We start from the raw sequence: 57,671 nt of genomic DNA, 5'->3' as shown, positions 1-57,671 counted from the left end.
GCTGGTCGTCATGGGTGGTGATGAATTCGACGGCGCCGCCGAAGCCGATTTCATAGGCGCTTTCGCGGCGTTCGAATTCCCAAGGATTGCCGTGGGCGAGCCAGTTTTCCGGCAGTTCCACCTGCCAGCCGTCGGCCAACTGCTGGCGGAAGAGGCCGTGGACATAGCGGATGCCGTAGCCGTAGGCCGGGACGTCGACCGTTGCCATGCTCTCCATGAAACAGGCAGCCAGACGGCCGAGGCCGCCGTTGCCGAGTGCGGCGTCCGGCTCCAGGCCGGCGATGACGTTGACGTCGACGCCGAGCGAGGCGAGTGCATCGCGCACCTCCTCCATCAGGCCGAGGTTCGAAACGGCGTCGCGCATCAGCCGGCCGATCAGGAATTCGAGAGAAAGATAATAGACGCGCTTAGCGCCGGTCGCATAAACCTCGCGGGTGGAAGCCATCCACCTGTCGATGATGCGGTCGCGCACCACCAGGATCGTCGCGGTCAGCCAGTCATGCGGCTTTGCCACCTTGGCATCCTTGCCGATGCGGTAGGTCAGACGTTCGATAATTTCTTCAGCGAGAATTTCCGGCCTTGAACTGCGAGGGGCGGGGGAGGGGATGATCGGCTTGGAAACAGTGTTCATCGTCAGGTCTCGCCAATTTTAATTTTGTTTCAGGATGTTATGCCTGATTCAATCAATTTGTCGCTTGCGCAGCCGACAGTTTATGCATCGTTACTAAGCACTTGCAACAAAGGATTTGGACAAACGAAAAATTTGCGAAACCTTCATATTCACGCGGGTCGAGGGGCTTGATTTCAATCGCTTTTCCCGATCTGATGCGCCGAACGAGCACAACGAAAAGCCGCACCGGTTTGTTCCGGCGCGGCTTTTCGTTTCCCATTTCTCTGGGCGTTGTATCAGTTCGTCAGACGCGTGACCTGATTGGATGCTTTCATGCCGATTTCCTTGAATGCCTTCAGGAGCGCCGTCATGTCGCCAGCGGGAAAATAGTTGCCCGGCGCTGTCGCGCAATAGCTCAGCAGAGCCTGGCCACGCGCCGGCGCCATAAAGGCAATCGTATAGACCTGCATCTTGGCGTCGCGCGCCTTGTCGCACCACGTCTTCGTTTCGGTGTCGGCGGAGGTATAGTTGTTGTCTCCGTCCGTCATGAAGACGATGTATTTTGTCGGAACCTGTCCCGTCTTGTCCACGTGCGCCTTGTCTTCGGCCGCGTCGGCAAGCTTATTATAGGCCGTCTTGAATGCCTCGCCAGAGTCCGTACCGTCGGTCGCCGTCAGCTTGTTGACATATTTGGTGACGTGGGCCGTTCCCCAATCCAGCGCTTTCGCTTTCTGCATCTCGATATTGTAGGAAACGGCACCCGTGCGGACATATTCCTTTTCGGGATCGACTGCGTCGAGTTCGCCCGTCAGCGTGCCGACGGCAAGCTTCAGGGCTTCGATTTTGGTGTAGTAGTGAGGACGCGTATCGGTGCAGGTCTTCTTCTTGGTTACGTTGCCGTATCTGTCTTTTTCGCTGCAGTCGTAATTGTATTCTTCCGTAGGATCTGACGCGTTGACCGTCGCGGTATCCTCGCCCATTGAGCCGGATCTGTCGAGGACGAGGAACATCGAGACGGAGCCTTGGGTTTGCGAATTGCCGCTGGTCGTCGTGCTCGACGTTGAAATGTTCTGCGTCGTGAACCCGATCGTCTGCATCAGCGGATTGACCGCGATGTTGTAGTCGGGCGAAACCGTCACTTGATAGGATGTCGACTTGCCCGATGTCGTTGTCCGGACATCGACGCCCGTCGTGCTCTTGATATCGATGCCGCTCTGCAGGTAATTCGCCATTTGTCCGGCGACGAAATCCCGCGCGAAGGCCTCGGCCTGCGAGGTTTGGATCGTGCCGTTTGCCAGGGCGGTCGCGGTTGCCAGCGCGGCAGAATCGGCGGCTTCCTGCAATTGCTGTTTCGAGAGCAATAGGTCGCCCACCTGGATCGCCATGCCGGCAGCACCAAAGAGGACGGGCAATACGATCGCCGTCATTATACCGAAATTACCGCCACGGTCGCCAAGCATGCGACGCAGGCAGGGATGCAAAAAGGAGGTGCTCATCATGTTCACCCGTGTAGGAGGCCCTGTGCGGTGATATTAGGCACGCTCCTCCTTTCCGCTGTCCTTACGGCGTCAATACAATTTTAACGAATCGTCGGATTTTTCCAGTTTTGGGATTATTTCAGTGGGATCACGTCGACCGCCTGGACGGCGCGTTGGCCGCCATAACTTTTCAATACGCCGATGACGGGAACGACGTCGGAATAGTCCCGGCCATAGGCGACCACGATGTGGTCTGTGCCGGCGGGGATGTCGTTGGTCGGGTCGAGCTCGATCCAGCCGTTCGTCTCGCCGCACCAGATCCTGACCCAGGCATGCATGGCGTCCGCCCCTTCCAGCCGTTCCTTGCCGGGCGGCGGGATGGTGCGCAGGAAGCCGGAGACGTAGCCGGCCGGAATGCCGAGGCTTCTAAGCGCCAGGATCATGATGTGGGTGAAATCCTGGCAGACGCCGCGCTTCAATCTGAACGCCTCGAGCGGCGTCGTGTCCACCGTTGTCGCGTCAGGATCGTAGGTGAAATCCTTGTTGATCCGGCTACAGAGCGCATGGGCGATCTGCATCGCCGTCAGATCAGGCACGGCCCAGCTTTGCGCATAGTCGGCGATCTCGCGGGCTTGGGTCAGGCGCGGGCTGTCGCCAAGGAAATGGTGCGGCGAATCCGGCGCCAGCGACCAGATTCCGGCGACCTCCTCCGGCAGGTCGGCAAGCAGCGGCGAGAAATCGGCGGCGATCGGCTGGCTTTCCACCTGCACGCGGGCCTGCATGCGAATGTCGAGCGTCTCGTGCGGCGCGCGCAGCATGAAGGAGGTGGTGGGATGATGGAAGAAATCGACGAAATGCGACTGCTCGTCCGGCGTCGGCGAGATGGTGATCGAGCCGGCGACCAGGCGCTGTCGATTGGTCAGCGACAGCGGCATCAGGCGCATGACGTGGCGAGCGCCGGAGGCCGGCACGTCGTAGATGTAACCCATGCGGAGGGAGAGATCGTAGAGCATCGCCGTCACCCGAGATAGGTTTGGGCGAGCAGATCGGAAAGCTGCTCCAATTCGCGTTCTAGCCGTTGATAGACCTCGGCCCCCATGCCCTCCGGCGTCATCACCGCCAGGCCGGAATGGAGCCGCATCGCTTCGCGGTAGAAGGGCGACATCTGGCCGTTGATCAGGGCATTCGGCAACTGCTCGACTTCATGGTGGATCTCGTTCACCTGGAAAAGGACCGAGCGGGGATTGAGAGGGTCGAGCGCCAGCAGGTCGGTGACGGTCAGCCGCGCCGTGTTGACGTTGTAGCGGCGGCGATGGGTCATGACGCTGTCGCCGATTTCGAGCAGCATGTCGAGCGCGCCGTCGGGCGCTTCCGGGCCGGACATGTGGCCGAGCAGGCGCGTCATGTGCAGGCCGCGCTCGATATAGCGGCCGAGCGAGAGGAAGCGCCAGCCGGTGAAGCGGTACATGTTCTCGTGCACGAGACCGGCGAAGCCCGCGAGCTTGCGCAGAAGGATCGTCATCGCATGGCTGGCGTCGTCGCCGGCAGCGACGGTGACGTGAAAGCGGCGGGCGGTTTTGGCGAGATCGTTGAGTGCCAGCCAGCCGTCCGGGGAGAAACGGTCGCGGATGTTGCTCGCCGAATAAACGGCGCTGTCGATGTTGCGCAAGAGCGTTTCCGGCACGGGTTCGGCGGTATCGATATCGACGGCCGTGAGATACTCGGAGACATCGGCGAGCAGCGGCTGGCTCGGATCGGCAGCTTCGGCGTAACGCGCATGCCAGGCGCGCAGGATGCGCAGCGCCCCTTCGGCACGTTCGATGTAACGGCCGAGCCAGAACAAATTGTCGGCTGCCCGGCTTGGCAGGCTGCCCGGCATGTTGCGGGTAAAGCTGCCCTCGGCCGGCAGCAGCGTGTGGCGCTCGACCGGCTTGTCGCTGACGATCCAGACGTCGGCGGCCGCTCCGCCCGACTGCATGGCGATCGCCGCGACATCGGCGCCGGAGCCGATACGGGCAAAGCCGCCGGGCATGATCTGCCAGCCGTTTGCCGTGCGGGCGGCAAAGACGCGCAGCGACATCGGCCGCGGCACGAGCTTGCCGTCCACCCAGGCGGGCGTCGTCGACAGCGTGACGACCTCCTGGCCGACCAGTTTCGGGCCGTCCGAACTCAGCCAGTCGGTGATGGAATCCTTGGCGGTCGCACGCAGCGACGAGCCGAGCACGGACTCGCCGTTGTCGTCGAAGAAGGGTGCTCGGGAATAGGCCGGGCCGATCACCATCTTCTCGATGTTCTTTGCGACGTGCTCGCGCTCTTCCTTCTGGCCACACCACCAGGTAGCGATCGAGGGCAATTGCAGATCTTCCCCCAGCAGACGGTGGCAGATGGTCGGCATGAAGGCCAGAAGCGCCCGGGTTTCGAGAACGCCGGTGCCGAGCGCATTGACGATGGTGAGGCTTTCGGCGCGCAGCGCTTCCACCAGGCCGGGCGTGCCGATATGCGAATTCTGGTTCAGCTCCAGCGGGTCGGCAAAGGCCGAATCGAGACGGCGCCAGAGCACCCCGATCGGCTTCAGGCCGGCAACGGTGCGCACCATGACGCGGCCCTTCACGACAGTGAGGTCCTCGCCTTCGAGCAGCATGAGACCGAGATAGCGGGCGATGTAGGCGTGCTCGTAATAGGTCTCGTTGGCCGGGCCGGGCGTCAGCACGGCGATGCGGTCGTCGCCCGAATGTTTCATACCCTGTAGTGCGTCGCGGAAGGCGCCGAAGAAGGAGGCGAGGCGGTGGACCGGGGTTTCGGCGTAGATATCCGAGAAGGCCCGGGTCGTCGCGACGCGGCTTTCCAGCGCGAAACCGGCGCCAGACGGTGCCTGCGTCCTGTCGGCCAGCACCCACCAGTTGCCGTCAGGTCCGCGGCCGATCTCGAAGGCGCAGAAATGCAGATAATGGCCGGAGCCCGGCCGGATACCGGCGAGCGGGCGCTGGAATTCGGGATTGGCGGCCATCAGCGCCGGCGGCAGGACCCCTTCCTCCACCAGCCGGTTGTCGCCGTAAATATCGGCAACGATCGCCTCCAGCAGGTCGGCGCGCTGGACGAGCCCCGCCGACAGCGTCTTCCATTCGCGCTCGTCGATCAGCACCGGGATATGCGAAATCGGCCAGGCGCGTTCGCCGGTGCCCTTGCTGCCATAGGCGCGGTAGAAGACGCCGGCATCGCGCAGGTAGCGGTCGGCGCGGGCAAAACGCTCGGCGAGATCCTTTTCCGGCATTGCGCTCAGATGCGAGAGGAAATTCTGCCAGACGGGGCGGACTGCGCCTTTGTTGTCGACCATCTCGTCAGCGGTGCCAGGAAGCGGCGCATAGCCGAAGGCCGCACCCTTGGCGATGCGGACCTCTGCCTCTCCCCTGCGCTCCGCTGCCGGCCTCTTACCCATCAAAACTGAACCCCAACCCCCGGCCCTAACCCTCGGCCTTAAATTCCGGCGGGCCGCCTCAGATCCAGCGTCAGCGGGAATTCAAGCGAACCCGTCTCGGCGTGCGGGATATAACCGCCCGCCGTATGTCCCCACGGCTCGAAGCGGGCGAGCCGCCTTGCTTCCGCTTCGTTGCCGTTGACCGGGAAGGTGTCATAGGTCCGGCCGCCCGGATGGGCAACATGATAGATGCAGCCGCCGATCGAACGCTTCGACCATGTATCATAAATGTCAAACGTCAAAGGCGTGTTGATCGGCAGGACAGGATGCAGACCGGAGGATGGCTGCCACGCCTTGTAACGGACGCCGGCGACCGACACGCCAGCGGTGCCGGTCGGCGTCAGCGGCAGGGTGCGGCCATTGCAGGTGACGGTATAACGCGCGGTATTGCTGGTTTCGAGCCGCACCTGAAGGCGTTCGACGGAGCTGTCGACGTATCGGACGGTGCCGCCCGGCGCGCCTTCCTCGCCCATGACATGCCAAGGCTCCAGCGCCTGGCGCAGTTCGAGCTTCGAGCCCTCGTATTCGACTTCGCCGCAGAAGGGGAAGCGGAATTCGAGCTGGGCCTTGAACCATTCCGGGCTGACGTCGAAGCCGTTTTGGCGAAGGTCGGCGAGCACGTCGAGGAAATCGGTCCAGACGAAATGCGGCAGCATGAAACGGTCGTGCAGGGTCGTGCCCCAGCGGACGAAGTTGCCGTCGACCGGGCTGACCCAAAAACGAGCGATCAGCGCGCGCACCAGCAATTGCTGGGCAAGCGACATGCGCGCATTCGGCGGCATCTCGAAGCCGCGGAACTCGATGAGGCCGAGCCGTCCGGTCGGGCCGTCGGGCGAGAACAGCTTATCGATGCAGATCTCGGCACGGTGGGTATTGCCGGTGACGTCGGTCAAAAGGTTACGGAACAGGCGGTCAACGAGCCAGGGCAGCGGTTGCTGGCCGCTGCCGGGGGCAGCGATCTGCGCCATGGCGATCTCCAGCTCATAGAGGCTGTCGTGACGAGCCTCGTCGATGCGCGGCGCCTGGCTGGTCGGGCCGATGAACATGCCGGAGAAGAGGTAGGAGAGAGAGGGATGACGCTGCCAGTGGAGGACGACGCTCTTCAACAGATCGGGACGGCGCAGGAAGGGGCTGTTGTTCGGATTGGCCGCGCCTACGACGACATGGTTGCCGCCGCCGGTGCCGGTGTGGCGACCGTCGATCATGAACTTGTCGGCGCCGAGCCGGGTGGCGCGCGCTTCCTCGTAGATCGCGGTCGTAATGTCGACGCAGTCCTTCCAGTTCGAGGCCGGATGAATGTTGACCTCAATGACGCCGGGATCCGGGGCGACGCGGATGACGTTGATGCGCTCGTCCTGCGGCGGCGGATAACCTTCGATATGGACGGGAAGCTTGAGTTCGGCTGCGGCGTTTTCGGCTGCGGCGATCAGCTCGAGATAATCCTCGATGCGCTCGACCGGCGGCATGAAGATGCAGAGCCTGCCGTCGCGCGGCTCGACCGACATGGCGGTGCGCACGGCACCGCGGAGTTCGCCGAGCGTCTGTTCGACACGGCCGCGATTGCTCTCATCGGCATGGAAAGAGGCTTCCGGCATGGCGCGGCCGGCCGGTACAAAGACATCAGGCAGCGGTTCGCGCGGGATCGTCGGATCGGCGGGGTGGATATAGGGGTAACGCGCCGGGGCAACATAGGGCAACGTGCCGAGCGGCAGGCGGTAACCGATCGGACTGTCGCCCGGGACGAGGAAGATCTTGCCGCGGCGGGTGCGCCATTTCTCGCTGACCCAGACTCGGCTTTCCGCTGCCTTGGCGTTCCATGCCTGGACCGGAAGAATGTAGCCGGTCGCGACGGTCAGGCCGCGGGCGAAGACGCGGGCGATGCGGTTGCGTTCCTCAGGATCCTTCAGCTTCGAATTCGCCGGATCGACATTTTCGGGAAGGTTGCCTTCCTTGATGATCCAGTCGGCCGGATCTTCATAAGCCGGCTGCACCATGTCAGGCTTGATCGCCAGCTCCTTGGCGATCGCCGTCAGGAGCTTTTCGGCATCCTCGGCGGTAACGCCGGTATCCTTGCCTTCGGCGGCGACCAGATCGAGGTTCTGCCAGACCGGCTTGCCGTCGCGGCGCCAGTAGAGCGAGAAGGTCCAGCGCGGCAGGCTTTCGCCCGGATACCATTTGCCCTGGCCGTAATGCAGGAAACCACCGGGGGCGAAGCGTTCTTGCAGCTTGCGGATCAGGACGTCGGCCTTTTCGCGCTTGGTCGGGCCGACGGCGGCGGTGTTCCACTCCTCGGACTGGAAATCGTCGATCGAAACGAAGGTCGGTTCGCCGCCCATCGTCAGATGCACGTCCTCGGCTTCGAGGACACGATCGACCTTCTCGCCGAGTTCGTTGAGTTCGTCCCAGCTCTCATCGGAGAAGGGCTTGGTGATGCGCGGGTGCTCGGCGACGCGCGATACCTTCATGTCGAAGGCGAATTCGGTTTCGGCCTCGCCGAAATAACCGCCGGAAATCGGAGCGGCATTTCGGAAATGCGGTGTGGCGGCAAGCGGGATGTGGCTTTCCCCGGTCAGCAGGCCGGAGGTCGGATCGAGACCGACCCAGCCGGCACCAGGCAGATAGACCTCAGCCCAGGCATGCAGGTCGGTGAAATCGACTTCGGTGCCGGAGGGGCCGTCAAGCGCCTTCAGGTCCGGCGTCAGCTGGATGAGGTAGCCGGAGACGAAGCGGGCGGCGAGGCCGAGATGGCGAAGGATCTGGACGAGCAGCCAGCTGGTGTCGCGGCAGGAACCCTTGGCGCTTTCCAGCGTCTCCTCCGGCGTCTGCACGCCGGTTTCCATGCGGATGACATAGCCGATCTGCCGCTGCAGGCGGGCATTCAGGCCGACGACCATGTCCACCGTCGGCTGGTCGGGCGACCAGTCGAGCGTCGGCAGCAGCGCCTTGAGGCGCGGACCGGCCGGCTCCGGCGTCATGTAGATCGACAGATCCTCCTGGATCGTTTCGGGGTATCCGAACGGCCACTTGGTTGCCTCTTCCTCGACGAAGAAGTCGAACGGATTGTAGACCGTCATGTCGGCGACGAGATCGACCTCGATCTTGAACTCGGTCACCGGATCCGGAAAGACGTAGCGGGCAAGGTAGTTGCCGTAGGGGTCCTGCTGCAGATTGACGAAATGGTTGGAAGGCGTGACCTTCAGCGAGTGGCTGAGCACCCGTGTCTTCGAATGCGAGGCAGGTTTCAGTCTGATGATCTGTGGGCCGAGGCGAACCGGCTTGTCATAGATGTAATGCGTCAGATGATAGATGCTGGCTTTGATCGACATATTTCTCTTTTTATCCGGCTCGCATCGTCGTGCGGCTTGCTGTTCCCGAGATCAGTGTGTGCAATGCAGCGAAAGAAAGCAAGGCGGAAAGGTCTACAGCGCCGCGCGTCGTTTTAGACGCGCAAAGGACGCAGTCGCATTTTGAATTGCCAAAGGCTTTTACGCTGCCTTGGCAAAGGTAACCGCCGCCTTCAGGCCCTTACCGCCTGTGCCCGGCTCCAGCGTCAGCGCGGCATTGAAAAGATTGGCGATTTCTTCGACGATCGGCAGGCCGAGGCCAGCACCGGGCGCACCGGACTCATTGCCGCGCGAAAAACGCCGGCGCACTGCTTCCAGCTTCTCGCGCGGAATACCGGGGCCATTGTCCTCGACTTCGAGGCGGACCGTCTCTGACGCGGCGATGATGCGGACGGTGACCTCAGCTCCCTTACCGGCATAGGCGATGGCATTGCCGGCAAGATTGCGCAGCATTTCGCCGATCAGCAGCGGCTCGGCGCGGACCATCGCCGGGCTCTCGCCCTCGAAGCCGAGATCGATGCCGGCAACAGCGGCCGTCGGGATCTGTTCGCCGGTGATCTCCTGGGCAATGGCGGCGAGATCGATGGCGGAGGCGGTGAGCGCCTCCTTGGCGGTGGCGGCGTCAATCTTGGCCATCAGGAGAAGCTGGGCGATGATGCGTTCGGCATGTGCCACCGCCTGGTCGCCCTTCAGTGCCGCCGCTTGGGCCTCGTCGAGCGAGCCGGCACGGGCGGAAAGGGCGAGCTGAGTGCGGATGATCGCCAGCGGGGTGCGCAGCTGATGGCTGGCATTGCCGGTGAAATGGCGGAGCGCATCGAGCGCCGATTGCAGGCGGACCATGAAGGAGTTCACCGTATCGACGAGCGGTTCGACCTCGCTCGGCACGGTCTGCTCAATCGGATGCAGGTCATCGGGGCTGCGTTCGCCGATGGCGTCGCCGAGCTTGTAGAGCGGGCGCAGAGCCACCGTGACCGAGATCCAGACGATGACGGCAGCGCCCGCGATCATGAAGGCGAGACGGAGTGCGGAGCGGACGAGGATCGCCTGCGCCAGCTGCCGGCGAGCGATGGTGGTTTCGGCGACCGTCACCACGAAGGGCACAGAGCGGATGCCTGTCGAGGCGGAGCGTTCGAGTGTGGCGATGCGGATCGGCTCGCCGCGGAAGCTATCGTCGGCGAAGGCGGCGGCATCGCCCGGCGTCTTCTTGAGGACCGGCAGGGACTGGTAGCCGGTGATGAATTGGCCCGGCGGGCCGTCGACGCGGTAGAAGACGCGATCCTGCGCGGCCGAGGTCAGCATCTCCAGTGCGACATAGGGGATATCGACCTGCAGCGTGCCGTCCTCGGCGACGACGACGCGCTCGGCGATCGCCAGCGCGGAACCGGCGAGCACGCGGTCGGAGACGATATTGGAGGTCTGGACCGCCTCGCGATAGGTATCGGCGAGGGCCAGCGTACCGATGACGGCGGTGGAGACGAGCAGCCAGAAGAGCAGCCGGCGCCGGAGGGAATAGGCGGCTTTCATGAGGCCTCGGGCAGCTTGTCGAGATAATAGCCGATGCCGCGCGCGGTCTTGACGGTCAGGCCGTGCGGCGACAGGCGCTTACGCAGGCGGCTGACATATTGCTCGATGGCGTTTGCGGAAATGTCGTCGTCGAAGGCGGTCAGCGATTGAATGATCGCTTCCTTGGCGACGACCTTGCCGGCCCGCATGAAGAGGATTTCGAGCAGACCGAGCTCGCGAGCAGGAATATCGAGCGGAGTGGCGCCTGCTGAAAAGGTGCGGGAATTGAGATCGAAGGAGATGCCGCCGAAGCTGACCGTCGCCGAGCGCAGCCCGGCCTGGCGGCGCAGCAGCACGCGCACGCGCGCCTCGAATTCGGCAATGTCGAAGGGCTTGATCAGATAATCGTCGGCGCCGAGATCGAGCCCCTTCACCCGCTCTTCCGGCGTGCCGCGCGCGGTCAGGATGAGGACGGCCGCCTGATTCTGCCGGGCGCGCATGGCGCGCAGCACGTCGAGACCGTCCATCTCTGGCAGGTTGAGGTCGAGGATCACCAGATCGAAATTTTCCGCTGCGATGACCGCATTGGCAGACGCCCCGTCATGGACGACATCGACGGCATGGCCCGTGCCGCGCAAGATCGCCGACAGGCCGTCTGCCAGCGCGATATTGTCTTCGGTGAGCAGGATGCGCACGGATGTTTCCCCTGTTTTTCAAGGGAGATTACAGAGATGAAGCAGGGATGTCACAGCGATTTTCAAGCTTACAGCGCCGCGCGTCCTTCAGACGCGCAAAGGACGCTGTAATACTTTGAATCTACGCATCGTGCTTTCCGAAAATCGATTCCGATTTTCGGGCCGATGCGCCAGTGAACGGCCGGGAAAAGCTCGACCTCAGCTCCCGGTCCTTTCGACCCGCTCGCGCTGCATCATTGCGGCGGTGAGCAGCTTCCGGAAGCGGAGATCGTCGCGGATGTTGTCGAGGTCGGAATCATTGTCGAACCATTTGATATGGTAGACGGAACTGTTCGGCAGCAGCTTCTCCAGCAGATCGATCGCCTGGTCGACGTCGCCGAGGACGGAGTAGACGCAGGCGAGATTATACTGCGCGACGATGTCGTCGGGATCGATGGCGATCGCGCGGGCGGCCCAGTCGCGTGCCCTTGCAGCGTCGCCGAGATGGGCAAGCGCCAGCGCGCCGCGATGGGCGGGGCCTGAATTTTCCGGGTTGACGTTCAAGGCCCGTTCGGCGCGCAGCAGGCCGAGGCGCGCCCAGTTTTCCGTATCCAGCACCCGGCCGAGCGAGCGGTAGGCCGACATCAGATGGATCGGCGAGACGTAGTCATCAGGGCGGATTGCGGCGGCGCGGGTGAAATATTGCACGGATTCGGCGAAGTTGCCGTGCATGAAGAAGAACCGGGCATAGTGGAAATTCGCCTCGAAGAGGTTCGGGTCGAGCGCCAGGGCACGTTCGAAGGCTGCCGCCGCCCTGTCGTCATAGCCGCTCTGATGCAATGCGAGACCATGGGAGGCGTGGGCTTCGGGAAGGTCAGGATCAAGCGCCAGGGCGCGGGCGCTCATCTCGAGGATGCGTCTCAGCGGCACGTCATCAGGCGCCCAGTCACGGATCGCCGCGTCGCAATCGGCGATGCCGGCATAGGCGCGGGCATAATCCGGATCGAGCTCCACCGCCTTGCAGAACATGCGCCTTGCGAGCTGTAGATAGGATTTGGTCCAGGTGTGGGAGAGCTGGCGGCCCCTGAGATAATAGGTATAGGCCTCGACATTGGCGGTCGGCTCAGTCGCGATCGCCTTCTTCTCTTCCGGCAGCAGGCGCACCTTCAACTGGCCGACGATCGCATGGGTGATCTCGTCCTGGATGGCGAAGATGTCGGTCATGTCGCGGTCGTAACGCTCGGCCCAGAGATGGTCGCCATTGGCAGTGTCGATCAGTTGGCCGGAAATGCGCACGCGATTGCCGACGATGCGCACACTTCCCTCGAGCACGTAGCGTACGCCAAGCTCCTGGGCGAGCCGCTTCACCTTTACCGATATGCCCTTGTAGGTGAAGATCGTATTGCGCGGCACGACGTGCAGGCTGGAGATCTTGGAGAGATCGGTGATGATGTCTTCGGTGATGCCGTCAGAGAAGTAATCCTGGTCGGCATCGCCGCTCATATTGGTAAAGGGCAGCACCGCGATGAAGCAGGTGTTGCGGTTCTGCGCCACCAATCTGGCGGAGGAAGGCGGCGCCAAGCTGACGGTATAGACCTGAACGGGCTGTCTGATGTTCTTCAGCATATGTTCGCCGATGAATTCGAAGCCAAGATTGAGGCGCGAGCCGACTTGGTCACGCACCGAGGCCGACACGGCGATGCCGCCCGGCGCTGCGATACGCTCAAGCCTGGCGGCGAGATTGACCCCATCTCCGAATATGTCGCCGTTCTCGACCACGACGTCGCCGAGATTGATGCCGATACGGAATTCGACGCGCTCGTCCTTGGGCACCTTCTCGTTACGGGCGGCCATGCTGCGCTGGATCTCGGCGGCACAGGCCACCGCATTCACCACGCTCTGGAATTCGGCAAGGATGCCATCGCCGGTGAGTTTAACGATCCGGCCCTTGTAGTCTGAAATACGAATGTCGACCAGCTCGCAGCGATGGCGGTTCAGCGCCTGCAACGTGCCGGATTCATCGATGCCCATCAGTCGGCTGTAGCCGACGACGTCTGCAGCGAGAATAGCGCTCAGTCGTCGTTCCATGACCCCTCCCATGGATCTTCCCAGTTTAGTCTAGCTTTTTATAGAGTTTTTGTCGCATAGAGTCGTCCCCCGAAATAAGAAATTCGGGCGGTCTCGACGTTTTAACGCGGCAGCGCGACCATATAACGTCGTCGATCTTCATCAATACTCTAAATGGGTGAAGGATGGAGCCAGTTACTAATCCTTTGTGATGAAAAAGCAATTTGCTTCGGAGAAAAACCCAGTGTTCTGCCTTGGCCGATACTTCCCGTGTCGGCATCATAAAACCGATCGCCGAACGATTTAAGGCTTGAGCCGGACCCAGGGGCATGGCTTGGAAGACGAATCGCCAGGATATCCAACGCGGTATGCAATGTGATTCGCGGTTGCTTCGGCGATTGTCGTGAGGCCAGCGAAAGGTATTGTGGTGACGTGTCATGGCTGACGGAGATTTTGGATGACGGATTTGGCCCGGAATTTTCTGGAGTTTCACGACATTCCGGAGGCCGGGGCTGCGGTCGATCATCGGTCGCGCCGGTGAGCTTGCCAAAGCCTGGGATGAGCGCACGATGCCGCAGAGCCTTGCGGGCAAACGCGTCGCGCTGATTGTCGATGACGGCGGCTGGCGCAATACCACCGCCTTCGATCTCGGCATCCAGGCGATGGGCGGTATTTGCGTGCATGTGCCGATCGGCTTCAATGCCAGGGAGGAAACCGGCGATCTCTCGGGTTATCTCGGCAACTGGTTCGACATGCTGGTGATCCGCACGAAGGAGTTTGCGACATTGAAGGCGGTGGCGGCAGCCTCGCCGGTCCCTGTCATCAACGCGCGCACAGGCTCCAACCATCCCTGCGAGACGCTCGGCGACCTTGCCTATATCAACAGCCGGCGCGGCTCGATCGATGGGTTGAAGGTCGTTGGCGTGGCGGCGGACGCAAATATCCTCCGCTCCTGGGCCGAAGCGTCGATCGCATTGCCGATCGAGGTGGTGCAGGTCTATCCCGAACGCTGGCACATTCGTGACGCCGCGCTGCTCAACGGGCGCTTCCGTGTGAGCAACGATATGGGCGAACTATCGGATGCCGACGTCGTCATCACCGATTCATGGCCGGGAGATGCAGCCTCGGACGCGCTCGCCAGCTACCGGATCGGGGCCGATGTGCTCGATCGTTTGCGGGAGGATGCGATCTTTCTGCCGTGCCCGCCGGTTCGGCGCGGCCAGGAGGTGACGGCGGAGGCGATGGCGCATCCGCTCTGCCAAAGCCGCGTCGCCAAGGCCTTTCTGTTGCATGCGCAAAATGCGCTGATGGAGTGGGTCGCGACCTAGAGCGATTCAGCTTTTAACGGAAGCGCAGAACCGCTCTATCCTTTTGTCTTTACGCAATTCCCGGCAAAAGTGCTTCGCGCTTTGCCTGGGAAAACCGCTACACACTTTTCCTGCCTCGTTGAGCGATGGCGTTGGATATGATTTTGCCATCTTGGCTCTTGCGTGCTGTGTTGAGAACATCCATCGGATGCGATGGCCCTTTCGGTGCGGCGTCGCAGCCAGGTCCGGACCTCGGTTTCAAGGCTGTCGCGACTGGCGATGCGGCGGTCAAGACATTGGCGGCACAGGACGCCGATCTCGATCTCGACCATATTGAGCCAATTGGCGTGCTTGGGCGTGTAGTGGAACTCCAGACGTCGCAAAATCCGGCGCTCCTCGGCGGCTGGGAAGGTCTGATAGACGGCGGAGGTCGTGTGGGTTGATAGGTTATCCATCATGACACGAACCTTGTCGGCGCCGGGATAGTCGACGTCGACAAGGCGCGCATGCAGATGGCCAAGTCCTCATTGGCGCGGCGGCACCGCCGTCTTCTGGAGCCCATCGGCAACATTCCACCAGCCGAAGCTGAAGAACGATACTACGTCATGCTGGACGCGCCAGCCATGGCCGCATAACTTAAACCAAACGGTCTCCGGCAAACCCGGGCGGTTCCCCTTGAACGAGAGAACACACAATGCTTGGTTTCCTACGACGCAAAGCAGAGCCGGACCCATCACCCAAAATTCTGCGGGTTCCGTCGAAAAAGTTCAACGCCGCTGTGGGTGCTGCTATGGCGGCCATTCATGAGTTAGAGGAGATCACGACACGCGCAAAGTCTCGGATGAGCGATCAAAAGAGACCAATCGGGCAAGGAGACCTTGAGGAAGTCCTACGAATGCTGTCCGATGCAAAGCGGCGAATTGATAGTGAAATGGAAGATGAAATAGCAAAATCTGACGATCAAGGTGACACTGAATGGAACAAGGACGGATATGATCTACTTGTGGCTCCAACTTTTCGAATGGCCAACTCACCCCAGGAAATAATTGATCTTACGTTGAGAGCTTCAGACGGTGGCGCTAAGAGTGCCCGATTGGTGTATCAACTGGTAATTGCAGAGATGGATGTTGCTGTTGCGCGTTATTATGTGACGCTAAACACAGGCATCAAAACTGAATAGGAGCAAACCAGCTCAAATGTGGTTTGGATGCATAGGGGACACCTAGGTCGCGAAGTTGGGTCGCCTAGTAGTAAAGTGCTCCCCGACCCCAAATGCCACTCAGCCCGCCCGCGTTCGCCCAGAGAATGGCTTCCTCCGTCGGCCCAATCCCGCTCCTTGAGCTCCCGGATGGCGATGGACGCCTTGTCGGCCAATGCAGTGAGTTTGTCGATCAGGGTATCTGCTCGATCGTTTGTCGGAGGGTGCGATCTCCCTGCCGTGCCCGCCGGTTCGGCGCGGCGAGGAGGTAACGGCGGGGGCGATGGAACATCCGCTCTGCCGAAGCCGTATCGCCAAGGCTTTTCTGCTGCATGCGCAGAATGCGCTGATGGAGTGGGTCGCTGCCTAGTCCGGCGCCCTTGCTCCTCTGGACGCGCTCAGGCATTGTTGCGGCATGAGGAGAGTTTTCATCTTGCTGCTGGCGTTCTGGCCGGGCTTCGCGGTCGCCGATCAGGCCTTCTATCCGGCGAAGTCGGGCAATGCCGATGCGCCGGTGCTGACGGTTTATTCCTCGCTCGACGAGCCTCTGGCGCAGCCAATGATCCGGGGTTTCCTGGAGGCCAATCCCGATGTCGCGGTCAAATACGAGGACATGCTGACCGGCGACATCTACGACCGGATCGTCAGGGAGACGGATGCCGGCAAGAAGACGGCGGATTTCGCCTTTTCCTCGGCGATGGACCTGCAGGTAAAGCTTTCCAACGACGGATATGCCCAGGTCAGCAACCTGCCGATGAGCGGTGCATGGCCGAAATGGGCGAACTGGCGCAACACCGCCTATGCGCTCACCTTCGAGCCGGCGGTGTTCGTCTATCACAAGCCGAGCTTTGCGCATGAGCCGGTGCCGAGCTCGCGGGCTGAATTCGTCGATTATCTGAAACGCAAGGGCAACGACGTCTATGGGCGGATCGGCACCTACGATATCGAGCGCTCGGGCGTCGGCTTTCTTTTCATGGCGCGCGACCAGGAGCAGTTCGGCGACATCTGGTCGGTGATCGGGGCGATGGGGGCTGCCGGCGTCAAGCTTTATTCGACGAGTTCGGCGATCCTCGAACGCGTTGCCGACGGGCGCTTCGTGCTCGGCTACAATATTCTCGGCTCCTATGCGGCCGACTGGGCGTCGCGCTATCCCGATGTCGGCATCGTGCTGCCGAAGGATTATACCGTGGTGATGTCGCGGATCGGGCTGGTGCCGCAGGCCGCCGCCGATCCGGAACTCGGTCGGCGTTACCTTACCTTCTTCATGTCGAGGGAAGGGCAGACGATCCTGGCGCGCGAGCTGCAGATCCCGGCGGTCAGCCCCGAGGTGGCAGGCGAGAATACCGCCAATACGCTGCAGGAACTGCTCGGCGCCCAACTGCGGCCGGTGCCGGTCAGCCCCGGATTGATGGTCTATCTCGACCAGGTGAAGCGGGCGCGGCTGATCGCGCATTGGAACGAGGTTCTGCGGATGCAGTGAAGGCGCTTTCGGTGGGCTTTGCCCTCCTTATAGAGCTTTGGATCGCTCCGCCTGTAGCTCTCGCCAGATGAGGCTCGCGGCCATACTTCGCGGCGACTAGAAGTACTGGCCATGCGGCAGCGAAGAACCGGGATTTAGACCGGCAACTGCCAATTACGGCAAAAAAGTGTCGTGTCCTTCTGGATATCTCACCGATGTCAGCTAAATGACAGGTTGTTGTGGTCGCTTTGGCTACTTCTTCTCCGTGGAGGCGGAGAGCTGAAGCCTTGGGAGGTATTCCGCTCGTCATTCAGGACGCTTGCGTCCGCTGGCAGCCATTCCTCCTGATTCCCTTGAGAATAACAGGCGGTCTGCTCAGCCGCCGACGGAGGACACATCGTGAAGCATACGTTCATTGCAACCCTTCTTGCAGCGACTATCGCGCTGCCGGCCTATGCGGCCGATTACACCATCATCGCGCCGGCCGCTCCCGGCGGCGGCTGGGACCAGACGGCCCGTTCGCTGCAGACCGCGCTGCAGCAGGAGAAGATCTCCGGCAACGTGCAGGTCCAGAACGTTCCGGGCGCCGGCGGCACCATCGGCCTTGCGCAGTTCAGCAGCCAGGCTGCCGGCAACCCGAATTCGCTGATTGTCGGCGGCTATGTCATGGTCGGCGCGATCCTCACTAACAAGTCGCCGGTGACGCTCAAGGATGTCACGCCGATCGCTCGTCTGACCGGCGAGTATGAGGCCGTCGTCGTTCCTGCCGCGTCCGAGATCAAAACCATGGCCGACCTGGTCGCGGCGCTGAAGAAGGATCCGGGTGCGGTTTCCTGGGGCGGCGGCTCTGCCGGCGGCACCGACCACATCGCCGTCGGCCTGATCGCCAAGGCTTCCGGCGTCGACCCGACCAAGATCAACTATGTCGCCTTTTCCGGCGGCGGTGAAGCGCTCGCCGCCATTCTCGGCGGCCAGGTCACGGCTGGCGTCTCGAGCTATAGCGAATTCGAATCGCAGGTGAAGTCGGGCACGCTCCGTCTTCTCGCCGTATCCAGCGACAAGCGTATCGACGGCGTCGATGCGCCGACGCTGAAGGAAGCCGGCACCGACGTCACCATTCAGAACTGGCGCATGGTTGCCGCTGCTCCCGGCCTGTCGGCAGAGCAGGTGGCAAGCGTCACCGCCGATTTCGAGAAACTGCACAGCTCCGCCACCTGGCAGGAAACCCTGAAGACCAAGGGCTGGGCCGACACCTATCTGTCCGGCGACGCCTTCAAGGCGCAGCTCGAAAAGGATGTCTCGGCCACTGAAGGCATTCTCAAAGATATCGGACTTGTTCAATGAGCGAGGATAGCCCCTCCTCGGCAACCGAACGCCGCCCTGATTGGGCGGCGTTCATCATTGCCGTTTTCCTCTTCGTCGTCGCCGGCGTGATGGCCTGGGATGCCTTGCATCTGAAAACGATTGCGCAGTACGACCGCATCGGTCCGGCGACTGTGCCTCAAGTGGTGGCACTCGGCCTCTTCTGTCTCGGGATCTGGACCGCCTTCGAAGCCTGGCGCGGCGATTTTCCCGAACGCGACCGGCAGGAAGTCGCACCCGTCATCTGGATCGTCGCCGGTCTTGCCGGCCAGATGCTGCTTTTGCGCGTCGCCGGCTTCTCGATCGCGACCGGCATCCTCTTCGCGCTGACAGCACGCGGCTTCGGCAAGCGTAAGCTCTGGATCTCGCTGCCGCTTGGCATCGTCCTCAGCTTTGTCGTCTGGGCGATCTTCTCGCAGCTGCTGCAACTGACGCTGCCGGCCGGCCCGCTAGAACATCTGTTCTTCTGACCGCGCGGACGCGCTGTCAGCTCTTTTGATTTTGCGCGGCGCCTGACCCCGAAATCGGATGGTCGGGAAGGCCGCTTGGGACACCAAGATGAGCACATTCGAATTCCTATGGCAGGGTATCCTGGTTGCGATGCAGCCGATGAACCTGGTTTATGCGCTGGTCGGCGTGACGCTGGGCACCGCCGTCGGCGTGCTTCCCGGCATCGGCCCGGCACTCACCGTGGCGCTGCTGTTGCCCGTCACCTACAAACTCGATCCCGGCGGCTCGCTGATCATGTTCGCCGGCATTTATTACGGCGGCATGTATGGCGGTTCGACGACCTCGATCCTGCTCAACACGCCGGGTGAAAGCGCCTCGATCGTCACCGCGCTCGAGGGCAACAAGATGGCGCGCGCCGGGCGCGGCGGACCGGCGCTGGCGACGGCGGCGATCGGCTCCTTCGTCGCCGGCCTGATCGCGACGCTCGGGCTTGCCTTCATCGCGCCTTACATCGTCAAGCTGGCGCTGGTCTTCGGGCCGCGCGAATATTTCGCGCTGATGGTGCTTGCCTTCGTTACCGTCTCCTCGGCTTTCGGCGATTCGGCGCTCAGGGGCCTGACCTCGCTGTTTATCGGCTTTGCGCTCGCCATGGTCGGCATCGACCAGCAGACGGGGCAGGCCAGGCTTTCCTTCGGCATTCCCGACCTGCTCGATGGTGTCGAGGTGACGACGCTTGCCGTGGCGATGTTTGCGATCGGCGAGACGCTTTATATCGCCGCGCAGGGCAACCGGATCGCGGAGAAGGTCGAGGCGGTCAAGGGTTCGCTCTGGATGACCGCTGAGGACTGGTCGCGCTCGTGGAAGCCGTGGCTGCGCGGCACGCTGATCGGTTTCCCGATCGGCGCGATGCCGGCGGGCGGCGCCGAAATCGGCACTTTCCTCTCCTATGCGACCGAAAAGCGGCTGGCGAAAAACCCGGAAGAGTTCGGCCATGGCGCGATCGAAGGGGTGGCCGGTCCCGAGGCAGCAAACAACGCATCGGCCGCCGGCACCCTGGTGCCGCTTCTGACGCTCGGCCTGCCGACGACGGCGACAGCGGCGATCATGCTTGCCGGCTTCCAGCAGTACGGCTTGCAGCCGGGGCCGCTGCTGTTTGCCACCAATCCGCAGCTTGTCTGGGGACTGATCGCCAGCCTGCTCATCGCCAATGCGATGCTTTTGGTGCTGAACCTGCCGATGATCGGGCTCTGGGTAAAGCTGCTGACAATCCCGAAGCCATGGCTCTATGCCGGTATCCTGCTGTTTGCGACGCTTGGGACAATCGGCGCCAATCCATCCGTGTTCGAGCTCGGCATGCTGCTCACTTTTGGCCTGCTCGGCTATGTGATGCGGCTCTTCGGCTATCCGATCGCGCCTACCGTCGTCGGCCTGATCCTCGGCCCGCTTGCCGAACAGCAGCTGCGCCGAGCGCTGGCGATCAGCCAGGGCGACGTCACGACGCTTGTGATGTCGCCGATCGCGGCAGGCTTGCTCATCGTTGCAGCCGCCGCCTTCCTCATCCCGCTGATCCTGCGGCTGCGCGGCAAAGGTCAGGTGCTGTCGCAACTTGCGGCAAACGAAGACTAAAATAAGAAGACGATCCACCCCTCCCTCGAGGCCGGCCATGGAGACATGTGCCGGCCTGCTGTTTATGCATGGCTGAGGTGATTTTCTGAGCATTGTGGAGGTCTATGCGTGACGCCATCTATGGACAGTCAATCATAGAGCAAGAGGAAAAGGACAATGTCCGCACTTCGCAATTCAATCCGTACTGGCTTCTTTGGCCGCGCGTTCGCCGTCCTTGGGGCTGCAAACGCTGTCAGCGCCGCTGTCGAAGCAGGCCGTCGCCCGCGCGCCAATGATCTCACGAAGCTCGGCATCGACCCGGCCTCCTTCGGTCAGGTCTCCCGCTAACACCTTCAAGCCATGCATGAATGAATTAGCCCGCAACCGGATGGTCGCGGGCTTTATCTTTATCCCTACGGATGCAGCAGCGCGGCGCGCTGTGACACCCGATGTCAGGCGTGAAGCTCCTCCTGCCTGATGCCATGACCCTCCACCTTTTCGCGCCTGTTGTGGCGGATGGATGACCAGAGGGACAGGCCGATCAAGGCCGCGCCGCCGAGGCCGGTGATGACTTCGGGGATGTGCACCATGGTCTGCGCATACATGATCACCGAGAGGATCAGGATGGCATAGAAGGCGCCATGTTCGAGATAGCGGTATTCGGCAAGTGTTCCCTTCTCCACCAGCATGATCGTCATCGAGCGCACATACATGGCGCCGATGCCGAGGCCGATGGCGATGACGAAGAGGTTCTGCGTCAGCGCAAAGGCGCCGATGACGCCGTCGAAGGAGAAGCTGGCGTCCAGCACTTCTAGATAGATGAAGGCGCCGAGGCCACCCTTGGCGGCAGCGCTCATCGTCTGCTGCGAGGCATCGAGCAGCCCGCCGACCACCTCGACCGCGAGGAAGGTGAGCAGGCCGTAGATGGCGCAATGGACGAAGACAGTGGCTTCCTCGCCGCCGATCAGCCAGGAGAAAACCAGCATCAGCGCCAGCACGAAGGCGATCTCGATACCCTTGATGGTGGCGGAACGCGCCATCATCTTTTCAAGGCCGCCGATCCAGTGCACCTGCTTCTCGTGATTGAAGAAATAGTTGAGGCCGACCATCATCAGGAAGGTGCCGCCGAAGGCTGCGATCGGCAGGTGCGCGTCGTTCATGATGCGGGCATATTCGGCAGGCTCGCGAGCGGCAAGCACCAGAGCATCCCAGGGGCCGATCTGTGCCGCGATCGCGACAATCGCCAGCGGGAAGACGATGCGCATGCCGAAGACGGCGATGATGATGCCCCAGGTGAGGAAGCGCTTCTGCCAGACCGGCGTCATCTCCTTCAGCTTGTTGGCGTTGACGATGGCATTGTCGAAGGAGAGGGAGATCTCCAGCACGGCAAGCACCGTGCAGATGAAGAAGACGGTCGCCATGCCGCCGATCGTGCCGGTCGTCTGCCAGCCGAGCACGGCGCCGAGAACGAGGCCGAGGGCAGTGACGATGAAAGCCCAGCGGAAATAGCTGAGCGAGGATTTAGAGGTCACAGTCTGGTTCATGGCCGCACCTCGCGGCCGCAAATCGTGTCGAAGAGGGTGGAAAAATTGGAAAGACGCCGCACGCCACAACGGGCACGCGGGTCAGGCATGGTGAGCTTGTTCATCGATGAAAAATCCGCCGGCTAAGCTGCAGGCGGTACCGACATCACGAGAGCGCCGTAAAACTCTCGCCAGAGGGGCCCGGCACCAAAGTTCCCCCGTCAGCCGATGTCTGGAAGGCTGCAGGATAGGCTCTAGGTAATGAACTTCGCGGGCCAGTCAAGGCCGACAGGTACACCGAGATTGGGCATTTTTTTTTGGAACCATCCTGATGCCCGCCCGTTAGGCCCTGGTTGAGCTTAAAAAAGGAGGCCGATGATGCACACTTCGACCCATCTTCCCGACAAACGCACGGAGGCGTCCGACCGCATGAAGCGGTCGAAGCCGAACCGCATGCAGAAGGCGCAGGTGCTGCCACCGCATCATGTCGACTTGACGCTTACGCCCGGCGTCTACCACGACATTCACGTGCCGGCCCATGTTACCGGCGCCGATCTTTCCAAGGGTGGCCCCGACATCAAGGGCAATGCAGAGACCAAGAAATAACGGCTATTCCGGAAGCCCTTGGGCGATGACAGTAGATTTGAAACAGGGTGAGAAACATATGACGATCAACTTTGTGCCCCGCGAAATCTTCATCCGGCACGAAAATGAATGGAAGGCCGTACGCGAGGCGGCGGACGAACGCATCAATATCGGCAAACGCCAGAAGCCGCTCTCCGCCATCGGCGGCACCGTGTCGGTTGGTAAAAGCGATCCTTCGGCTACACGCGCTGAATGGCCAACAGCCGAGTGACCCACAGAAGGGCACGCCGACAACACGAGCGCCCGGCATGATGCCGGGCGCTTTGCTTTTCTATTTCTGTTCATCGCGATCGACACGCTGTCCGGAATTAAAGCCGAACCGCTGTTCGAGTTTGCCGAAGGCGAAGAGTACGCAGATGGCGACGATCGTCGTGAAGAAGGCGAGCGGCCAATAGCCGAAGCCCATGGCGAGGCCGATCGCGCCGGAGAGCCACATGCCGGCGCCCGTCGTCAGCCCGTGCACCCGACCTCTTGCAAAGACGATCATGCCGGCGGCAAGGAAGGCGACGCCGGCAGTCACGGCTTCGATGACGCGCAGCGGATCGATGCGCACCTGCTCGTCATCGGTAAAACCCGGCATGTGCACGGCCTCGATCGAGATGATGGCGAAGAGGGCAGCGGCAAGACTAATCAGAATATGGGTGCGGAAGCCCGCCGGGCGGTCGCGTGCCTCGCGTTCGAAGCCGATCAGCCCGCCGAAGACGATGGCGCCGAAGAGGCGGGCGAAGATGACGGGATAGTGGATACGCGACGCCGGTATTATGTCGGCGATGATGAGATCCATGGATTTTTCCCCAGAATAGATGGAATTTTTCGCTGGCTAACGTCTGAGCGCGGAATTTGTTCAGCTTTTTTCCCTCATGCGTTTCGGCCGTCCCGTTGGTCTCTCCGGTCCGCGCCGGCGCTTGCATGTCATTGGAGGGAAAGTTCGGCGCACCAGGCATCATCCTGTCGCCGCGCCAACCTTTCGGAAAGGATTGGGCAGCGATAATCCCGGCCTCACGGGAATCGGACAGATGGCCAAGACAGCGACACGCGGCCGCCGCAAGGCGCCGGCCAGAGGAAAGAGCAAAGCGCGCAGCAGCGGTGGCGGATTGCTGCCCTGGGCGGTGATCGGCATTGCCGCGATCGGCGGCATCGTCGCCCACGACCATTGGAAGCGCATCCAGCCGATGCTTGCAAGGCAATCGACATCGATCACGCGGGAAACGGCGGAGCCGAGGCCCGTCGTCAGGAAGGACGTGCCGCCGAAGCAGGTGGCGCTTGCCGCACCCACGCCGAAAGTCGCAGCGCCGCTGCGACAGTCGCAATCGCTGCCGCCGGCCACGATCCCGACGCCGATGATCCAGCCGATAAAGGCAGTGCCGTCACCGGCCTCTCCGGCCGTTTCGGAAACCGGGACGGTTGCCTTCGGCTATTGCGGGCAGGGCGCCCATATCAATTGCGTCAGCGACGGCGGCGTCTTCTGGTACAAGGGCGAAAAGATCGTGATTGCCGACATGGCAAGCCCGGTGGTCGACCAAGCGCGCTGTGACGGCGAGCGCCGAGTGGCCTTTGCCGCCAAGTCGCGGCTGCTGGCGCTTCTGAACGCCGGACCCTTCACCATGAATGCCGCGGGCAAGAGCGAGCCCTCTGGCGCGCCGCGCGTCATCTCGCGCGACGGGCGCTCTTTCGGCGCGCAGCTGATCAACGAGGGACTGGCACGCAAGCCAGGGGCCGCCGGCGGCGCCTGGTGCGCCTGACAGCAATTCAAAATGCTAGAGCGTCCTTTGCGCGTCTGAAAAGACGCGCGGCGCTGTAGAGCATTTCCATTCTCGAATGCATGGAAAAGCTCTCTTTGTTTTCACGCGATTCCGGACGAAAAACCGCTGCGCAGTTTTGCAGGGATTGCTCTGGCTACTTACCCTTCTTCACCAGCTTGCCGCCGGTGCGGAAGCTGCCGGTAAACGAGGAATCTTTGCTTTCGGCGGTGCATTCGATCGCGATCGGCTTGCCGGCATAGGGATTGCCGAAGGTACAGAAGCCGGCGACCTTGACCTCTCCGGTCATCTTGTTGCCGACACCCGTGGTGACGAGGCTGAGCGGCAGGCGGGCATTACCGTTGGAGGCAGGCTTGATGCCGCTGCCGTCGCCTTGGAAGCCGAGCGCCTTGCCGTCCGAGGTGAAGATGAAGGTCACCAAGCCATTGGCCAGCGTGACGCTGGCAAGCTCGTTCTTGCAGCCCTTGGTGGCGTCGAATTTGGCAACGACCAGCTTGGCGCATTTGCCGGAAAGGGTAATGACGCCGGGCGCACCGGGAAAGGTCTCGACGGGCGCGGCCGGCGCGGCAGAGGCCGGCAAGGCAAGGGCGGCGGAAAAAATTGCGGCGGCTGCCGATGCGAAAAGTCTCATTCTCTGTCTCAACCCCATCTGTCTGCGACGGCGAATCGGCCGTGCACTGGATAGCCAGGCATTGGCACTCTTCTGTGACTTATTTTGGTCCTACCCGGCGGATGCTCGACATCAAACAAGGCGTTAGGGACTTTTGAAGTCGTCCCAGAGGATCGCTGCCCCAGCCGCAAATATCGTGATCGGGATCAGCCAAAGCTTGATGCTGATGGGCTCGACGACATGAAACTGCATATAACCGAAACCGAGGAGGCCAGCCCCAACCAGGGCGACGCCGAGGATGATGGATATCGCTTTCCGTGTCCGCGTCCTTTGCGTCATACGTCCCTCAATTTGCCACGTGTGGGGCTATCCCACAGCCAATTGAATCCGGCCCGGATCATGGCCCGGGCCAATCATGTGCAAACCCTCGCTCCGCAAAGTGCCGGATCTGGAGCGCGGGCCAGCCTCAAGAATTAGAAAATCCCCAAGGCGGGGATTTCTCAACAATGTCAGGGGGATCGGATGGTGGGCGTGACAGGGAATGAACCTGTGACCCCTACGATGTCAACGTAGTGCTCTCCCGCTGAGCTACACGCCCATCCGATGGCGGCGCATAGATCACAAAACCTTCGGAGCCGTCAATAGGCTTTTTTCAGTTTTGTGACGCGCCGCCTGACAAGCCTTACGCGGCAAGCATCTTGTTGACCTCGTCGACGAGATCGCGAAGGTGAAAAGGCTTGGAAAGCACCTTGGCATCCTTCGGCGCCTTCGAATCAGGGTTCAGCGCCACAGCGGCAAAACCGGTGATGAACATCACTTTCAGGTCGGGGTCGAGCTCGGTGGCGCGGCGCGCCAGCTCGATGCCGTCCATCTCGGGCATGACGATATCGGTGAGCAGCAAGGAAAACGGCTCCTCGCGCAGCCGGTCATAGGCGCTGGCGCCATTGTCATAGGAAAGGACCTTGTAGCCGGCCTTTTCGAGCGCCTTCACCAGGAAGCGGCGCATGTCGTTGTCGTCTTCGGCGAGAAGTATCTTCTGAGTCATCAATCCAGACCGCGATCCATAGGTTTTTGGTGGGCTGCCAGCCGTTTACACTAGTCTTTATCCGGTAAACAACCGGTGAATTGCCTGTGCGTGACCGCCATCCCTCCTACATAGTATGGACTTGCGGCCGGGCAACTGGCAACATAGGCCAAGCAGTCAGTTCATGACATGGTAAAGAGGGCCGAAAGTGCCGGAAATACGCGAATACGAGCTTTTTGAGGTTCATGAGCCCGTGTCGCAGACCATTCCCTTCGTCTACAACTCCCCCCATAGCGGCCGCATTTATCCACCGGAATTTATTGCCCAGTCCAGGCTCGAGGGCATAGCCATCCGCCGTTCCGAGGATCACTATGTCGACGAACTCTTCGGCTCGGCCGTAGCACTCGGCGCGCCGCTGCTGGCAGCCAACTTTCCGCGCGCCTATCTCGACGTCAATCGCGAGCCCTACGAGCTCGATCCGCGGATGTTCGACGGGCTGCTGCCGCCCTATGCCAACGTCAATTCGCTCAGGGTCGCCGGCGGGCTCGGTACCATTCCGCGCATCGTCGCCGAGAACATGGAGATCTATGCGCGGCGCCTGCCGGTGCAGGAGGGGCTCGACCGCGTCGAAGCGGTCTACAAGCCCTATCATTCGGCGCTTCGCCGGCTGATCGCGCGAACGCATGTGCAGTTCGGCTTCGGCGTGCTGATCGACTGCCACTCGATGCCCGGCAATGTGCGCGTTGCCGGCAGCACGGCGCGACCCGATTTCATCATCGGTGATCGCTACGGCACCAGCGCTTCGGCTGAACTCTCGCGCGCGGCCATCGCCATCCTCGAGGAAATGGGCTTTGCGGCGATCCGCAACAAGCCCTATGCCGGCGGCTTCATCACCGAACATTACGGCCGACCTTCGCGCGGACTGCACGCGCTGCAGATCGAGGTGAACCGGGCGATCTATGTCGACGAGCTGACTCTGGAGAAGCGCGAGGATTTCGCCGCAGTGGCTGATGCCGTCACGGACTTCATGCAGCAAATGGCGGAATATGTCGAGAAATTTGCCGGCGAGCGGGCGCTGGCCGCCGAATAGCTCTCTTTTTCGATACCGCTGACCTCTGGCCTTCGTCTTCCCGGCCAAAAAAAACCGCGCTTGTGAGCGCGGCTAAGTCTAGGGAGGAAACACCCAAGGAGGGTATTTACAGTCAGAAGACTGTACTGAGGACGGTACTATTGCATTGCACAAATGTCAAGCAATATATTGCGCTGCGATATCTTTGGGCAGTTAGATCCAGATTGCCTACTGCGTTTGCATTCCCGTTGCTTTTCGCTATGAAAAGCGCCCTTCCCGCCAGCCAAACGGATAAATCATGCTTCCTGACCGTTCGTTCTTCAACCGCCTGGCGGAGGCCGCCCGAGCCGAGACGCTGCCGCGCTTCCGTTCCGGCCTCGATGTCACGAACAAGCTTTCCTCCGGTTTCGACCCGGTGACGGAGGGCGACCGGGCGGCCGAACTCGCCATCCGGGCGCTGATCGAGGAGAGTTTCCCCGGTCACGGCATTCTCGGCGAGGAGCACGGCAATGTCGGGCTCGACCGCGAATATGTCTGGGTGATCGATCCGATCGACGGCACGCGCGCCTTCATCTCCGGCGTGCCGGTATGGGGAACGCTGATCGGCCTGCAGCAGGCGGGCCGGGCGATCATGGGCATGATCGAGCAACCCTTTACCGGCGAGCGTTATTTCGCCGACCAGAACGGCTCGATCTATACCGGGCCGGAGGGCGAGCGGCGGCTGGCGACGCGCCAGTGCGACACGCTTTCGAACGCCATCCTGTTCACTACCTCGCCGCATCTCTTTGCCGGCGAGGAGATGGAGAAATACCGCGAGATTGAGAGCCAGGTACGGCTCTTTCGCTACGGCTGCGACTGCTATGCCTATGCGCTGCTTGCCGCCGGCCATATCGATCTGGTCGTCGAAAACAGCCTGAAACCCTATGACGTCGGCGGCATCATCCCCGTCATCGAGGGGGCGGGCGGCATCATCACCACCTGGGACGGCGGACGGCCGGAAAACGGCGGCTCGATTATCGCTGCCGGCAGCCGCGCAGTCTACGAACAGGCTATCGCCATCCTGCAGCGCTGATCCCAGGGTCAGCAGCGCTGATCCCCCGGTCGGCAAAGCCGATCCGGCTCACGTGCCGAGGGCGGCGACGTCCTGGTTTTCTTCGGCATCGCTGCCGGGAATGAATGCGTGGAAGGCGGCAAGGGCGGCGGCACGGTAGATATCCCGTTCCTGGAAGATCTCGTGCCGGGCGCCGTTGATCGGCACCAGTTGGCCGGCGCGGAAATAACGTGAAAGCCGCTCCTGCGCCGTGTAGGGCACGACCCCGTCGCGCGTCGGCGCGATGACGATGGTCGGGATGGTGATCGAGAAGAGATGATAGGGGGAGGTGACCCGGTCCATCGTGCGGAAAGCCTCGATCAGCCAGCGGGCCGTCGGCGGCCCGAGCGTCAATTCCGGATGAGCCTTCATCATTGCGACATTGCGCTCGAAGCGGTGTTCGTCCGAGGTCAGCGGGTTGTCGCTGAAGTTCGGCTCCTTCGGTTTCGAGGTCAGCGGCAGGAAGCCGAGGCCGACGGCAGCCAGCGTGCCGGCCAGAGCGCGGATGACACGCGGCGAGGCCGACTGGCCGGTCAGGCCGATGAAGGGCGCCGACAGCACCATGCGATCGATACGGGTGGTGAGATAGGGCGCAGCCGACAGCGCGATCAGGCCGCCTGTGGAATGCGCGAGCAGATAGAAGGGCAGGCGGGTATCCGGAAGCACCACCTTTTCGAGGAAGGTGTCGAGATCACGCTCGTAATCGGCAAAGCGGCGGATGTGGCCATGGTTGCGGCTCTTCAGGAGCCGGGGCGAGCCGCCCTGGCCGCGCATATCGAAGGTCGCGACCCAGAGTCCTTTGGCCGTCAGATCGCGGATCGTCTCGAAATATTTCTCGATATATTCGTTTCGGCCGTGCAGGATGACGACGGTGCCCTTGGCAATCTGGCCGCTCGAGCGGAAGACGGCGTATCGCAGCTGCTGGCCGTCATGGGTTTCGAAGAACCCTTCCGTGCGGTTTTCCGGGGCGGGATTATCGGGCGTCGAATAGAGAACCTGATCCATGACTTTGCCAATGCGCCGCTGCTGACTGCTTCGCATCAGGGATAGCGCATGGCATCCGGCTTGGAAAGCGGTGGGGGAAAAGGGCCGGCAGGAGCATGAGGGTGCTCGCGGCCGGCCGAAGTTGAGGCTGAAGAAGAAGGGACGATGCACTTCAGCCATCGGGACCAGATTTCACCCGACGCCTAAATTCCTAAGTGAATGCGCCTGAACGTGCTCCGAACCTGTCGTTCATGCGGGGTTCACGGGCCGATCAAGGCGATTGCAAAAAGGTCTTGAACTCCTCGAATCCCATCACCATCTCCTTTCTGCGGGTGCCGAACAGGGCCTGCGCAACCGTCCCAAGGCCGCCAAAGATGGGGTCTCAGGGGCATTTCATCGCAACACGTCGCTTCCACAGGAGGACATCATGCGTCACGTAGACTTCTCTCCCCTTTATCGTTCGACCGTCGGTTTCGACCGGCTCTTCACCATGCTCGACAGCCTTGCCCAGCCGGAGCAGGCGCAGACCTATCCGCCCTATAATATCGAGCGCACCGGTGAAAACACCTATCGCATCACCATGGCCGTTGCCGGTTTCGACGAGACCGAACTTTCGATCGAAGCCCATGCCCTTGTGCTGTCCGTGAAGGGTGAAAAGAACGAGGAACCTGCCGAAAGCGGCGAGTTCCTCTACCGCGGCATTGCCAAGCGCGCCTTCGAGCGCCGCTTCCAGCTTGCCGATCATGTCGAGGTGACCGCCGCTTCGCTGAAGAACGGCCTGCTTCACATCGACCTTCTGCGCAATATTCCCGAGGCCATGAAGCCCCGCAAGATCGCAATTGCTGCAGAACCGGTCGAGGCTCCGAAGGCCATCGAGGCGCAGATCATCAACGGCTAATCAGATCCTTATCGGATAAAACGAACGGCGCTCCATCGGGGCGCCGTTTTCTATTGCGGCTTAAAGCGCGTCGCGATCTTTCAGATTCGCTTCTCGCGCTTTCGCACTTTATTTACGCATGTCGTTATCGCAAAACCGCTGAACACATTTGCGCGACATGCTTCATGCCGGGCTGGTTGCCTCGTCGATTTCCTTGTCCGTTGCACGGCGGGCCGCGGCGGCGGCGTATTTCTGGGCGATGACGGCGCAGACCATCAGCTGGATCTGGTGGAACAGCATCAGCGGCAGCACGATCGCGCCGATCGACTGGCCGGCGAAGATGACGTTCGCCATCGGCACGCCGCTTGCGAGGCTCTTCTTCGAGCCGCAGAAGGTGATGGTGATCTGGTCGGCCTTGTTGAAGCCCAGCCAGCGGCTGCCGAACATCGTCAGCACCAGGACAATCGCCAGCAGGACCATGTCGGCGACGATGACGACTGCGATATCGGCAATCGAGAAGGTGTGCCACAGGCCCTCGACCACCGCCGTGCTGAAGGCGAGATAGACGACCATCAGGATCGAGCCGCGGTCGACAGGCATCAGGATCTTCTTCTTGGCGCGGATCCAGTCGCCGATCCAGGGCTGCAAGATCTGGCCGACGATGAAGGGGGCGAGCAGCTGCAGCAGGATCTGCTCTAATGCGTCGAAGGAGAAGCCGCCATGGCCGCCGACGGAAAACAGCAGGCCGACGAGCAGTGGCGTCAGGAACATGCCGAAGATGTTGGATGCCGAGGCCGAGCAGATGGCGGCAGGCACGTTGCCGCCGGCCATCGAGGTAAAGGCGATCGACGACTGCACCGTCGACGGCAGCACGCAGAGGAAGAGGATGCCGAGATAGAGTGGCTGCGGCAGGATCGTGTCGGGGATCAGCCCGAGTGCCATGCCGAGCAACGGGAAGATGCCGAAGGTCGTCAGCAGGATGACGATATGCAGGCGCCAGTGCAGCAAGCCTGCGATGACCACGTCGCGCGACAGGCGGGCGCCATGCAGGAAGAAAAGCAGCGCGATGGCAAGATCGGTGGCGATACCGAAATGATCCGCGAATGTGCCGCGCGCCGGCAACACCGAGGCGAGGATGACGGTGCAGACGAGCAGGATGGTGAATGTATCGGGCAGAAAGCGGCGCATGACGATCTCGCGGCTTGATAAAACAGTCATTGTTCTGTCGTCCATTATGATCCAGGATGCAAGAAATAACAGTTATCGAGAAGCTGGATCATGTTAGACCTTTCGCAATTGCGCAGTTTCGTCGCCGTCGAGCAGATGGGCAGTTTCACGCTCGCCGCAGAAAGGCTCGGCCTCGGGCAGTCGACGGTCAGTCAGCACATCCAGCGGCTGGAGGCAGCACTCGGGCGCAGGCTGCTGGCGCGCGACACCCATAAGGTGATGTTGACCGGCGATGGCGAGGCGCTGCTGTCGCATGCGCGCGCCATGCTTTCGATCGAGGGACAGGTGCAGTCGCTGTTTAAGAATAACAGCCTGCGTGGCAGTCTGCGGCTCGGCGTGTCGGAGGATTTCGTCACTAGCCAGTTGCCGGCGGTGCTGGAGGATTTCGTTCGTTCGCACCCCTCGGTCGACCTGGAACTGACGGTGGCGCTGTCCGGTGTTCTTTACGAGATGCAGGACAATGGCGAGATCGATCTGGTGCTTGCCAAGCGCCGGCTCGGCGATGCGCGCGGAAAACTCGTCTATCGCGAGCCACTCGTCTGGCTGGCGCGTGATCCCGAGCGTGTGCTTGCCTCCGGCCCCCTGCCGCTGATCGCCTTTCCGCCGCCGAGCGTCACACGGGTGATCGCGCTCGAAGCACTCGGGCGAAACGGGGTGCCGTGGCGGATCGTCTGTACCTGCGGCAGCCTGAGCGGGTTGACGGCGGCGGCGCGGGCCGGGATGGGCGTGCTGGTGCAGCCGCGCAGCATGGCGCCGTCCGGTCTGAAGGAGATTGCGGTGGGAAAACTGCCGGTGCTGGAGGATGTGGAATTCGTGCTGGTGCCGCGCAAGGGCGCGGACCAGGCACTGGTCTCGGCACTGTCCGAGGATATTCTGCAAAAGGTGAGGGGATTGCGGTCGGCGTGAATCCTTGCCCGTTACCGAAAGGCCTGCCGGCCCGGCAGCCCTTTCTGGCAGGCGATCAGGCGGCCAGGCACTTCAAGAAGCCATCGACATCCGCTTCGGTGGTCGCGAAGCTGGTGACGAGGCGGATCAGGGTTTCGCTTTCGGAAACGAGCTCGGGCGTTGCCGCCGGGACCGGCCATTCGTAAAACTTCGCGCCCTTTTCCTCCGCAATTTTCACGGCACTCTTGCTGACGACGGCAAAGACTTCGTTGGATGCGGTCGGCCAGGCGAGGCGGGCGGAGTTGCTCGTGCCGATGCCGGCGCGCAGCCGGTCGGCCATGCCGTTCGAATGGCGGGCGAGATCGAGCCAGAGGCCATCTTCGAAATAGGCATCGAACTGGGCGGCGATGAAACGCGACTTGGAGAAGAGCTGGGCAGCGCGTTTGCGGATGAAGGGCATTTCCCGGGCTCGATCCGGATTGAAGAAGACGATCGCTTCGGCACACCAGCAGCCGTTCTTGGTGCCGCCGAAGGACAGCATGTCGACGCCGCGCTTCCAGGTCATTTCGGCCGGGGTGGCGCCGAGTGCGACCAGGGCGTTGGCAAAGCGGGCACCATCCATGTGGAGCGGCAGATTGCGCTTCCTTGATATGGCGGCGATCTCGCCGATCTCCGGCAAGGAATAGACGGTGCCGATCTCGGTCGCCTGGGTGATGGTCACCGCGCTGGCGCGGCCATGATGGACGGCGTCCTCGGGAAAGCTTGCGATCTTCGCCGAAAGCTTCGCCGGATCGATCTTGCCGGCTTCGCCGTCAATGGCAACGAGACGGGCAGCGCCGGAGAAAAATTCCGGCGCGCCGCATTCATCCTCGATCACATGGGCCTCCGAATGGCAGAAGGTGATGCCGCCGGGCCGCTGGACGCTTGCCAGCGACAGGGAGTTGGCGGCCGTGCCGGTGGCGACGAAGAAAACCGAAACCTCGCGCTCGAAGATCTCGGAAAAACGGGCCTCGATCTTCCTGTCGAGATCGCCGGCGCCATAGGCGGCGGCAAAGCCGGTCGATTCCGTCAGCAGACGTTCGGCAATGGATTTATGGGCGCCGGCCCAATTATCGGAAGCAAAGAACATGGGGGAAACCGTTGGAAAAGGAAGGGGTTGGCAAAGTCCGCAGCGGACATTACGCCAAAGCTTCACAGGATCAAGGTTGTCGCCTGCGACACATCACGGAAATTGAACTACGCAATCAATAAACAAAATAACACGTCTCAGCGTAATTTTATTGCGCGATCGCCGCTACCCAGGCAATCTTCCGTCGCAAATTGACGTTTTTTAACGGAGCGCTCTTGCAGAGCCGAATGCTTTCTGGCATAGAACTGATGAATTAGGACAGTGTTGCTGTCCTATTTTGGCCTTTGTGACCGAAGAGACGCCGAAAGCCCTGGAACAGACCGGCTTTCACGCTATAGTTCTTCCGAGCGTCAAGCCTCAAGGGGCGGCGCGCGGAGGCGAATGGCAGGCGCGGAACGCGACGGTTTGCTTTCCTTCAAAGCAGATGTCTGCGGCCGATCTTCACAATGCAACAGCGCTGTCATGCGCCGAACCTATCTTCGGGTTGCGGCGCTGGACGAAAAGCCGCCCGCGGCTCCGCGGGCTTCGACAGGAGGAAAGATGATGACGAAGACGCCATCCATGGAAGTTGACCGGTTTGCTGCTGCTAATCTGCGCGCGACGGCCAATATGTCCAAATCCGCCTCCGGCCTGCCGAAGAAGCAGGGCCTCTACGATCCGCGCAACGAACATGATGCCTGCGGCGTCGGCTTCGTCGCCCATATGAAGGGCCAGAAGTCGCACCAGATCGTCAAGGATGGCCTGTTCATCCTCGAGAACCTGACGCATCGCGGCGCCGTCGGCGCCGATCCGCTGATGGGTGACGGGGCCGGCATCCTGGTGCAGATCCCCGACCGTTTCTTCCGCGAGGAGATGGCCGAGCAGGGCATCACCCTGCCGCCGGTCGGCGAATATGGTGTCGGCCATATCTTCATGCCGCGCGATGAAAAGCAGATCGAGCACTTCAAGAAGGTGATCAAGGACGTCATCACCGAGGAAGGTCAGGTCTTCATCGGCTTCCGCGACGTGCCGGTCGACAATTCCTCGCTCTCCAAGGCGCCGGCCATTGCCGCAACCGAGCCGCATCATGTGCAGGTCTTCATCGGCGCCGGCGAGGATGCCGAAAACAACGACGAGTTCGAGCGCCGGCTGTTCACGCTGCGCAAGGTAATCTCCAACCGCATCTATGACGAGTTCGACGGCGAGGAGAGCAATTTCTATCCGGTGTCGCTGTCGTCGGCGACGGTGGTCTACAAGGGCATGTTCCTGGCCTATCAGGTCGGCGTCTATTACAAGGACCTGTCGGATCCGCGTTTCGAAAGCGCGGTCGCTCTGGTGCATCAGCGCTTCTCGACCAACACCTTCCCGTCGTGGAAGCTCGCACATCCCTACCGCATGGTTGCCCATAACGGCGAGATCAACACGCTGCGCGGCAACGTCAACTGGATGGCGGCGCGCCAGGCGTCGGTCTCCTCGCCGCTGTTTGGCGAGGACATCTCCAAGCTCTGGCCGATCTCCTACGAGGGACAGTCGGACACGGCCTGCTTCGACAATGCGCTCGAATTCCTGGTGCGCGGCGGTTATTCGATGGCGCATGCGGTAATGATGCTGATCCCGGAAGCCTGGGCCGGCAACCAGTCGATGGCCACCGAACGCAAGGCTTTCTACGAATATCATGCGGCGCTGATGGAGCCGTGGGACGGGCCGGCCGCGGTCGCCTTCACCGACGGCAAGCAGATCGGCGCGACGCTCGACCGCAACGGACTGCGGCCGGCGCGCTACCTCGTCACCAATGACGATCGCGTCATCATGGCGTCCGAAGCCGGCGTGCTGCCGGTTCCGGAAGAGATCATCATCCAGAAGTGGCGCCTGCAGCCGGGCAAGATGCTGCTGATCGACATGGAAGAAGGCCGTATCATCTCAGACGACGAGGTGAAGTCGCAACTGGCGACGGCCCATCCCTATCGCAGCTGGCTCAACCGCACGCAGCTCATCCTCGAAGACTTGAAGCCGGTGGAACCGCGGGCGCTGCGCCGCGACGTGTCGCTGCTCGACCGCCAGCAGGCCTTCGGCTACACGCTCGAGGATACCCGCATCCTGATGTCGCCGATGGCGACGACGGGCCAGGAGGCGATCGGTTCGATGGGCACGGATACGCCGATCTCGGCCATGTCGGAAAAGTCGAAGCTGCTCTACACCTATTTCAAGCAGAACTTCGCGCAGGTCACCAACCCGCCGATCGACCCGATCCGCGAGGAACTGGTGATGAGCCTGGTTTCCTTCATCGGGCCGCGGCCGAACATTCTCGACCATGAGGGCGCGGCCAACGCCAAGCGGCTCGAAGTGCGCCAGCCGATCCTGACCAATGGCGATCTCGAAAAGATCCGCTCGATCGGCCATACGGAAGACCGTTTCGACACCAAGACGCTCGATTTCACCTATGATATCGAGCGCGGCGCCGAAGGCATGCCCGAGATGCTCGACCGGCTCTGCGAGCGCGCGGAAGCGGCCGTCAAGGGCGGCTATAACATCATCGTGCTCTCCGACCGCCAGATCGGGCCGGACCGGATCGCGATTCCCGCATTGCTCGCTACAGCTGCCGTGCATCACCACCTGATCCGCAAGGGGCTTCGTACCTCGGTCGGTCTCGTCGTCGAGACCGGCGAACCGCGCGAGGTCCATCATTTCTGCCTACTCGCCGGCTACGGCGCCGAGGCGATCAACCCGTATCTCGCCTTCGACACGCTGCTCGACATGCATGCCAAGGGCGAATTCCCGAAGGAAGTGGATGCCACCGAAATCGTCTACCGCTACATCAAGGCGGTCGGCAAAGGCATCCTCAAGGTAATGTCGAAGATGGGTATCTCGACCTATCAGTCCTATTGCGGCGCACAGATCTTCGATGCGATCGGCCTGCAGTCGGAGTTCATCGACAAGTATTTCTTCGGAACCGCGACCATGATCGAAGGCGTTGGCCTCGAGGCAATCGCCGCTGAGACCGTCGCCCGCCACACCGCGGCCTTCGGCGCCGACCCGATCCTGGCGACGACGCTCGATATCGGCGGCGAGTATGCCTATCGCATGCGCGGCGAAAGCCATGCCTGGACGCCCGATGCGGTCGCCGCCCTTCAGCATGCCGTGCGCGGCAATGCCGAGGACCGTTACCAGGAATTCGCCGAGATGGTGAACAACTCGGCGCTGCGCATGAACACGATCCGCGGGCTCTTCAAGATGAAGAGCGCCGAGGCACTCGGCCGCACACCAGTATCGATCGACGAGGTCGAGCCGGCGGTCGATATCGTCAAGCGTTTCTCGACGGGGGCGATGTCCTTCGGCTCGATTTCCAGGGAGGCGCATACGACCCTGGCGATCGCCATGAACCGGATCGGCGGCAAGTCGAACACCGGTGAGGGCGGCGAGGAATCCGACCGCTATATGCCGCTGGCCGATGGTTCGATGAACCCGGAACGTTCGGCGATCAAGCAGATCGCCTCGGGCCGCTTCGGCGTCACCACCGAATATCTCGTCAATGCCGACGTGCTGCAGATCAAGGTCGCGCAAGGCGCCAAGCCTGGTGAAGGCGGCCAGCTGCCGGGTCACAAGGTTGACGCGACGGTTGCCAAGACCCGCCATTCGACACCGGGTGTCGGCCTCATTTCGCCGCCGCCGCATCACGACATCTATTCGATCGAAGATCTGGCGCAGCTGATCTACGATCTGAAGAACGTCAACCCGACCGCGGATGTCTCGGTCAAGCTGGTCTCGGAAGTCGGCGTCGGCACGGTCGCCGCCGGCGTCGCCAAGGCGCGCGCCGACCATATCACGGTCGCCGGCTTCGACGGCGGTACGGGTGCGTCGCCGCTGACGTCGCTCAAACATGCCGGCAGCCCTTGGGAAATCGGCCTTGCCGAGACTCAGCAGACGCTGGTGCTGAACGGCTTGCGTTCGCGCGTCGCCCTGCAGGTGGACGGCGGGCTGAAGACAGGCCGCGACGTCATCATCGGGGCGCTGCTTGGAGCCGACGAGTTCGGCTTTGCCACCGCGCCGCTGATTGCCGCCGGCTGCATCATGATGCGCAAGTGCCATCTCAACACCTGTCCTGTTGGTGTAGCGACCCAGGATCCGGTGCTGCGCAAGCGCTTCAAAGGCGCGCCGGAGCATGTCATCAACTATTTCTTCTTCGTCGCGAACGAGGTGCGCGAAATCCTCGCCTCGCTCGGCTTCACCCGGCTTGACGAGATCATCGGCGCCTCGGAGCTGCTGGAGAAGGACGAGATGCTGTCGCACTGGAAGGCCAAGGGCCTCGACTTCAGCCGCATCTTCCACAAGGTTGACGCTCCCAAGGAAGAGACCTTCTGGACGAGCCGGCAGAAGCACCCGATCGACGACATTCTCGACCGCGTGCTGATCGAACAGGCGCAGCCGGCACTGACGGCCAAGACACCCGTCGCCTTCGAGGTCGGCATCAAGAACGTCGACCGTTCGGTGGGCGCGATGCTTTCTGGCGAGGTCGCCAAGCGTTATCGCCATCGCGGTCTGAAGGAAGACACGATCAACGTGACACTTCGCGGCACCGCAGGTCAGAGCTTCGGCGCCTTCCTGGCGCGCGGCGTCACCTTCAACCTGATCGGCGACGGCAACGACTATGTCGGCAAGGGGCTTTCAGGCGGCAAGATCATCATCCGGCCGCCGGAGAATTCAAGGATCGTGGCCGAGGACTCCATCATCGTCGGCAACACCGTGCTTTATGGTGCGACCGAGGGCGAGTGCTATTTCCGCGGTGTGGCGGGCGAACGTTTCGCCGTGCGCAATTCGGGCGCGATCGCCATCGTCGAGGGTGTCGGCGACCATGGCTGCGAATACATGACCGGCGGCGTCGTCGTCGTGCTCGGCGCCACGGGCCGCAATTTTGCAGCCGGCATGTCCGGCGGTGTCGCCTACGTGCTCGATGAAACCGGTGATTTCGCCAGCCGCTGCAACATGGCAATGGTCGAGCTCGAGCCGGTGCCTGAGGAGGACGACATGCTGGAAAAGCTGCATCATCACGGCGGTGATCTCATGCACAAGGGACGCGTCGACGTCTCTGGCGACATGACGCGCCATGACGAGGAGCGCCTTTACCAGCTGATCTCCAACCATCTGCATTATACGGGCTCGGCCCGCGCCACTGAGATCCTCGACAACTGGGCCGACTACCGCCCGAAATTCCGCAAGGTCATGCCGGTTGAATACCGTCGGGCGCTCGAGGAAATGGAGCGCAGTCGGATGGGCATCGCCGCGGAATAAATTGCACCGGACATCCGTCACCTGACGACTGCAGGTGACGGGTGACGAAAATATCTCGATGACCCGTGACGATCACGCCGACGGCGAAAGCTGTTCAGATCGCCGGATGTCTTCCAGGGGATATGGTCCAATGACGGTCAAGACAAGCAACTTGCCCCGGGTACCGGGACTGACGATAGACAGATTGGCTGCGGTGAGGCGGTCATGAGGGTAAGGGACGAAAATATGGGTAAGGTAACAGGGTTTCTGGAAATCGACCGGCAGGTGGCGAAGTACCAGCCGGCGTCGGATCGTATCCGTCATTTCCGCGAGTTCACGATCCCGATGTCGGACCCGGAAGTGCAGAAACAGGCCGCGCGCTGCATGGACTGTGGCATCCCCTATTGCCACGGCCCGACCGGCTGCCCTGTTCACAACCAGATTCCCGATTGGAACGACCTCGTCTACAACAACAACTGGGAAGCGGCGATCCAGAACCTGCATTCGACCAACAACTTCCCCGAGTTTACCGGTCGCGTCTGCCCGGCGCCCTGCGAGGAAGCCTGCACGTTGAACCTCGAGGATGCGCCGGTCGCCATCAAGACGGTCGAGCAGGCGATCGCCGACAAGGCCTATGAGCTCGGCTTCATCCGGCCGCAGCCGGCCACGGTCCATACCGGCAAGAAGGTCGCCGTCATCGGCTCCGGTCCCGCCGGCATGGCGGCCGCCCAGCAGCTCGGCCGCGCCGGCCACGAGGTGCATCTCTACGAGCGCGAGACCAAGCCGGGCGGACTGCTGCGCTACGGCATTCCCGATTTCAAGATGGAGAAGAACTTCATCGACCGCCGCGTCGAGCAGATGAAGGGTGAGGGCGTCACCTTCCATTGCGGCGTCAATATCGGCGTCGACGTCAAGGTCGAGCAGCTGCTCGCCGATCACGACGCCGTGCTTTACTGCGGCGGCTCCGAGACGCCGCGCGAGGCGGGCATTCCGGGCACCGACCTTGCGGGCGTGCATGATGCGATGCCCTATCTCGTGCAGCAAAATCGCCGCGTCGGGCGCGAGAACATCGACAGCGTCGGCTGGCCGTCGGACCCGATCCTTGCCGGCGCCAAACATATCGTCGTCGTCGGCGGCGGCGATACGGCTTCGGACTGCGTCGGCACGGCGTTCCGCCAGGGGGCCGTCAGGGTCACCCAACTCGACATCCGGCCGCAGCCGCCGGAGAAGGAAGACAAACTTGCCGTCTGGCCCTTCTGGGCGACGAAGATGCGCACCTCCTCCTCGCAGGCCGAGGGCGCCGTGCGTGAATTCCAGGTGGCCACTCTTGAATTCGTCGGCGAAGACGGCGTGCTGACCGGCGTCAAGTGCTGTGAGGTCGACGAGCGCCGGCGGCCGGTTCCGGGCACGGAATTCGTGATCCGGGCCGATCTCGCCTTCATCGCCATCGGTTTCCGCGGGCCGTTCACCGGCAGCGTGCTGAAGGAGCTGGACGGCAAACTGACGCTCAACACCGACAAGCGCGGCTCGACCAACGTCGTCGCCAATGACCGCGACTACAAGACTTCGATCGACAAGTTCTGGACGGCGGGTGACGTGCGCCGCGGCCAATCGCTGGTGGTCTGGGCGATCCGTGAAGGCCGCCAGGCAGCGCGTGCCATCGACGAGGAATTGATGGGCTCGACCGTCCTGCCGAACTGACCATCGTCTGCACACCCTCTCGAAGACACGAACTCCGCCCCTCCGGCGGAGTTTTTTTCTTGGCGCGCCGCGCTGTGGTGCGACCGCTTGACGCGGAGGCCGTGCGCCGCAAGCCTCAGGCAATGCCGGGAAGCGAGATTTTCGCCGGACGCGGGCTGAGAAGCAGCCAGCGGCTACCGAAGCGGAGGTGCCCCGCCGTTTTGGCCGTAACGCATTTCACCATCGGCCGCGGCGTGAGGCCGCGAATGATCGACAAGGACATTTCAAATGGTTTCCGCACTTGACAGCACGCGGCTGGTTTCGGCCCAATATGCCCTGAAAAACCTTCGCGGCCCCGACGACAGCGCGCAGAATACGCAGAGTTCGTCGGCCGCCAGCATTCTGAGCAGCTACGGGCTCGATCCGAGCTCTTCCTCGCTTCTTTCCAACCAGGCCCTTTCCGGGCTGCTCGACACGCTTTCGGCCCAAAGCGACACGTCTGATGAGTCCGACACGACTGACGACAGCGCCGACGTCACCAGTTCCTCCTTCATGTCGATGCTGAAGCAGCAGCTGCAGGATGCGGCTGCGGCCGAAGGCGAGAGCGGCAAGGCTCACGACATGCTGGCTGCCCTGGAAGCGGGCACGCTCACCATCACCGATCCGACGCAGGGTGTGTCCGTCAACGCCTGGGATGTCGACGATCCCGATGAGGCGGACACGGAAAACAAGGCCGGCAAGGACATGGATGTCAGCGGCTGGAGCGACTTTCTCGATGCGCATCTGGAGCGCGGGTCCGATGGCGCCTTCGTCAAGGAAAACGGCAGCTACGTCGACCAGACGAACGACAGCCATGCTTTTTTTGGCTTGATCGGCGCGAACTACTATTATCTGAGCTGGCCGCAGGCGACGGCGAAGTAAACGGGACGAAGTGGAGGGCAGCCTCGCGCAGCCTTTATTTGACCGAGACTTCGGCCGGCGCCTTTACGGCAGGCAGGCGGTAATCGTCAACGCGGCCGGGAGGTGCTGGCGTCATTTCGCCCTGCTCGACCAGCAGGTCGCGCGGCGACCGCGTCAAAGCCACAGGCGGCGGCCTGGCGCCGAGAAGCTCGGCGCCGCCGTCGAGATTGGGATCGGAGAGGCTGATCGGCACGGTATGTTCGACCGGATTGGCGGGAAGGCCGAGGCCGGGCAGATTGCTGGAGTCGAGGCGGACCAGATCCGGGCTCGCCTGGGTGCCGAGAAGACGCCGGGCCGGTTTTTCCACATAGAAGGCAAGCTTGCGCCGGCCAGCCTGGGTAAGGTTGATGCCATCGGAGGTGCGCAGGCGCACCTGCTGGCCGTTCACATCCGAACCGGTGACGATGAAGTTGCCGTTTTCGTCGACGAAACCATCCCAGATATCGACGAATTCACCGCCGACGCTTTCGATCTGGTTGCGGTAGAGCTGGTTCATCTGAACGGCATCGGCCGTCATCGAATCGGATTCGAAGGCAGGAAGACCGACCCAGAGCAGCGGGATCTTGCGGTCAGTGACCTCCTTGCCGAAGGAAAGCACGCGACGGCGGTATTCGGTGAACCAGCCATCGGTGCGGAATTTTTCCTTGGCGGTGTCGGTCACCATCTGCTGGCGGTCGTTGGCACCGATCATGACGACGACCATTGCCGGCTTCAGCTCGTCGATCATCTTCGGCAGCTGTTCCGGCCAGTCATAATAATCGTCGCGGACAAGACCCGATGAGACGTTGCCGCGGGCTTCGACGACGACACCCGGCGAGGTCTCGAAGGCGGCCGTGAGGCCGTCGCCGAGGCCGCTGGCCAGAAAATCGCCGACGATCAGGATCTTTCGGGCGTCGCCAAGTTTCTGTACGGCCGGCTCCTCCTCGACGGGAGCGCGGACCGGCGGCGCAGTGCGGGTATTGACGATGGCTTTCTGCGCTGGCGGGCGTTTGCGCTGCTGGCGTCGCGGCTGCTGGACGTCAGGGGCCTGCGGGCCGTCGTCGAGATAGCGCCGGCCAAGGAAGAAATCGAAGATCGACCGGCGCTGATAGCGCTGCTCCTGGGCTTCGGCGACATGCACCGGCGCAGACACGCCAAGGCATAGCGAAGCCGCCGCCAAGGCGAGCACGAGCCAACGGATTTTACGGGTCCGATCAATTTTCTTCGTCATGGGCAGTTCCGCATCTGCCGGCATCTTGCACGCAGGGCAGGCCAGCGTCCACTCCCACTAATATCTAGGTCACGGTTCTGCCGCTTCCAATGCTGGTTCGCCGAAACCGTGCGCCAGGACGGGGCGACCTGCATGAGACAAAGACTTGAAGCGCCCTGCATGATTCCCGAACCGACGCAAACTCTAGAGCATGATGCCGAAAAGTGTGCGCGGTTTTCGGACGACATCATGCTCTACTTCTTTGATTTAGATCAGGATTCAGATTTTAGGCCGATCGGGCCTAAAATCATCCTGATCTAGCGACGAAGTGCGTTCAGAAGCGGCAGCGAGGGCTCGCCGTCCGGCTGCATGCCGATGCGAGACTGCACGGCTGATATCGCCGCCTTCGAACCCGAGCCAAAATTGCCGTCCACCTCGCCATTGTAATAGCCGAGCGTCTTGAGACGCGTCTGCAGCTCGAATTTCTCGGTGATGTCGAGTGCGCCGTTCGGGCGCGGCCAACGCTGCTGCATCCCGCCGTAGCCGGCGATCTGGTCGGCCAGCAGGCCGACGGCAAGCGCGTAGCTGTCCGAGGCATTGTAGTTCTTGATGGTGAAGAAGTTGGCGGTCATCAGGAAGCCTGGGCCGCCAGCTCCGGCCGGCATCTTCAGCATGGCCTTGGTGGCGCTCTCGCGGAAGGCCTTGCCGTTCGGGCGGGTCAGGCCGAGTGCCGCCCATTGGGCCAGTGTATGGGTCTTGCCGGCCTGCTTGGCGGCCGCTGCGGGAACGACGACCTCATAGCCCCAGGTCTTGCCGGTATCCCAGCCGTTCTTCATCAGGAGATTGGCCGAGGTCGCCAGTGCGTCGGGGATCGAGTTCCAGATATCGCGATGGCCGTTGCCGTCGGCATCGACAGCATAAAGCAGGTAGCTTGTCGGGATGAACTGGGTGTGGCCCATGGCGCCGGCCCAGGAGCCGGTCATCTCGCGTGCCGGCACATCGCCGTTCTGCAGGATCTTCAGCGCGGCGACCAACTGCTTCTTGGCGAATTTGGCGCGGCTCGGATCGGCATAGGCAAGCGTGGCCAGGGCGCGCGGCACGTAGTGCAGCCGGTCGTCCTTGTCGAGAACCGCGCCGTAATTCGATTCCATCGACCAGATGGCCAGCAAAATGGTCTTGTCGACGCCGAAACGCTGCTCGATCGCAGCGAGCGTCCTTGCGTGTTTGGCGGCCATCTCGCGGCCGATTTTGACCGTATAGGGGTTGACGCGGGAATCGACATAGTCCCAGATCTTCGAGGTGAATTCCGGCTGGTAGGCGGCCTTTTCGAGCACGGTCGGATCGGGCTCGCTCACCCCGGAAAAGGCCTTTTGATAGGTTGCCTTACTGATGCCACTCTGAGCGGCAGTCTGGTAAAAATCCGCGATCCATTTCTGGAAGCGGGAATCAGCTTTCGCGTTGTCGGGGACCAGTGCCACCTGGGCAGCGACAATGAGGGCGAGAGCAAGACCACGAAGGGAGTTTTTGTGATTCTGGGTCATCGACAGTCGTATCCGTCATCTTCAGTTTCTGGTGCAGCGGGGCATCATTTCCGCCCAGACCCGAGACTACAGGAACGGAGTCAACAAATTCTTTACCATGGCGATCCGCTGCGGTCACCATTTGCAAAACAGTAGCAATTCTATACTAGTTAAAGCTAAAAAGCTCTATTTCCAAAGCGATATGATCGAAGCAGGAGGCCGGGTGTGGCTCAACACAACAAAGTTCGTAAAGCAGTATTTCCGGTTGCCGGGTTGGGAACGCGATTCCTTCCGGCGACAAAGGCTGTTCCGAAGGAAATGTTGACCGTCGTCGACAAGCCAATCATTCAATATGTCGTCGACGAGGCGATCGAAGCCGGGATCGAACATCTGGTCTTCGTCACCGGACGCAACAAGCACGTCATCGAAGATTATTTCGACATTCATTTCGAGCTGGAACAGACGCTGCGCGAGCGCGCCAAGAAGGCGGAAATTACCCTTCTCGCCCAGCAATTGCCGAAGGCCGGCACGGTGAGCTTCACTCGTCAGCAGGAGCCTCTCGGCCTCGGCCACGCCGTGTGGTGCGCCCGCGAGATCGTCGGCGACGAGCCCTTCGCACTGCTGCTGCCCGATATGATCATGAAGGGTGACAAGGGCTGCATGAAGGGCATGATCGACCTCTATGCCCAGAGCGGCGGCAATATCATCGCCGTCGAGGAATGCGCGCCGGACCAGGCGCATAAATACGGCATCGTCGGCGTCGGCGAGGCGATCGGCGACGGCTTCCGCATCACCGGCATGGTGGAAAAGCCTGCCAAGGGGACGGCGCCTTCCAACTTCTTCATCAACGGCCGCTATATCCTGCAGCCGGAGATCTTCAAGATCCTCGAGACCCAGGAGCGCGGCGCCGGCAACGAGATCCAGCTTACCGACGGCATGCTGAAGCTGCTGAAGGAACAGGATTTCGCCGGTTACCACTTCCGTGGTGCGACCTACGACTGCGGCGCCAAGGACGGCTTCATTCTGGCAAACGTCGCCTTCGCCCTCGAACGCGCCGATATCCGCCCCTCCGTCGAAGGCGGCTTCAGGGAACTGCTGGCCGGCCTGAAGTAAGGCATCCGCTCAGAGCAGATTCAAAGTGATAGAGCGCCGCGCTTCCTATCGGACGCGCGGCGCTTCCATTTTCCCGATGCAAGCCGCTCCCGCACTTTTGCTGGAGTTGCTCTAAAGCGCGTCGCGATCTTTCAGATTCGCTCCTCGCGCTTTAGGTCTTTGTTTTCACGCATGTCGTTGTCGCAAAACCGCGGCACACTTTTGCGCGACATGCTCTAGCGTTTCAGCTTGAGACCGACGCCGGCTCGCCATTGCTGCGAATCGCTGCCTTCCTTGCGCGTCGTCAGCTCGTAGCCGAGCGTGCTGGTCAGATCGAGATAGCGGTTGATGTTCCAGGTCAGGCCGGTCGCGGCGGTATAGACGAGCTCGTCGTTGATGGTGCTGTCCGTGGGATAATCGCGCCATATCACCCCGCCGATCATCGTCCCGACCAGGTTGTCGCGCAGCTGGTGGGTGACCGTCGTCGTCAGCGCGTGTGAGACGTAGCCGCTTTCGCCTGCCGTGGTCGAGGGTTGGATGCTCGTCTGCAGGTCGAGATTGACATCGGTGCCGCGGATCGGCGACCAGAGCAGGCTCGCATCGAGCGTGGCGGTATCGATCGAGGACAGGCGGCTGTCTTCGAAATCTGCCATCTCGTAGCCGACGCCGACTTCACCCTTCAGCTTTTCACCGAGATCGACCTCGACGCCTGCCTTGGCGCCATAGCTATGGCCGGAGCGCTCGTAACCGGCGGAGTCGCGGGTTTCGTCATAGACCGAACGGCCGATCGTCGCCTCGATGAAGGGGATGAGCGCGGGAGACAGTTCGTAGCCGACGCGGCCGCGCAGCGTGCCCGTCGTCTGGTTACGGTCGCTGAGGGCGACGGTGGTGCCGTTGGCAAGCTTGGCATCCGAATAGATCGAGCGGGTCAGTGCCAGTGCCGTCGTGCCGCGCAGGATGCCGAAATCGCGTTGGACGGAGGCGCCGGCCGAAAATTCCTGCACGTCCGACTGTTGCGCGGCGTCGGCGATGGCGTCGGGATCGTCCGTATCCTCACGGTAGAAATTATAGCCAGCGGTCAGGTGCGCGGTCGTATCGTCGGGAAGATCCAGCCTGAGATCGCCGTTGACTTTAAAGGAAGGCTGCTCCTCGCCCTCGCCGCTGATATTCCTCTGCCAGGCGCCTTCCGAGGTGACGGTCAGTTGGTGCCGGCCCCAGTCGGAAGTCAGTGTCGCTGCCGCATCCGTTTCGAGAAAGGCGCGCCGTTGCCTGGTATTGCCGTCCTTGGTGGTCTCCGTATTGATGCTCTGGGTGACGCTCGGGCGGAGCACGAAAGTGCCGATCGGAATTCCTGGCGTTTCCTCCGTCGAGGCGCTCTCGGCAGCCCTGCGGCGCGGCAGCGTCTCATCGCTCGGCGCCTCGCGGGTGTTCAGCCGGCGTATGTCCTCGTCGAGGATGGAGCCGGTAATGTCGTCGCCGGCTTGTGTATCCGGTATGGCCGGCCGCTGCTGGGCATCGTCCGCGTTCGCGGTCGCGCCGTTTGCCGCAGGAGTGGCGTTATCGCTGGTCTCGTCGTCGAAACCGGCGGCGGATGCGGCATTGTTAGTGGCGCGGTTATCCTGGGAGGCAGCGGAGCGGCCGGTTGCCGGCTGCGACGAGGCGGACTGCGCGAACGCTGCCGTCTGGCTGAGAAGCAGGCCACCCAGCACGGCAAAGGAGACGGCACGGCTCATGGCGCGGAGCGGCGTCACACTGCTCGTCTGTTTTGGCTGGCCCATGCAATTCGCGCCTGACATGCTTTCGGTTCTTACCCAAAGGTAAAGCCTTGTGGTTAACCATTCGTTGCCGGCGGCGGGCGCTGTTCACAATTCGGAAAGAGTGCGGGTCGGAAAGAGCGCGGGGTGGACTTGGAAAGTGAAAAGGTCTAACGCAACTTCATGAACAGAAGAGCGATCAACCTCGTTGAAAACAGCGTGCTCGAATCGGCAAAACGCACGATAGAGACCGAAAGACGCGGTCTTGAAGCGCTCGAACAGGCTTTTGACAATGGCTTGGCCGGTCCTTTCACACGGGCGGTCGAAGTGATCGGCGACATCTCCGGGCGCGTCATCGTCACCGGCGTCGGCAAGAGCGGGCATATCGGCGCCAAGCTCGCGGCGACATTCGCTTCGACCGGAACGCCTGCCTTTTTCGTGCATGCGGCGGAGGCCAATCACGGCGATCTCGGCATGATCGCGCGCGACGACGTCGTGCTGGCGATTTCCAAAGGTGGCGAAAGCGCCGAGCTCAAGAGCATCATTTCCTTCACGCGGCGCTTCTCCATTCCGCTGATCGCGATCACCTGCAGCGAAGGCTCCTCGCTCGCCGCCGCCGCCGATATCGTCCTTCTGATGCCGAATGAACAGGAGGCCTGCCCCAATGGGCTGGCGCCGACGACCTCGACGCTGATGCAGCTTGCCATCGGCGACGCGCTGGCGGTGGCGCTCCTGGAGGCGCGCGGCTTTACCGCCACGGATTTCCACGTCTTCCATCCGGGCGGCAAGCTGGGCGCGAGCCTGATGCATGTCGCCGATGTCATGCATACCGGCGAGCGGCTGCCGCTCGTTGCCAAGGGTACACCGATGCCGGAGGCGATCACGGTGCTGTCGCGCAAGCACTTCGGCTGCGTCGGCGTGCTTGATGAGGATGGGCGGCTCTGCGGCATCGTTACCGAAGGCGACATGGCGCGCAACCTGACGCGCAATCTTGCCGAGCTTACCGTCGACGACATCATGACGCGGACGCCGAAGACGGTGAAGCCGACGGTGCTGGCGACCGCGGCCCTGGCGCTGCTCAACCAGCATCATATCGGCGCGCTGATCGTCATCGACGACGACCGCCGGCCGGTCGGGCTGGTGCATTTCCACGACCTGCTGCGGATCGGCGTCGCCTGATCAGGTTCGTTTGTTCAGAGTTATTTGATCAGACCGGCTCGACCGTCAGGTCGCGGCCGTTGCTCGAAACCACTTTCACCTGTGTTCCGACGGGCAGGTCGGGTCCCATCACCTGCCATAGCGTATCGTCGAGACGGATGCGGCCGCGGCCTTCGCGGATCGGTTCGTGCAGTGTTGCGGTGCGGCCGACGAGGCTGGCGCCGCGCTGATTGAGAAAGGGCTCGTCGGTCGTGGCATTGCGCAGTGTCAGCCGGCGGCCGGCGAAGGTCGCGGCAACGGCGAAAAGCGCAAAAAGGATTGCCTGCAACTCCCAGACCCAGAAGGCGCTGTCCCAGAAAAGCAGCGACAGCGCGCCGACGATCAAGGCGGCAAGGCCAATCCAGACCAGGAAGAAGCCGGGAACGATCATTTCCGCGGCGAGCAGCACGAGGCCCGCGACCCACCAACTCCACGGACCGAGTTCGGCGACGATCTTCGCCAGCATGGCTTAACGCTCCTGCTCGGGATTGAAAGGATTGGGGGTCGATGGATTGATCGGCGGCGTCGAGCGCGCCGGTGCGGGACGTGGACGCGGCGGTACCGGCAGCGGCGTCGACGGGCTGTTGCCGGCATCGCCGAAGACTTCGCGGGCAATGGCGCCGATACCAGCGAGCGAGCTCAGGATGGAAGAGGCTTCCATCGGCATCATCACGATCTTGGAATTGGGCGCCGAACCGATCGAGGTGAGTGCCTCGGTATATTTCTGGGCGACGAAATAGTTGATCGCCTGAATGTCGCCGGCGGCGATCGCTTCCGAAACCATCTTCGTCGCCTTGGCTTCGGCCTCGGCCAGGCGTTCGCGGGCTTCGGCGTTGCGGAAGGCAGCCTCGCGCTGGCCTTCGGCCTGCAGGATGGCGGATTGTTTGGCGCCTTCGGCCCTGAGGATCTGCGCATTGCGCGAGCCTTCGGCCTCCAGCACCTGGGCGCGCTTCTCGCGCTCGGCCTTCATCTGGCGGGCCATCGCATCGACGAGGTCGCGGGGCGGCTGGATGTCCTTGATCTCGACGCGGGTGACCTTGATGCCCCAGGGATGCACGGCTTCGTCGACGACGCGCAACAGCCGGTCGTTGATCGCATCGCGGTTGGAGAGCAATTCGTCGAGATCCATCGAACCCATGACCGAGCGGATGTTGGTCATGGTGAGATTGAGGATGGCGTTTTCGAGGTTGGAGACCTGATAGGCAGCCTGGGCGGCGTTCAGCACCTGATAAAAGGAGACGGCATCGGCAGAAACCGAGGCATTGTCCTTGGTGATCACCTCCTGGGTCGGCACGTTCAGCACCTGCTCCATGACGTTCAACTTGGCGCCGACGCGCTCGATGAAGGGGGTGATGAGGTTGAGGCCCGGCTCCAGCGTGCGGGTATAACGCCCGAAGCGCTCGATCGTATAGCGGTAGCCCTGCGGCACGGTCTTGATCCCGGCAAAGAGTACCAGGATGACGAAGATGACCAGCACGATCACGACGATGTCGAAGCCGCCGAACAGCATGAAAAATTCCTCCTATCGGCGCATTCGCGCCCACCACACCACTGATGTGGTGAGTTAGCATGTTCTTTGCGAGGAGGAAATGACGCACGGCTGCCGCACCTTCCAAGCGAAAGGACGGTAAGGTCCGTCGGGTCGTCGCCGACTATCCGTGCGGCGTAAATTTCTGAAGATGGTTTCTCAGATCCAGCCCTGCAGTTCGCGGCGGACGACCTTTTCCAGCACCTTCATGCCGTCCTCGCCATCGTTGAGGCAGGGGATATGCGCGAACTTCTCGCCGCCGTTTTCGTGAAAGGAATGGGCAGCCTGTTCGGCGATCTCCTCCAGCGTCTCCAGACAGTCGGAGACGAAGCCGGGATTGATGACGGCGATGCGCTTGACGCCGTCTTGGGCGAGCTTCTCCACGGTCTTGTCGGTATAGGGCTGCAACCATTCCTCCGGCCCGAAGCGGGACTGGAAGGTGACCATGAAGTTTTCTTTGGTGAGCCCGAGCCGCTCGCGCAGCAGCCGGCCGGTCTTCTGGCATTGACAGTAATAGGGATCGCCTTGCTTGAAATAGGACATCGGTATGCCGTGGAAGGAGGCGAGCAGCATCTCGGGCTTCCAGTCGAGGGCCGAAAGATGCCTTTCGACGGACGCGGCGAGCGCTTCGATATAAGTCTCGTCGTCATGATAGGCGGGAACGGTGCGCAGCGCCGGCTGCCAGCGCATCGAGAGCAGCTTCTGGAAGGCCTTGTCGTTGACGGTGGCGGTCGTCGCCGCCGCATATTGCGGATAGAGCGGGAAGAGCACAATCCGGTCGCAGCCTTGTTCTTTCAGCGCGTCGATGCGCGAGGCGATCGACGGCGTGCCGTAGCGCATCGCCCAATCGACCTTGACGTTATCAAGATCCTTCAGGCGCTCGGCCATCAGCTCCGACTGGTTGCGGGTGTAGGTGCGCAGATAACTTTCGTTCTTCTCCTTGTTCCAGATCAGCTCATAGGCCTTACCGACCTTCTGCGGGCGGGTGTTGAGCACGATGCCGAACAGGATCGGATACCACTTCCAGGGCGACCATTCGATGACGCGGCGATCGGTCAGGAATTCCCTGAGATAGCGGCGCATCGAGGTATAATCAGTGCCATCAGGCGTGCCGAGATTGACCAGCAGCACACCGACCTTACCAAATTTGACGGCCGGATGATCGGCCGGGCGGAGTGAAATATCTGCTGTCATTCTGGCCCCAACGTTCATTTGTCCCGTCGGCTCATACGCAGCCTGGAGATCGTGGTTCACCCTATAGAAAGAAAAGCCGGCCCGGAAAACCCCGGACCGGCCAGTGGCATCGAGACAAATCGTCTTACTTGGCGGGGACTTCGATCTCCTTGCCGACCGTCAGGTGACGCGGGTTCGGCTTGCCATTGGCATCCGAAAGCTTCCGCCACAGCGTGCCGTCGCCATAGAAGGTCACGGCAAGATCCCAGAAGGTGTCGCCCGCTGCGATGACGTGGGTGGAAGGCGTCGTCGCGGCAGGTGTGGAGGCTGCCGGTGCCGGCGTCGGTTCAGGAGCGGGTGCGGGTGCTGCTGGCGCCGGTGCAGCAGGTGCGGGAGCCGGCTCGGTGGATGGAGCAGGAGCAGCCGGTGCAGGGCTGGGTTCGGTAGATGGGGTCGGAGCAGCAGGTGCGGCAGGCGCCGACTCGGAAGCGGAGGGTGCAGGCGCTGCCTGCGCCAGTTCCGTGACGCGGCCATCCGTGTAGGGCTTGTAGGGTGAATGCGCGGCGACGTATTCGGCCGTCACGTCGGCAAGATCCGGGCCGAAATCATAGGCGTTCTGGCCTTCCTTGAAGATCGTATAGCCGTCGCCGCCGCCCCGCATGAAGTTGTTGGTGGCGACCTTGTAGGTCTTAGCCGGGTCGATCGGAGCGAAATTGTCGCCGTCCTTCACCTGAACGTCGCTGACACGGCTGTCGACGGGCTTCGACTGGTCGAAGGAGAACTTCAGGCCGGCGACCTGCGGGAAGCGGCCGGCGCCCTGGTCGATCTGGCTGACGCCGTTTTCGAGCGCCTTGACGACGTTTGCGCCGGTCAGCTCAAACGTAGCGAGCGTGTTCTGGAAAGGCAGGACGGTGATGACCTCGCCCTGGGTGATCTCGCCGCCGTCGATCGACGCACGCAGGCCGCCGCCGTTCTGAACGGCAATGGTGACGCCCTGGTTTTTAGTGCGATCGAGCATGGCGTCTGCCACCAGATTGCCCATCGAGCATTCCTTGACGCGGCAGACCTTGCGGTCGCCTTCGATCGGGCTTTCGGAAGAGCCGATCACCTTTTTGCGCAGGTCCTCGATCGGTTTTGCCAGTTCGGCGATACGGGTGAGGACGGCCGGATCGGGGGTGAAGGTGGAATCGATCACGATCGGATCGCCCTTGGCATCCTTGACGACGCCGCTATCGTCGAAATTGACGACGAGATCGCCGAGATACTTGCTGTAAGAGGCAGCCTGGACGACCGGCACCTTGTAGCCGCCGGGATTGTCGACCATCGTCGGATACGGACCTTCAGCCTTGGGGTCGGTATTGGAGAGCAGGCTGTGGGAGTGGCCTCCGACGACGACATCGACATCGGGGATCTTGGCGATCAGGGCGAGATCGCGGGGATAACCGACATGGGTCAGCGCGATGATCTTGTTGACGCCCTGACCCTTCAGATCCTGAACGGCTGAAGTAATGCTCTGGACGTCATCTGCGATCGTGACGTTCGGGCCGGGGGAGGAAAGCTCTGCCGTATCATTGGTGACGGCGCCGACGATGCCGATCTTCTGGCCGCCGACATCGAGCACCAGCGAGGGCTTGATGCGGTCGCCGAGCTTGGAGGCTGCGGTCGCCTTGACGTTCGCCGTCACGACAGGGAACTGCACCTTGTCAAGGAAGGTCGCAAGCCCGTCTTCGCTGTCGTCGAATTCATGGTTGCCGACGGTCATGGCGTCGAACTTCATCAGGTTCAGGAATTCGGCTTCGGCTGCCCCCTTGTAGGTCGTGTAGAAGAGCGAGCCCTGGAAATTGTCGCCGGCATTGAGGAGGAGGACGTTCTTGCCGGATAGCGCCTGACGGCGCTGGTCGATCGCGGTCTTCAGGCGGGCCGCACCACCGAAGCATTCCTTCTTGCCTTCCTCCTCGGCCGAGCAGGTGGAGTCGAATTTGTTGATCGATTCGATGCGCGAATGGAAATCGTTGATATGAAGAATATTGAGTTCGTAATCCGCAAAGGCGGCGCCCGCGCTCAGCGCTAGCATGGACGCGGTCAAAAGACCGAAGCTGAAAGACTTCGTCATCCCTGTTCTCCTGATTGAGGCGAAAGATCCCCCTGATCCTCGCCGATCCCTTTTATCGTGCGCCGGGGCGGTTTCCCGGCCTGCGGATGTTCCATCAGACGATGCACGACCGCAAGAGAAAGCTGGGCCAGGCGGGACGCTTTCCAAGGGGGCAGGGGAAAAAAGCCGAGTTCCTATCCCAGGCATTCGCCGTCGGCGGCGTTTCGATAGAGTTCGTGCACGGCCTCGGCAATATTCGGAACCGTGGCGAGCGCGATGATCAAGCAGAGAACGGAAACGAGGCGATGAAAGCGCCGGCCGGCCCGATAGGCAAGGAGCGCGCCTGCGCCATAGATCAGGACGGCAGGCACTGCGAAGATCAGCACCTGCAGCGGCCCGTCGCAATCGGGAGCGGCGATGCCCTGGGCACGATAGACATTGGCGGGCGAAACGACCGCAAGTGCCGCAAGCGGCATGGCGAGCAGCAGGACGAGATAAGAGGCGAGGGCCCGCATGGTGTGCTTAGTCTAGCCTATCGCCGCATCTTTCAGCCGCGGCGGGAAAGCGTGAACTGTGCGCCGGAATCGGAGGTGCAATTGAGCTGGCTCGGGTTGACGAGGGCGCAATTGACCTTGGACTGGGTCTTGCGCACCAGCGAGGTCATGTTGATCTCGACCAGGGTCGGTGAGGTATTGATATAGGTGCCCGAGGCAAGAAGCTGGTTGCTGTCGGTGGTGCGGGTGGTGAAGCTACCGCCCTGGAAGGTGGAAACGATGCCGTTCGGATCGCTCCAGTTGCCTTCGACGCCAGTGGCGGCGGGCGCGGTTGCAACCGGCAAGCGACGCGGCTCTGATGAAACGCAGGCGGCAAGAGCGGCCGCTGCACCGACAAGAACGAGACCAGTTCTGATTTTCATAAGGCTTCTCCCGGCGAATCGGCGCGGCGGACAGCCGCCAAGTTCGGGCAAAACATGGCGCGCGCCCGGCATGAAGGCAAGCCTTGGTGGGGCGGCGAGCGGCATTTAGACAGCCGGCGTTACAAAAATGCCCGCCTTGCGGCGGGCATTGTCAAAGCCGTGCAGACAATCTCAGCGAACGAGAATGTTCCTGAACTGCCACGGATCCTTGGTGTCGATATCCTCGGGGAAGAGGCCCGGGCGGCCGTCCAGCGGAGTCCAATCGGTATAGTGGCCCTCGACCGGGCCGAGATAGGGCATCTGCACTTCGAGGCAGCGCTTGTAATCGATCTCGTCGGCTTCGACGATGCCGGCATTCGGGTTTTCCAGCGCCCAGACCATGCCGGCGAGAACGGCGGAGGTCACCTGCAGGCCGGTGGCGTTCTGATAGGGCGCGATGCGGCGGGTTTCTTCCAGCGACAGGCGCGAGCCATACCAGTAGGCATTCCTCTCGTGGCCGTAGAGCAGGACGCCGAGTTCGTCGATGCCATCTTCTAATTCGTCCTCGTCGAGAACGTGATGGACCGGCTGCGGCGTACCGCCATTGCCGAACATCTCGTGCAGCGAGAGCACGGCGTCGTTGGCCGGATGGTAGGCATAGTGGCAGGTCGGGCGGAAGGTCACTTCGCCGTCCTTGTCGCGGACCGTGAAAAAGTCGGCGATCGAGATCGACTCGTTGTGGGTGACGAGGAAGCCATATTGCGGGCCGGGCGTCGGGCACCAGGTGCGCACGCGGGTGTTGGCGCCCGGCTGCTCCAGGTAGATCGCCGCCTTGTTGCCCTTCTTGTGCTTCTTGGCGTTTTTCGGCATCCACTCTTCATGCGTGCCCCAGCCGAGTTCAGCCGGCTGCAGGCCTTCAGAGATGAAGCCTTCGACAGACCAGGTGTTCCAGAAGACGTTGAGCGGCTTCGGATGCTTGGTGCGCTGGGTGTCGCGCTCGGCGATGTGAATGCCCTTGACGCCGACCTTCTTCATCAGCTTTGCCCAGCCTTCGCGATCATGCTGGTCCGGCTCCTCGAACTTGAGGCCGATGTCGTTGGCGAGGTTGACGAGCGCCTGCTTGACGAACCAGGAGACCATGCCCGGATTGGCGCCGCAGGTGGAGACGGCGGTGGCGCCGCCCGGGTTCTTCGCCTTTTCCTTGCGCATGGTTTCGCGCAGCGCATAGTTGGTGCGGTCGGCATTGCTCATGCCCTTGTCGAAATAGAAGCCGAGCCAGGGCTCGACGACGGTGTCGACATAGGGAACGTCGAGTTTACGGCAGAGCTTGATGATGTCGAGCGAGGAGGTGTCGACCGAGAGGTTGACGCAGAAACCCTGACCTTCGCCTTCCGTCAGCAGCGGCTTCAGCAGTTCCTTGTAATTGTCCTTGGTGACATATTCCTTGATATGGCGAACGCCGTGCTTCTTCAGGATCTCCATGTCGGAGGGCTCTTCACGAGGGTCGATGACGACCATCCGGCTCTTGTCGAATTTGAAATGGCGCTCGATCAGGGGCAGGGTGCCGCGGCCGATGGAGCCAAAGCCGATCATTACGATCGGACCGGTAATTTCGGCATATACCGGATAATTCTGTTCCGTCATTCTTTTCTCCTGTGGAAGGCGACGAAGGCGTTCAGCCCGAAGAATTGTTTTGAAATTGCCGCAGAGAGTGCGAGGTGACCGGCTCTAACCATAAAACGACGTCACAATAAAGAGCATTGACGGGGAAAGGCCAAATATCGAGCGGCGATAGGGCCGGCGAGGCTGCCCTGGGATCGGCAGCCCGCATCGATTGGCTTAACCAATGACGGTGCCCTGGTGGAAGAGCATGCGCCAGTGCCCCTCCTCTTCCAGCCGCCAGATGGAACTGCGCAGCGTCCGCCTTTTGCTTCCGTCGGTGTCTGTGTAAATGGCGCGGTAGGTGACGAGCGCGATGTGCTCCGCAAGTCTTTGGGTTTCGAAATGCTCGCCGCGGGACGTTCCCGTCCGTTGCTCGGCCAAAAGACTGGGCACAATGACGTCGAAGGTATAGAGCCGTCCGGAACTGCCGATTTCACGGAAATCGCGCGAGAGCAGCGTAGTCAGCATCTCCCGCGAGGCGCGAACCGATGGCTCGAAGAGTTTTTCCTCGAGCTCTTTCAGATGGGCGGCGAGATCATTCATGATCGGCTCCTGTCAATTCAGCGCTTCAGGGTTTCCAGCCCTTCGACCGCGGTCGTTACGGCAAGCTCGGTGATGTCGTATTCGGCGACGCCGTGGATGGTGAAGGGATCGGCGGCGACATAGGTCTCGATCGCAGCGCGATCGCCGATTGCGAGGATCACGCCGCCGGTGCGCGGCACCTTGCGGCCGGAAGCGAGGAACCAGCCCTTGGCATAACCCTCCTTCACCCAGGCCATGTGCGGTTCCATGTGCCTGTCGGCTTCATCGTTGGGTTTCACATAGGTGAGCGAGAGAATGAACATGGTCAGCTCCTGATGAGATTTGCGCGGATCAGGCCGCGCAGCGAATTGCCGATATAGAGCGTGCCGGCATTGAGATCGGCAGGCGTGATTCGGCCGACGCGGGCCTTGCGGTTGCAGATCAATTCGGTGCGCAGCACACCGGCGAGCAGGCCGCAGGAGATCGGCGGAGTGCGCAGAACGCCGGTTCCGTCGTCCAGGAAGATCGAGGTGATGGTGCCATCGCAGACTTCGCCGCGCTCGTTCAAAAGGATAACTTCATCGGCCTCGGCTGGCGTGTATTCGGCGCGTGCGGTCTCGTAGACGGCACGGCGCGTGGTCTTGACGCGCAGCAACCTGTCGGCGGAATTCAGGCGGGTCTCGGCGAGGCGGACGGTCCAGACCGTGTCCGGTGCGAGCGGAACAAAGGCGGCGCTCGTTACCTCGATGTGGCCTTGCGCGTCGAAGGTCAGGCGGACGCGTAGCGGACCGGCAGCACCCACAACGGCTTCGTCGAGCTTGGCCGCCGCCTCGATCGGCTTCGGGAAGCCAAGCCGACGGGCGGAGCGGGAAAGCCGGGCGAGATGCAGCCGCAGGCGGATGAAGCCCTCGCCGGGCTGCCAGCGCAGCGTCTCGATCAGCGAAAAATCGATCATCGCGCAATCCATTGGTCGCCGACAGCGAAGCGGGCCTTGAGCAGACATTCCTCATATTCGGCCTCGGCGGTCGAATCGAAGACGATGCCACCGCCGACATTGAAGACGGCCCTGCCGCCGTTAAAAAGCGTGATCGTTCGGATGGCGACGGAAAAACGCATGGCGCCGGTAGGCGAGATCATGCCGATCGCCCCGCAATAGGCGTCGCGCGGGACATCCTCCAGCGCATGGAGGATTTCCATTGCCCGCATCTTCGGCGCGCCGGTGATCGAACCACAGGGGAAGAGCGCGGAGAAGATGTCGCGGATCGAAAGATCGGGGCGGAGCCTTGCCTGGACATGGCTGACCATCTGGTGGACGGTCGGATAGGTCTCGATGTCGAAGAGCTTCGGGACGTCGAGCGTGCCGACTTCGGTAATGCGGGAGATATCGTTGCGCAAGAGATCGACGATCATGCGGTTTTCCGCCTGCGTCTTGATATCGCGGCGCATGGCCTCGATGATTTCGGCATCCTCGGCGGCGGTCGCGCCGCGTTTCGCCGTGCCCTTCATCGGATGGGTCTCGATCCAGCCCTCTTCATCGGTGCGGAAGAAAAGTTCGGGCGACCGCGAAAGGATGATCGGGCCGCCAAGATCGACCAGCGCGCCGTATTTGACCGGCTGGCGTTCGATCAGCGACCAGAAGGCCGCACGGTGATCGCCGCTCCAGCGGGCCTCGATCGGCATGGTGAGGTTTGCCTGATAGGCGTCGCCGAGCCGCAGGTGCTGGTGGAGACGCTCGAAACGCTCCTTATATATAGGAAAATTCCAGGCGGCCTTCGGAGCGGTGAGGAATTCCTCGTTTTCGGGGCGCT

48 protein-coding genes, 1 tRNA gene and 3 pseudogenes (2 of these 52 running past the window's edge) are annotated in these 57,671 nt (G+C 61.9%); 20 read left to right on the top strand and 32 right to left on the bottom strand.

The genetic code is table 11. The features are described from left to right. From AC244Q_RS19035 to AC244Q_RS19000, 8 genes are all read right to left on the bottom strand, one after another. Positions 1-631, bottom strand: partial view of a glycogen/starch/alpha-glucan phosphorylase gene (locus AC244Q_RS19035; RefSeq protein ID WP_012758980.1) — the start only. 1,832 nt of this gene lie to the left of the window's left edge; 631 of the gene's 2,463 nt are visible here — the first part of the coding sequence; it begins with the start codon at positions 629-631; the stop codon falls past the left edge of the window. A gap of 275 nt (positions 632-906) precedes the next feature. Beyond that, positions 907-2,106, bottom strand: a complete 1,200-nt coding sequence (locus tag AC244Q_RS19030) for a pilus assembly protein (RefSeq protein WP_017995186.1) — start codon at positions 2,104-2,106, stop codon at positions 907-909. Positions 2,107-2,222: 116 nt separating this feature from the next. After that, the gene (locus tag AC244Q_RS19025) at positions 2,223-3,101 is read right to left on the bottom strand and encodes a transglutaminase family protein (RefSeq protein WP_012758978.1); all 879 of its coding nucleotides are present in this window, start codon (positions 3,099-3,101) and stop codon (positions 2,223-2,225) included. 5 nt (positions 3,102-3,106) lie between these two features. Continuing rightward, entirely contained in the window at positions 3,107-5,524 is a 2,418-nt protein-coding gene (locus tag AC244Q_RS19020) for a circularly permuted type 2 ATP-grasp protein (protein ID WP_017995184.1), read from the bottom strand. A 38-nt stretch (positions 5,525-5,562) separates the two neighbouring features. Continuing rightward, positions 5,563-8,889, bottom strand: coding sequence for a transglutaminase family protein (locus AC244Q_RS19015; RefSeq protein WP_113546994.1), 3,327 nt, complete (start codon positions 8,887-8,889; stop codon positions 5,563-5,565). Positions 8,890-9,048: 159 nt separating this feature from the next. Further along, positions 9,049-10,431, bottom strand: coding sequence for a sensor histidine kinase (locus AC244Q_RS19010; protein ID WP_012758975.1), 1,383 nt, complete (start codon positions 10,429-10,431; stop codon positions 9,049-9,051). Beyond that, entirely contained in the window at positions 10,428-11,105 is a 678-nt protein-coding gene (locus AC244Q_RS19005; RefSeq protein ID WP_012758974.1) for a response regulator, read from the bottom strand. The genes AC244Q_RS19010 and AC244Q_RS19005 overlap by 4 nt, the downstream gene beginning before the upstream one ends. A gap of 198 nt (positions 11,106-11,303) precedes the next feature. Then, the gene (locus AC244Q_RS19000) at positions 11,304-13,172 is read right to left on the bottom strand and encodes an adenylate/guanylate cyclase domain-containing protein (protein WP_113547278.1); all 1,869 of its coding nucleotides are present in this window, start codon (positions 13,170-13,172) and stop codon (positions 11,304-11,306) included. A gap of 436 nt (positions 13,173-13,608) precedes the next feature. On the opposite strand from AC244Q_RS19000, the pseudogene AC244Q_RS18995 reads away from it, so the two are divergent. Beyond that, a pseudogene (locus AC244Q_RS18995) lies at positions 13,609-14,479 on the top strand (ornithine carbamoyltransferase). Positions 14,480-14,602: 123 nt separating this feature from the next. On the opposite strand, the pseudogene AC244Q_RS18990 reads toward AC244Q_RS18995, so the two are convergent. Continuing rightward, positions 14,603-14,996: pseudogene (locus AC244Q_RS18990) on the bottom strand (transposase); the annotation flags it as partial. 156 nt (positions 14,997-15,152) lie between these two features. Between AC244Q_RS18990 and AC244Q_RS18985 the strand changes: the two are divergent. The 7 genes and pseudogenes from AC244Q_RS18985 (at position 15,153) to AC244Q_RS18955 (ending at position 20,880) form a co-directional block, all read left to right on the top strand. Next, positions 15,153-15,638 (top strand): hypothetical protein, encoded by a 486-nt coding sequence (locus AC244Q_RS18985; protein ID WP_020487030.1) that lies wholly within the window; start codon positions 15,153-15,155, stop codon positions 15,636-15,638. A 220-nt stretch (positions 15,639-15,858) separates the two neighbouring features. Beyond that, positions 15,859-16,026 (top strand): annotated as a pseudogene (locus tag AC244Q_RS18980) (ornithine carbamoyltransferase); the annotation flags it as partial. Positions 16,027-16,089: 63 nt separating this feature from the next. Further along, on the top strand, positions 16,090-17,136 hold the full coding sequence (locus tag AC244Q_RS18975) for an ABC transporter substrate-binding protein (protein ID WP_128405925.1): 1,047 nt from the start codon (positions 16,090-16,092) through the stop codon (positions 17,134-17,136). A gap of 378 nt (positions 17,137-17,514) precedes the next feature. Then, positions 17,515-18,459, top strand: a complete 945-nt coding sequence (locus AC244Q_RS18970) for a Bug family tripartite tricarboxylate transporter substrate binding protein (protein WP_012758969.1) — start codon at positions 17,515-17,517, stop codon at positions 18,457-18,459. Beyond that, on the top strand, positions 18,456-18,947 hold the full coding sequence (locus AC244Q_RS18965; RefSeq protein WP_017995177.1) for a tripartite tricarboxylate transporter TctB family protein: 492 nt from the start codon (positions 18,456-18,458) through the stop codon (positions 18,945-18,947). The genes AC244Q_RS18970 and AC244Q_RS18965 overlap by 4 nt, the downstream gene beginning before the upstream one ends. 88 nt (positions 18,948-19,035) lie before the next feature. Beyond that, entirely contained in the window at positions 19,036-20,553 is a 1,518-nt protein-coding gene (locus AC244Q_RS18960; RefSeq protein WP_128405926.1) for a tripartite tricarboxylate transporter permease, read from the top strand. Positions 20,554-20,709: 156 nt separating this feature from the next. Next, a complete protein-coding gene (locus tag AC244Q_RS18955) occupies positions 20,710-20,880 on the top strand; it encodes a hypothetical protein (protein WP_012758966.1) in 171 nt (56 codons plus the stop codon). A 104-nt stretch (positions 20,881-20,984) separates the two neighbouring features. On the opposite strand, the gene AC244Q_RS18950 is transcribed toward AC244Q_RS18955, so the two are convergent. Beyond that, entirely contained in the window at positions 20,985-22,076 is a 1,092-nt protein-coding gene (locus AC244Q_RS18950) for a DUF475 domain-containing protein (RefSeq protein ID WP_012758965.1), read from the bottom strand. Between the two features lie 354 nt (positions 22,077-22,430). Here AC244Q_RS18950 and AC244Q_RS18945 point away from each other — a divergent pair, with 354 nt between their 5' ends. After that, entirely contained in the window at positions 22,431-22,661 is a 231-nt protein-coding gene (locus tag AC244Q_RS18945) for a hypothetical protein (RefSeq protein WP_017995173.1), read from the top strand. Positions 22,662-22,719: 58 nt separating this feature from the next. Beyond that, a complete protein-coding gene (locus AC244Q_RS18940) occupies positions 22,720-22,911 on the top strand; it encodes a hypothetical protein (protein ID WP_017995172.1) in 192 nt (63 codons plus the stop codon). Between the two features lie 60 nt (positions 22,912-22,971). Here AC244Q_RS18940 and AC244Q_RS18935 read toward each other — a convergent pair whose 3' ends face one another. After that, positions 22,972-23,484, bottom strand: coding sequence for an MgtC/SapB family protein (locus AC244Q_RS18935; RefSeq protein ID WP_012758961.1), 513 nt, complete (start codon positions 23,482-23,484; stop codon positions 22,972-22,974). Positions 23,485-23,716: 232 nt separating this feature from the next. Between AC244Q_RS18935 and AC244Q_RS18930 the strand changes: the two genes are divergently transcribed. Continuing rightward, on the top strand, positions 23,717-24,442 hold the full coding sequence (locus AC244Q_RS18930) for a hypothetical protein (protein ID WP_012758960.1): 726 nt from the start codon (positions 23,717-23,719) through the stop codon (positions 24,440-24,442). A gap of 154 nt (positions 24,443-24,596) precedes the next feature. On the opposite strand, the gene AC244Q_RS18925 is transcribed toward AC244Q_RS18930, so the two are convergent. The 4 genes from AC244Q_RS18925 to cpdR1 form a co-directional block, all read right to left on the bottom strand. Continuing rightward, positions 24,597-25,091: a hypothetical protein gene (locus AC244Q_RS18925; protein WP_012758959.1), complete on the bottom strand. Its 495-nt coding sequence runs from the start codon at positions 25,089-25,091 to the stop codon at positions 24,597-24,599. 123 nt (positions 25,092-25,214) lie between these two features. Next, on the bottom strand, positions 25,215-25,409 hold the full coding sequence (locus AC244Q_RS18920; protein ID WP_012758958.1) for a hypothetical protein: 195 nt from the start codon (positions 25,407-25,409) through the stop codon (positions 25,215-25,217). A gap of 184 nt (positions 25,410-25,593) precedes the next feature. After that, a tRNA-Val gene (locus AC244Q_RS18915) sits at positions 25,594-25,668 on the bottom strand. Positions 25,669-25,752: 84 nt separating this feature from the next. Then, positions 25,753-26,115 (bottom strand): response regulator CpdR1, encoded by a 363-nt coding sequence (gene cpdR1, locus AC244Q_RS18910; RefSeq protein ID WP_003542883.1) that lies wholly within the window; start codon positions 26,113-26,115, stop codon positions 25,753-25,755. Positions 26,116-26,302: 187 nt separating this feature from the next. Between cpdR1 and AC244Q_RS18905 the strand changes: the two genes are divergently transcribed. Next, positions 26,303-27,184, top strand: coding sequence for an N-formylglutamate amidohydrolase (locus AC244Q_RS18905; RefSeq protein WP_012758957.1), 882 nt, complete (start codon positions 26,303-26,305; stop codon positions 27,182-27,184). 277 nt (positions 27,185-27,461) lie between these two features. Continuing rightward, a complete protein-coding gene (gene hisN, locus AC244Q_RS18900; protein WP_012758956.1) occupies positions 27,462-28,235 on the top strand; it encodes a histidinol-phosphatase in 774 nt (257 codons plus the stop codon). A 48-nt stretch (positions 28,236-28,283) separates the two neighbouring features. On the opposite strand, the gene AC244Q_RS18895 is transcribed toward hisN, so the two are convergent. Beyond that, the gene (locus tag AC244Q_RS18895) at positions 28,284-29,258 is read right to left on the bottom strand and encodes an alpha/beta fold hydrolase (protein ID WP_012758955.1); all 975 of its coding nucleotides are present in this window, start codon (positions 29,256-29,258) and stop codon (positions 28,284-28,286) included. Positions 29,259-29,664: 406 nt separating this feature from the next. On the opposite strand from AC244Q_RS18895, the gene AC244Q_RS18890 reads away from it, so the two are divergent. Further along, positions 29,665-30,135: an Hsp20 family protein gene (locus AC244Q_RS18890; protein WP_012758954.1), complete on the top strand. Its 471-nt coding sequence runs from the start codon at positions 29,665-29,667 to the stop codon at positions 30,133-30,135. A gap of 162 nt (positions 30,136-30,297) precedes the next feature. On the opposite strand, the gene AC244Q_RS18885 is transcribed toward AC244Q_RS18890, so the two are convergent. Continuing rightward, a complete protein-coding gene (locus tag AC244Q_RS18885) occupies positions 30,298-31,347 on the bottom strand; it encodes a bile acid:sodium symporter family protein (protein ID WP_113547287.1) in 1,050 nt (349 codons plus the stop codon). 45 nt (positions 31,348-31,392) lie between these two features. Between AC244Q_RS18885 and AC244Q_RS18880 the strand changes: the two genes are divergently transcribed. Beyond that, complete coding sequence (locus AC244Q_RS18880) at positions 31,393-32,247, top strand: LysR substrate-binding domain-containing protein (RefSeq protein ID WP_012758952.1); 855 nt, start codon at positions 31,393-31,395, stop codon at positions 32,245-32,247. A 55-nt stretch (positions 32,248-32,302) separates the two neighbouring features. Here the strand turns inward: AC244Q_RS18880 and AC244Q_RS18875 are convergent, their stop codons facing one another. Continuing rightward, positions 32,303-33,355 (bottom strand): threonine aldolase family protein, encoded by a 1,053-nt coding sequence (locus AC244Q_RS18875; protein WP_128405927.1) that lies wholly within the window; start codon positions 33,353-33,355, stop codon positions 32,303-32,305. A 540-nt stretch (positions 33,356-33,895) separates the two neighbouring features. On the opposite strand from AC244Q_RS18875, the gene gltB reads away from it, so the two are divergent. The 3 genes from gltB (at position 33,896) to AC244Q_RS18860 (ending at position 41,200) form a co-directional block, all read left to right on the top strand. Next, positions 33,896-38,620 (top strand): glutamate synthase large subunit, encoded by a 4,725-nt coding sequence (gltB, locus tag AC244Q_RS18870; RefSeq protein ID WP_012758950.1) that lies wholly within the window; start codon positions 33,896-33,898, stop codon positions 38,618-38,620. A 225-nt stretch (positions 38,621-38,845) separates the two neighbouring features. Next, entirely contained in the window at positions 38,846-40,300 is a 1,455-nt protein-coding gene (locus AC244Q_RS18865) for a glutamate synthase subunit beta (RefSeq protein ID WP_128405928.1), read from the top strand. A gap of 267 nt (positions 40,301-40,567) precedes the next feature. Continuing rightward, positions 40,568-41,200 carry a hypothetical protein gene (locus tag AC244Q_RS18860; protein ID WP_128405929.1) on the top strand — a complete coding sequence of 211 codons (633 nt, stop codon included), beginning with the start codon at positions 40,568-40,570 and terminating at the stop codon, positions 41,198-41,200. A 34-nt stretch (positions 41,201-41,234) separates the two neighbouring features. Here AC244Q_RS18860 and AC244Q_RS18855 read toward each other — a convergent pair whose 3' ends face one another. Next, positions 41,235-42,473: an SGNH/GDSL hydrolase family protein gene (locus tag AC244Q_RS18855; protein ID WP_206641041.1), complete on the bottom strand. Its 1,239-nt coding sequence runs from the start codon at positions 42,471-42,473 to the stop codon at positions 41,235-41,237. Positions 42,474-42,745: 272 nt separating this feature from the next. After that, entirely contained in the window at positions 42,746-43,969 is a 1,224-nt protein-coding gene (locus AC244Q_RS18850) for a lytic murein transglycosylase (RefSeq protein ID WP_113548023.1), read from the bottom strand. A 204-nt stretch (positions 43,970-44,173) separates the two neighbouring features. On the opposite strand from AC244Q_RS18850, the gene galU reads away from it, so the two are divergent. Then, positions 44,174-45,061 carry a UTP--glucose-1-phosphate uridylyltransferase GalU gene (gene galU, locus AC244Q_RS18845; RefSeq protein ID WP_003542870.1) on the top strand — a complete coding sequence of 296 codons (888 nt, stop codon included), beginning with the start codon at positions 44,174-44,176 and terminating at the stop codon, positions 45,059-45,061. 215 nt (positions 45,062-45,276) lie between these two features. Here the strand turns inward: galU and AC244Q_RS18840 are convergent, their stop codons facing one another. Beyond that, positions 45,277-46,818, bottom strand: coding sequence for an outer membrane beta-barrel protein (locus AC244Q_RS18840; RefSeq protein ID WP_012758944.1), 1,542 nt, complete (start codon positions 46,816-46,818; stop codon positions 45,277-45,279). Positions 46,819-46,977: 159 nt separating this feature from the next. Between AC244Q_RS18840 and AC244Q_RS18835 the strand changes: the two genes are divergently transcribed. Beyond that, positions 46,978-47,973 (top strand): KpsF/GutQ family sugar-phosphate isomerase, encoded by a 996-nt coding sequence (locus tag AC244Q_RS18835; protein WP_017995155.1) that lies wholly within the window; start codon positions 46,978-46,980, stop codon positions 47,971-47,973. Between the two features lie 28 nt (positions 47,974-48,001). Here the strand turns inward: AC244Q_RS18835 and AC244Q_RS18830 are convergent, their stop codons facing one another. The 11 genes from AC244Q_RS18830 to AC244Q_RS18780 all read right to left on the bottom strand — a co-directional run. Beyond that, positions 48,002-48,457: an NfeD family protein gene (locus tag AC244Q_RS18830; protein ID WP_012758942.1), complete on the bottom strand. Its 456-nt coding sequence runs from the start codon at positions 48,455-48,457 to the stop codon at positions 48,002-48,004. 3 nt (positions 48,458-48,460) lie between these two features. Further along, the gene (locus AC244Q_RS18825; RefSeq protein WP_113548020.1) at positions 48,461-49,501 is read right to left on the bottom strand and encodes an SPFH domain-containing protein; all 1,041 of its coding nucleotides are present in this window, start codon (positions 49,499-49,501) and stop codon (positions 48,461-48,463) included. Between the two features lie 177 nt (positions 49,502-49,678). After that, on the bottom strand, positions 49,679-50,713 hold the full coding sequence (gene hemH / locus AC244Q_RS18820; protein WP_113548019.1) for a ferrochelatase: 1,035 nt from the start codon (positions 50,711-50,713) through the stop codon (positions 49,679-49,681). A gap of 124 nt (positions 50,714-50,837) precedes the next feature. After that, positions 50,838-52,805 carry a bifunctional metallophosphatase/5'-nucleotidase gene (locus tag AC244Q_RS18815; protein WP_113548018.1) on the bottom strand — a complete coding sequence of 656 codons (1,968 nt, stop codon included), beginning with the start codon at positions 52,803-52,805 and terminating at the stop codon, positions 50,838-50,840. A gap of 173 nt (positions 52,806-52,978) precedes the next feature. Then, positions 52,979-53,299, bottom strand: coding sequence for a hypothetical protein (locus tag AC244Q_RS18810; RefSeq protein ID WP_012758938.1), 321 nt, complete (start codon positions 53,297-53,299; stop codon positions 52,979-52,981). 32 nt (positions 53,300-53,331) lie between these two features. Further along, complete coding sequence (gene omp10 / locus AC244Q_RS18805) at positions 53,332-53,700, bottom strand: outer membrane lipoprotein Omp10 (RefSeq protein WP_012758937.1); 369 nt, start codon at positions 53,698-53,700, stop codon at positions 53,332-53,334. 171 nt (positions 53,701-53,871) lie between these two features. Then, a complete protein-coding gene (locus AC244Q_RS18800) occupies positions 53,872-55,323 on the bottom strand; it encodes a homospermidine synthase (RefSeq protein WP_017995151.1) in 1,452 nt (483 codons plus the stop codon). A 195-nt stretch (positions 55,324-55,518) separates the two neighbouring features. Next, a complete protein-coding gene (locus AC244Q_RS18795) occupies positions 55,519-55,884 on the bottom strand; it encodes a nuclear transport factor 2 family protein (RefSeq protein WP_012758935.1) in 366 nt (121 codons plus the stop codon). A 17-nt stretch (positions 55,885-55,901) separates the two neighbouring features. Then, positions 55,902-56,186 (bottom strand): YciI family protein, encoded by a 285-nt coding sequence (locus tag AC244Q_RS18790; protein WP_113548016.1) that lies wholly within the window; start codon positions 56,184-56,186, stop codon positions 55,902-55,904. Positions 56,187-56,188: 2 nt separating this feature from the next. Then, positions 56,189-56,818 (bottom strand): aminotransferase class IV family protein, encoded by a 630-nt coding sequence (locus AC244Q_RS18785; protein WP_113548025.1) that lies wholly within the window; start codon positions 56,816-56,818, stop codon positions 56,189-56,191. Beyond that, a protein-coding gene (locus tag AC244Q_RS18780; RefSeq protein WP_128405930.1) for an aminodeoxychorismate synthase component I crosses the window boundary here: on the bottom strand, positions 56,815-57,671 show its 3' portion. 304 nt of this gene lie beyond the right edge of the window; only the last 857 of its 1,161 coding nucleotides appear in the window; its start codon lies off the right edge, out of view; it ends in the stop codon at positions 56,815-56,817. Before AC244Q_RS18780 ends, AC244Q_RS18785 begins: the two co-directional genes overlap by 4 nt.

The sequence above is a fragment of the Rhizobium sp. CB2179 genome, assembly GCF_057653455.1.
This window is presented reverse-complemented; position numbering and strand designations above follow the sequence as displayed.

Coding starts and splice junctions, on each gene's coding strand:
- AC244Q_RS18855 (WP_206641041.1), bottom strand. CDS start 42,473: ATGCCGGCAGATGCGGAACTGCCCATGACGAAGAAAATTGATCGGACC.
- AC244Q_RS18790 (WP_113548016.1), bottom strand. CDS start 56,186: ATGTTCATTCTCTCGCTCACCTATGTGAAACCCAACGATGAAGCCGAC.
- AC244Q_RS18825 (WP_113548020.1), bottom strand. CDS start 49,501: ATGCTGTTCGGCGGCTTCGACATCGTCGTGATCGTGCTGGTCATCTTC.
- AC244Q_RS18940 (WP_017995172.1), top strand. CDS start 22,720: ATGACGATCAACTTTGTGCCCCGCGAAATCTTCATCCGGCACGAAAAT.
- omp10 (WP_012758937.1), bottom strand. CDS start 53,700: ATGAAAATCAGAACTGGTCTCGTTCTTGTCGGTGCAGCGGCCGCTCTT.
- AC244Q_RS18835 (WP_017995155.1), top strand. CDS start 46,978: ATGAACAGAAGAGCGATCAACCTCGTTGAAAACAGCGTGCTCGAATCG.
- AC244Q_RS18860 (WP_128405929.1), top strand. CDS start 40,568: ATGGTTTCCGCACTTGACAGCACGCGGCTGGTTTCGGCCCAATATGCC.
- AC244Q_RS19010 (WP_012758975.1), bottom strand. CDS start 10,431: ATGAAAGCCGCCTATTCCCTCCGGCGCCGGCTGCTCTTCTGGCTGCTC.
- AC244Q_RS18815 (WP_113548018.1), bottom strand. CDS start 52,805: ATGACGAAGTCTTTCAGCTTCGGTCTTTTGACCGCGTCCATGCTAGCG.
- AC244Q_RS18875 (WP_128405927.1), bottom strand. CDS start 33,355: ATGTTCTTTGCTTCCGATAATTGGGCCGGCGCCCATAAATCCATTGCC.
- AC244Q_RS18935 (WP_012758961.1), bottom strand. CDS start 23,484: ATGGATCTCATCATCGCCGACATAATACCGGCGTCGCGTATCCACTAT.
- hemH (WP_113548019.1), bottom strand. CDS start 50,713: ATGACAGCAGATATTTCACTCCGCCCGGCCGATCATCCGGCCGTCAAA.
- AC244Q_RS18985 (WP_020487030.1), top strand. CDS start 15,153: ATGCTTGGTTTCCTACGACGCAAAGCAGAGCCGGACCCATCACCCAAA.
- AC244Q_RS18945 (WP_017995173.1), top strand. CDS start 22,431: ATGATGCACACTTCGACCCATCTTCCCGACAAACGCACGGAGGCGTCC.
- AC244Q_RS18920 (WP_012758958.1), bottom strand. CDS start 25,409: ATGACGCAAAGGACGCGGACACGGAAAGCGATATCCATCATCCTCGGC.
- AC244Q_RS18950 (WP_012758965.1), bottom strand. CDS start 22,076: ATGAACCAGACTGTGACCTCTAAATCCTCGCTCAGCTATTTCCGCTGG.
- AC244Q_RS19015 (WP_113546994.1), bottom strand. CDS start 8,889: ATGTCGATCAAAGCCAGCATCTATCATCTGACGCATTACATCTATGAC.
- AC244Q_RS18840 (WP_012758944.1), bottom strand. CDS start 46,818: ATGGGCCAGCCAAAACAGACGAGCAGTGTGACGCCGCTCCGCGCCATG.
- AC244Q_RS18960 (WP_128405926.1), top strand. CDS start 19,036: ATGAGCACATTCGAATTCCTATGGCAGGGTATCCTGGTTGCGATGCAG.
- AC244Q_RS18930 (WP_012758960.1), top strand. CDS start 23,717: ATGGCCAAGACAGCGACACGCGGCCGCCGCAAGGCGCCGGCCAGAGGA.
- AC244Q_RS18955 (WP_012758966.1), top strand. CDS start 20,710: ATGTCCGCACTTCGCAATTCAATCCGTACTGGCTTCTTTGGCCGCGCG.
- AC244Q_RS18925 (WP_012758959.1), bottom strand. CDS start 25,091: ATGAGACTTTTCGCATCGGCAGCCGCCGCAATTTTTTCCGCCGCCCTT.
- AC244Q_RS19000 (WP_113547278.1), bottom strand. CDS start 13,172: ATGGAACGACGACTGAGCGCTATTCTCGCTGCAGACGTCGTCGGCTAC.
- AC244Q_RS18885 (WP_113547287.1), bottom strand. CDS start 31,347: ATGGACGACAGAACAATGACTGTTTTATCAAGCCGCGAGATCGTCATG.
- AC244Q_RS18965 (WP_017995177.1), top strand. CDS start 18,456: ATGAGCGAGGATAGCCCCTCCTCGGCAACCGAACGCCGCCCTGATTGG.
- AC244Q_RS18865 (WP_128405928.1), top strand. CDS start 38,846: ATGGGTAAGGTAACAGGGTTTCTGGAAATCGACCGGCAGGTGGCGAAG.
- hisN (WP_012758956.1), top strand. CDS start 27,462: ATGCTTCCTGACCGTTCGTTCTTCAACCGCCTGGCGGAGGCCGCCCGA.
- AC244Q_RS19020 (WP_017995184.1), bottom strand. CDS start 5,524: ATGGGTAAGAGGCCGGCAGCGGAGCGCAGGGGAGAGGCAGAGGTCCGC.
- AC244Q_RS19025 (WP_012758978.1), bottom strand. CDS start 3,101: ATGCTCTACGATCTCTCCCTCCGCATGGGTTACATCTACGACGTGCCG.
- AC244Q_RS18880 (WP_012758952.1), top strand. CDS start 31,393: ATGTTAGACCTTTCGCAATTGCGCAGTTTCGTCGCCGTCGAGCAGATG.
- AC244Q_RS18895 (WP_012758955.1), bottom strand. CDS start 29,258: ATGGATCAGGTTCTCTATTCGACGCCCGATAATCCCGCCCCGGAAAAC.
- AC244Q_RS18795 (WP_012758935.1), bottom strand. CDS start 55,884: ATGAATGATCTCGCCGCCCATCTGAAAGAGCTCGAGGAAAAACTCTTC.
- cpdR1 (WP_003542883.1), bottom strand. CDS start 26,115: ATGACTCAGAAGATACTTCTCGCCGAAGACGACAACGACATGCGCCGC.
- AC244Q_RS18890 (WP_012758954.1), top strand. CDS start 29,665: ATGCGTCACGTAGACTTCTCTCCCCTTTATCGTTCGACCGTCGGTTTC.
- AC244Q_RS18810 (WP_012758938.1), bottom strand. CDS start 53,299: ATGCGGGCCCTCGCCTCTTATCTCGTCCTGCTGCTCGCCATGCCGCTT.
- AC244Q_RS19030 (WP_017995186.1), bottom strand. CDS start 2,106: ATGAGCACCTCCTTTTTGCATCCCTGCCTGCGTCGCATGCTTGGCGAC.
- AC244Q_RS18830 (WP_012758942.1), bottom strand. CDS start 48,457: ATGCTGGCGAAGATCGTCGCCGAACTCGGTCCGTGGAGTTGGTGGGTC.
- gltB (WP_012758950.1), top strand. CDS start 33,896: ATGATGACGAAGACGCCATCCATGGAAGTTGACCGGTTTGCTGCTGCT.
- AC244Q_RS18800 (WP_017995151.1), bottom strand. CDS start 55,323: ATGACGGAACAGAATTATCCGGTATATGCCGAAATTACCGGTCCGATC.
- AC244Q_RS18785 (WP_113548025.1), bottom strand. CDS start 56,818: ATGATCGATTTTTCGCTGATCGAGACGCTGCGCTGGCAGCCCGGCGAG.
- AC244Q_RS18850 (WP_113548023.1), bottom strand. CDS start 43,969: ATGACCCAGAATCACAAAAACTCCCTTCGTGGTCTTGCTCTCGCCCTC.